54 protein-coding genes, 2 tRNA genes and 3 pseudogenes (2 of these 59 only partly in view) are annotated in these 55,693 nt (G+C 52.4%); 22 read left to right on the top strand and 37 right to left on the bottom strand.

All coding sequences use genetic code 11. From position 1 onward, the window contains the following. The 4 genes and pseudogenes from brnQ to Q9J79_RS03880 form a co-directional block, all read right to left on the bottom strand. Positions 1–1,019, bottom strand: partial view of a branched-chain amino acid transport system II carrier protein gene (brnQ, locus tag Q9J79_RS03865; RefSeq protein ID WP_301911908.1) — the 5' portion only. Its footprint begins 307 nt before the window's first position; only the first 1,019 of its 1,326 coding nucleotides appear in the window; the start codon lies at positions 1,017–1,019; the stop codon falls past the left edge of the window. Positions 1,020–1,036: 17 nt separating this feature from the next. Then, positions 1,037–1,882 carry a segregation and condensation protein A gene (locus tag Q9J79_RS03870; protein ID WP_301911907.1) on the bottom strand — a complete coding sequence of 282 codons (846 nt, stop codon included), beginning with the start codon at positions 1,880–1,882 and terminating at the stop codon, positions 1,037–1,039. Positions 1,883–2,052: 170 nt separating this feature from the next. Next, positions 2,053–2,582: pseudogene (locus Q9J79_RS03875) on the bottom strand (hypothetical protein). Between the two features lie 137 nt (positions 2,583–2,719). Next, positions 2,720–3,496: a tRNA threonylcarbamoyladenosine dehydratase gene (locus Q9J79_RS03880; protein ID WP_301911905.1), complete on the bottom strand. Its 777-nt coding sequence runs from the start codon at positions 3,494–3,496 to the stop codon at positions 2,720–2,722. A 216-nt stretch (positions 3,497–3,712) separates the two neighbouring features. Here Q9J79_RS03880 and Q9J79_RS03885 point away from each other — a divergent pair, with 216 nt between their 5' ends. The 3 genes from Q9J79_RS03885 (at position 3,713) to Q9J79_RS03895 (ending at position 6,406) form a co-directional block, all read left to right on the top strand. Beyond that, positions 3,713–4,177, top strand: coding sequence for a universal stress protein (locus tag Q9J79_RS03885; RefSeq protein WP_025457029.1), 465 nt, complete (start codon positions 3,713–3,715; stop codon positions 4,175–4,177). Between the two features lie 81 nt (positions 4,178–4,258). Continuing rightward, positions 4,259–4,987: a ribonuclease PH gene (gene rph, locus Q9J79_RS03890; RefSeq protein ID WP_301911903.1), complete on the top strand. Its 729-nt coding sequence runs from the start codon at positions 4,259–4,261 to the stop codon at positions 4,985–4,987. Between the two features lie 201 nt (positions 4,988–5,188). Then, a complete protein-coding gene (locus Q9J79_RS03895) occupies positions 5,189–6,406 on the top strand; it encodes an aspartate kinase (RefSeq protein WP_301911901.1) in 1,218 nt (405 codons plus the stop codon). A gap of 280 nt (positions 6,407–6,686) precedes the next feature. Here the strand turns inward: Q9J79_RS03895 and Q9J79_RS03900 are convergent, their stop codons facing one another. The 3 genes from Q9J79_RS03900 to Q9J79_RS03910 form a co-directional block, all read right to left on the bottom strand. Next, positions 6,687–7,247 carry an rRNA large subunit pseudouridine synthase E gene (locus tag Q9J79_RS03900; RefSeq protein ID WP_301911899.1) on the bottom strand — a complete coding sequence of 187 codons (561 nt, stop codon included), beginning with the start codon at positions 7,245–7,247 and terminating at the stop codon, positions 6,687–6,689. Positions 7,248–7,362: 115 nt separating this feature from the next. After that, the gene (locus tag Q9J79_RS03905) at positions 7,363–7,557 is read right to left on the bottom strand and encodes a YbdD/YjiX family protein (protein ID WP_002212918.1); all 195 of its coding nucleotides are present in this window, start codon (positions 7,555–7,557) and stop codon (positions 7,363–7,365) included. Continuing rightward, the gene (locus tag Q9J79_RS03910) at positions 7,547–9,628 is read right to left on the bottom strand and encodes a carbon starvation CstA family protein (RefSeq protein ID WP_301911897.1); all 2,082 of its coding nucleotides are present in this window, start codon (positions 9,626–9,628) and stop codon (positions 7,547–7,549) included. Before Q9J79_RS03910 ends, Q9J79_RS03905 begins: the two co-directional genes overlap by 11 nt. Before the next feature lie 510 nt (positions 9,629–10,138). Between Q9J79_RS03910 and Q9J79_RS03915 the strand changes: the two genes are divergently transcribed. Beyond that, the gene (locus Q9J79_RS03915; protein ID WP_301911896.1) at positions 10,139–10,519 is read left to right on the top strand and encodes an MliC family protein; all 381 of its coding nucleotides are present in this window, start codon (positions 10,139–10,141) and stop codon (positions 10,517–10,519) included. Between the two features lie 60 nt (positions 10,520–10,579). Here Q9J79_RS03915 and Q9J79_RS10430 read toward each other — a convergent pair. From Q9J79_RS10430 to Q9J79_RS03925, 3 genes and pseudogenes are all read right to left on the bottom strand, one after another. Continuing rightward, positions 10,580–10,768 (bottom strand): annotated as a pseudogene (locus Q9J79_RS10430) (hemagglutinin repeat-containing protein); the annotation flags it as partial. Positions 10,769–10,802: 34 nt separating this feature from the next. Continuing rightward, positions 10,803–11,435 (bottom strand): hypothetical protein, encoded by a 633-nt coding sequence (locus Q9J79_RS03920; protein WP_301911895.1) that lies wholly within the window; start codon positions 11,433–11,435, stop codon positions 10,803–10,805. A gap of 157 nt (positions 11,436–11,592) precedes the next feature. Then, positions 11,593–12,084, bottom strand: coding sequence for a contact-dependent growth inhibition system immunity protein (locus Q9J79_RS03925; protein WP_301911894.1), 492 nt, complete (start codon positions 12,082–12,084; stop codon positions 11,593–11,595). A 332-nt stretch (positions 12,085–12,416) separates the two neighbouring features. On the opposite strand from Q9J79_RS03925, the gene Q9J79_RS03930 reads away from it, so the two are divergent. The 5 genes from Q9J79_RS03930 (at position 12,417) to Q9J79_RS03950 (ending at position 18,282) form a co-directional block, all read left to right on the top strand. Beyond that, positions 12,417–13,850: an NAD-dependent succinate-semialdehyde dehydrogenase gene (locus Q9J79_RS03930; protein ID WP_301911893.1), complete on the top strand. Its 1,434-nt coding sequence runs from the start codon at positions 12,417–12,419 to the stop codon at positions 13,848–13,850. 107 nt (positions 13,851–13,957) lie between these two features. After that, positions 13,958–14,743 carry a fimb protein gene (locus Q9J79_RS03935; RefSeq protein ID WP_301911892.1) on the top strand — a complete coding sequence of 262 codons (786 nt, stop codon included), beginning with the start codon at positions 13,958–13,960 and terminating at the stop codon, positions 14,741–14,743. A 106-nt stretch (positions 14,744–14,849) separates the two neighbouring features. Next, complete coding sequence (locus Q9J79_RS03940) at positions 14,850–16,406, top strand: TerC family protein (RefSeq protein WP_301911890.1); 1,557 nt, start codon at positions 14,850–14,852, stop codon at positions 16,404–16,406. 13 nt (positions 16,407–16,419) lie between these two features. Next, positions 16,420–17,166 carry a 5'/3'-nucleotidase SurE gene (gene surE / locus Q9J79_RS03945; RefSeq protein WP_301911889.1) on the top strand — a complete coding sequence of 249 codons (747 nt, stop codon included), beginning with the start codon at positions 16,420–16,422 and terminating at the stop codon, positions 17,164–17,166. A gap of 102 nt (positions 17,167–17,268) precedes the next feature. Next, on the top strand, positions 17,269–18,282 hold the full coding sequence (locus tag Q9J79_RS03950; RefSeq protein ID WP_301911888.1) for a peptidoglycan DD-metalloendopeptidase family protein: 1,014 nt from the start codon (positions 17,269–17,271) through the stop codon (positions 18,280–18,282). A gap of 119 nt (positions 18,283–18,401) precedes the next feature. On the opposite strand, the gene Q9J79_RS03955 is transcribed toward Q9J79_RS03950, so the two are convergent. The 4 genes from Q9J79_RS03955 to Q9J79_RS03970 form a co-directional block, all read right to left on the bottom strand. Next, positions 18,402–18,884, bottom strand: a complete 483-nt coding sequence (locus Q9J79_RS03955; RefSeq protein WP_003688183.1) for an acyl-CoA thioesterase — start codon at positions 18,882–18,884, stop codon at positions 18,402–18,404. 152 nt (positions 18,885–19,036) lie between these two features. After that, positions 19,037–19,198, bottom strand: coding sequence for a hypothetical protein (locus tag Q9J79_RS03960; RefSeq protein ID WP_301911887.1), 162 nt, complete (start codon positions 19,196–19,198; stop codon positions 19,037–19,039). Positions 19,199–19,271: 73 nt separating this feature from the next. Further along, the gene (gene recX / locus Q9J79_RS03965) at positions 19,272–19,733 is read right to left on the bottom strand and encodes a recombination regulator RecX (protein ID WP_301912000.1); all 462 of its coding nucleotides are present in this window, start codon (positions 19,731–19,733) and stop codon (positions 19,272–19,274) included. Positions 19,734–19,805: 72 nt separating this feature from the next. After that, positions 19,806–20,516, bottom strand: coding sequence for a phosphoglycolate phosphatase (locus tag Q9J79_RS03970; protein WP_301911886.1), 711 nt, complete (start codon positions 20,514–20,516; stop codon positions 19,806–19,808). Between the two features lie 406 nt (positions 20,517–20,922). On the opposite strand from Q9J79_RS03970, the gene Q9J79_RS03975 reads away from it, so the two are divergent. Continuing rightward, entirely contained in the window at positions 20,923–22,188 is a 1,266-nt protein-coding gene (locus tag Q9J79_RS03975; protein WP_301911885.1) for a Glu/Leu/Phe/Val family dehydrogenase, read from the top strand. A 57-nt stretch (positions 22,189–22,245) separates the two neighbouring features. On the opposite strand, the gene Q9J79_RS03980 is transcribed toward Q9J79_RS03975, so the two are convergent. Next, positions 22,246–23,052 carry a DUF4198 domain-containing protein gene (locus tag Q9J79_RS03980; RefSeq protein ID WP_301911884.1) on the bottom strand — a complete coding sequence of 269 codons (807 nt, stop codon included), beginning with the start codon at positions 23,050–23,052 and terminating at the stop codon, positions 22,246–22,248. A gap of 344 nt (positions 23,053–23,396) precedes the next feature. Here Q9J79_RS03980 and Q9J79_RS03985 point away from each other — a divergent pair, with 344 nt between their 5' ends. Beyond that, the gene (locus tag Q9J79_RS03985) at positions 23,397–23,606 is read left to right on the top strand and encodes a tautomerase family protein (protein ID WP_002223595.1); all 210 of its coding nucleotides are present in this window, start codon (positions 23,397–23,399) and stop codon (positions 23,604–23,606) included. 86 nt (positions 23,607–23,692) lie between these two features. Beyond that, a complete protein-coding gene (locus Q9J79_RS03990) occupies positions 23,693–24,907 on the top strand; it encodes a pyridoxal phosphate-dependent aminotransferase (RefSeq protein WP_301911883.1) in 1,215 nt (404 codons plus the stop codon). A gap of 72 nt (positions 24,908–24,979) precedes the next feature. Here Q9J79_RS03990 and clpB read toward each other — a convergent pair whose 3' ends face one another. After that, positions 24,980–27,559 (bottom strand): ATP-dependent chaperone ClpB, encoded by a 2,580-nt coding sequence (gene clpB / locus Q9J79_RS03995; protein WP_301911882.1) that lies wholly within the window; start codon positions 27,557–27,559, stop codon positions 24,980–24,982. A 259-nt stretch (positions 27,560–27,818) separates the two neighbouring features. Between clpB and trpS the strand changes: the two genes are divergently transcribed. Continuing rightward, a complete protein-coding gene (trpS, locus tag Q9J79_RS04000) occupies positions 27,819–28,829 on the top strand; it encodes a tryptophan--tRNA ligase (protein WP_301911881.1) in 1,011 nt (336 codons plus the stop codon). A 67-nt stretch (positions 28,830–28,896) separates the two neighbouring features. Beyond that, a complete protein-coding gene (locus Q9J79_RS04005) occupies positions 28,897–29,442 on the top strand; it encodes a hypothetical protein (protein WP_301911880.1) in 546 nt (181 codons plus the stop codon). A gap of 457 nt (positions 29,443–29,899) precedes the next feature. Here the strand turns inward: Q9J79_RS04005 and ppx are convergent, their stop codons facing one another. The 3 genes from ppx to Q9J79_RS04020 all read right to left on the bottom strand — a co-directional run bounded on the left by ppx (position 29,900) and on the right by Q9J79_RS04020 (position 34,686). Further along, positions 29,900–31,408: an exopolyphosphatase gene (ppx, locus tag Q9J79_RS04010; RefSeq protein WP_301911879.1), complete on the bottom strand. Its 1,509-nt coding sequence runs from the start codon at positions 31,406–31,408 to the stop codon at positions 29,900–29,902. Between the two features lie 645 nt (positions 31,409–32,053). Then, positions 32,054–33,721: a surface lipoprotein assembly modifier gene (locus tag Q9J79_RS04015; protein ID WP_304717621.1), complete on the bottom strand. Its 1,668-nt coding sequence runs from the start codon at positions 33,719–33,721 to the stop codon at positions 32,054–32,056. A 113-nt stretch (positions 33,722–33,834) separates the two neighbouring features. Further along, positions 33,835–34,686, bottom strand: a complete 852-nt coding sequence (locus Q9J79_RS04020; RefSeq protein ID WP_304717622.1) for a factor H binding protein domain-containing protein — start codon at positions 34,684–34,686, stop codon at positions 33,835–33,837. 163 nt (positions 34,687–34,849) lie between these two features. On the opposite strand from Q9J79_RS04020, the gene Q9J79_RS04025 reads away from it, so the two are divergent. The 5 genes from Q9J79_RS04025 to Q9J79_RS04045 all read left to right on the top strand — a co-directional run bounded on the left by Q9J79_RS04025 (position 34,850) and on the right by Q9J79_RS04045 (position 39,524). Then, positions 34,850–35,218 carry a transcriptional regulator gene (locus Q9J79_RS04025; protein ID WP_301911876.1) on the top strand — a complete coding sequence of 123 codons (369 nt, stop codon included), beginning with the start codon at positions 34,850–34,852 and terminating at the stop codon, positions 35,216–35,218. 206 nt (positions 35,219–35,424) lie between these two features. Further along, positions 35,425–36,045, top strand: a complete 621-nt coding sequence (locus Q9J79_RS04030; RefSeq protein ID WP_025457001.1) for a lytic transglycosylase domain-containing protein — start codon at positions 35,425–35,427, stop codon at positions 36,043–36,045. Positions 36,046–36,153: 108 nt separating this feature from the next. Next, positions 36,154–37,536 (top strand): MFS transporter, encoded by a 1,383-nt coding sequence (locus Q9J79_RS04035; protein WP_301672747.1) that lies wholly within the window; start codon positions 36,154–36,156, stop codon positions 37,534–37,536. Positions 37,537–37,539: 3 nt separating this feature from the next. Next, complete coding sequence (locus tag Q9J79_RS04040) at positions 37,540–38,076, top strand: single-stranded DNA-binding protein (RefSeq protein ID WP_301672740.1); 537 nt, start codon at positions 37,540–37,542, stop codon at positions 38,074–38,076. Positions 38,077–38,600: 524 nt separating this feature from the next. Continuing rightward, the gene (locus Q9J79_RS04045; protein ID WP_301911875.1) at positions 38,601–39,524 is read left to right on the top strand and encodes a DMT family transporter; all 924 of its coding nucleotides are present in this window, start codon (positions 38,601–38,603) and stop codon (positions 39,522–39,524) included. A 65-nt stretch (positions 39,525–39,589) separates the two neighbouring features. Here Q9J79_RS04045 and fumC read toward each other — a convergent pair whose 3' ends face one another. Then, positions 39,590–40,978: a class II fumarate hydratase gene (fumC, locus tag Q9J79_RS04050; RefSeq protein WP_301911874.1), complete on the bottom strand. Its 1,389-nt coding sequence runs from the start codon at positions 40,976–40,978 to the stop codon at positions 39,590–39,592. Between the two features lie 140 nt (positions 40,979–41,118). Continuing rightward, the gene (gene tkt / locus Q9J79_RS04055; RefSeq protein ID WP_301911873.1) at positions 41,119–43,098 is read right to left on the bottom strand and encodes a transketolase; all 1,980 of its coding nucleotides are present in this window, start codon (positions 43,096–43,098) and stop codon (positions 41,119–41,121) included. A gap of 555 nt (positions 43,099–43,653) precedes the next feature. On the opposite strand from tkt, the gene ccoG reads away from it, so the two are divergent. Further along, positions 43,654–45,150, top strand: a complete 1,497-nt coding sequence (ccoG, locus tag Q9J79_RS04060) for a cytochrome c oxidase accessory protein CcoG (RefSeq protein ID WP_301911872.1) — start codon at positions 43,654–43,656, stop codon at positions 45,148–45,150. 2 nt (positions 45,151–45,152) lie between these two features. After that, complete coding sequence (locus Q9J79_RS04065) at positions 45,153–45,701, top strand: FixH family protein (RefSeq protein WP_301911871.1); 549 nt, start codon at positions 45,153–45,155, stop codon at positions 45,699–45,701. 343 nt (positions 45,702–46,044) lie between these two features. Here Q9J79_RS04065 and Q9J79_RS04070 read toward each other — a convergent pair whose 3' ends face one another. From Q9J79_RS04070 to Q9J79_RS04080, 3 genes are all read right to left on the bottom strand, one after another. Beyond that, entirely contained in the window at positions 46,045–47,220 is a 1,176-nt protein-coding gene (locus Q9J79_RS04070; protein ID WP_301911870.1) for an NAD(P)H-dependent flavin oxidoreductase, read from the bottom strand. A gap of 331 nt (positions 47,221–47,551) precedes the next feature. Beyond that, positions 47,552–47,626, bottom strand: a tRNA-Glu gene (locus Q9J79_RS04075). 17 nt (positions 47,627–47,643) lie between these two features. Continuing rightward, positions 47,644–47,720: transfer RNA gene (locus Q9J79_RS04080), tRNA-Arg, on the bottom strand. A gap of 117 nt (positions 47,721–47,837) precedes the next feature. On the opposite strand from Q9J79_RS04080, the gene Q9J79_RS04085 reads away from it, so the two are divergent. Further along, a complete protein-coding gene (locus Q9J79_RS04085) occupies positions 47,838–49,223 on the top strand; it encodes a 3'-5' exonuclease (protein ID WP_301911869.1) in 1,386 nt (461 codons plus the stop codon). A gap of 625 nt (positions 49,224–49,848) precedes the next feature. Here Q9J79_RS04085 and Q9J79_RS04090 read toward each other — a convergent pair. From Q9J79_RS04090 to gpM, 13 genes and pseudogenes are all read right to left on the bottom strand, one after another. Beyond that, positions 49,849–50,493 (bottom strand): phage virion morphogenesis family protein, encoded by a 645-nt coding sequence (locus Q9J79_RS04090; RefSeq protein WP_301911868.1) that lies wholly within the window; start codon positions 50,491–50,493, stop codon positions 49,849–49,851. A gap of 43 nt (positions 50,494–50,536) precedes the next feature. Next, positions 50,537–50,950, bottom strand: a complete 414-nt coding sequence (locus Q9J79_RS04095; protein ID WP_002261532.1) for a phage tail protein — start codon at positions 50,948–50,950, stop codon at positions 50,537–50,539. Between the two features lies 1 nt (position 50,951). Beyond that, on the bottom strand, positions 50,952–51,758 hold the full coding sequence (locus tag Q9J79_RS04100; protein ID WP_301911867.1) for a hypothetical protein: 807 nt from the start codon (positions 51,756–51,758) through the stop codon (positions 50,952–50,954). A 2-nt stretch (positions 51,759–51,760) separates the two neighbouring features. After that, positions 51,761–51,979 carry a TraR/DksA C4-type zinc finger protein gene (locus Q9J79_RS04105; protein WP_301911866.1) on the bottom strand — a complete coding sequence of 73 codons (219 nt, stop codon included), beginning with the start codon at positions 51,977–51,979 and terminating at the stop codon, positions 51,761–51,763. After that, positions 51,976–52,813, bottom strand: a pseudogene (locus tag Q9J79_RS10380) (DNA cytosine methyltransferase). Before Q9J79_RS10380 ends, Q9J79_RS04105 begins: the two are co-directional and overlap by 4 nt. Continuing rightward, positions 52,814–53,320, bottom strand: a complete 507-nt coding sequence (locus Q9J79_RS04120) for a TIGR02594 family protein (protein ID WP_301911864.1) — start codon at positions 53,318–53,320, stop codon at positions 52,814–52,816. Between the two features lie 25 nt (positions 53,321–53,345). Continuing rightward, the gene (locus Q9J79_RS04125; RefSeq protein ID WP_228369098.1) at positions 53,346–53,522 is read right to left on the bottom strand and encodes a hypothetical protein; all 177 of its coding nucleotides are present in this window, start codon (positions 53,520–53,522) and stop codon (positions 53,346–53,348) included. Next, on the bottom strand, positions 53,509–53,850 hold the full coding sequence (locus Q9J79_RS04130; RefSeq protein ID WP_301911863.1) for a hypothetical protein: 342 nt from the start codon (positions 53,848–53,850) through the stop codon (positions 53,509–53,511). The genes Q9J79_RS04125 and Q9J79_RS04130 overlap by 14 nt, the downstream gene beginning before the upstream one ends. Beyond that, on the bottom strand, positions 53,831–54,157 hold the full coding sequence (locus Q9J79_RS04135; RefSeq protein WP_304717625.1) for a phage holin family protein: 327 nt from the start codon (positions 54,155–54,157) through the stop codon (positions 53,831–53,833). Before Q9J79_RS04135 ends, Q9J79_RS04130 begins: the two co-directional genes overlap by 20 nt. Beyond that, entirely contained in the window at positions 54,154–54,540 is a 387-nt protein-coding gene (locus tag Q9J79_RS04140) for a putative holin (protein WP_304717626.1), read from the bottom strand. Before Q9J79_RS04140 ends, Q9J79_RS04135 begins: the two co-directional genes overlap by 4 nt. Continuing rightward, on the bottom strand, positions 54,531–54,743 hold the full coding sequence (locus Q9J79_RS04145) for a tail protein X (protein ID WP_021439802.1): 213 nt from the start codon (positions 54,741–54,743) through the stop codon (positions 54,531–54,533). The genes Q9J79_RS04140 and Q9J79_RS04145 overlap by 10 nt, the downstream gene beginning before the upstream one ends. Next, positions 54,740–55,222 carry a head completion/stabilization protein gene (locus Q9J79_RS04150; protein ID WP_301911860.1) on the bottom strand — a complete coding sequence of 161 codons (483 nt, stop codon included), beginning with the start codon at positions 55,220–55,222 and terminating at the stop codon, positions 54,740–54,742. Before Q9J79_RS04150 ends, Q9J79_RS04145 begins: the two co-directional genes overlap by 4 nt. A 137-nt stretch (positions 55,223–55,359) precedes the next feature. Beyond that, positions 55,360–55,693, bottom strand: the 3' portion of a protein-coding gene (gene gpM / locus Q9J79_RS04155) for a phage terminase small subunit (RefSeq protein ID WP_301911859.1). Its footprint extends 326 nt past the window's final position; 334 of the gene's 660 nt are visible here — the last part of the coding sequence; its start codon lies beyond the right edge, outside the window; the stop codon is at positions 55,360–55,362.

The raw sequence follows: 55,693 nt of genomic DNA on the forward strand, positions 1-55,693 counted from the left end.
GCTGACAGACCCTTGTTTGCCAAGACAATGGAAACCAGCGTATTGATGATGACGAAGGTTTTGTAGGAAATGCCCGGACAGAGGCGGTTGAAATATTCGGCGCATGAGGTAATCAGGCCGACAGCGGTGGTCAGGCAGGCAAGCAGTACGATAATGCCCAGCAGCAGGTTGCCGCCCAGTCCGAAATAGTATTGTGCCGATTTCGACAATACCAGCGCACCGTTTTCCTGCAAACCGATTCCCGCCACACTGGTTGCCCCCATATAGCCTATCAGCAGGTAAACCGCAGCAAGGCAGCCTGCAGCCATCAGGCCTGATATGGCGGTGGTTTTCAGCAGGTCCGAACGGTTGTCGACCCCCATGGCACGGACGGCGTCGATAACGATAATGGCAAAGACGAGTGAGGCGAGGGCGTCCATCGTGCCGTAGCCTTCCAAAATGCCTTTAATCATCGGGCGGAGGGCAAAATCGCCTTGTGCAGCGAGCGGTGCGCCGATGGGGTTGAGTGCGGCATAACCGACCAATACGGCGATGGTCAGCAGGAGTGCGGGCGTCAGGATTTTTCCGATGCGGCCAACCAATTTGCCCGGAGACATCGAAAGCCAGTAGGCCAGGCCGAAAAAAAGCAGGCTGAATACTGCCTGAGCCATATTCGGGGGAAGGTTGCCGATCAGCGGTAAAACGCCGATTTCAAAGGAAACTGTCGCCGTCCGGGGCAGGGCGAACAGCGGGCCGATGGCAAGGTAGAGGGAGGCGGCAAACGCTATGCCGTACCAGGGGGCGACACGCGAGGCGAGTGCTTCGACATCACGGGAACCCGAGTAGCCGATGGCGATTACGCCCAATAGCGGCAGGCCTGCGCCGGTCAATAAGAAGCCGGGCATGGAAATCAGCCAGTTTTCGCCTGCCTGTTGACCGAGATAGGCGGGATAAATCAGGTTGCCCGCACCAAAAAACAGGGCAAACAGCATCAGTCCGACCGCCCATAATGAGGCTTGGTTTTGTTTGCTTGTCATCATGTTCCTTTTTAAATAGGTCAATCCGGTGTTTCTGTCCCGGTCATGCCGTCTGAAGGCGTTTCTTGATGATTGAGGCTGATTCGAATTTCTCCGAAACCGACTTCCTGCACGATTCTGACCAATCCTTCTTTGGCAAGCTCCAACAGTGCGATGAAGTTGACGACCACGTAAGCCGCACCCTGTTCGGGATTGAACAGGTCGTGAAACCTGCATATTCCGTGTCTGTTCAAACGGCGCAGGATTGCCGTCATTTGCGCTCGCACGGAGATGGTTTCTTTGATCACTTCGTGGCTGCGCGTATGTTTTGCCCGAGAAAGAATGCCCAACCATGCCTGCGTCAAATCGGCGATGTAAACCTCGGGCAGCTTGGCTTCGACGGCAATTTCCAGAGGCAGGTAAGCCCATGCGAAATCCCGTCCGGCTCGGGGCAGCGCGTCCAAACCCTGTGCCGCCAGCTTCATCTGTTCATAAGCCAACAGGCGGCGCACCAACTCGGCACGCGGGTCGGCTTCTTCGTCTTCTACGGCTTCGGTACGCGGCAGCAGCAGGCGCGATTTGATTTCAATCAGCATGGCCGCCATAAGCAGGTATTCCGCCGCCAAATCAAACTGATAGGCTTCCATTTGGGCAATGTAGTGCAGATACTGCTCGGTAATCTTCACCATCGGAATATCCAGTACGTCGATATTCTGTTTGCGGATCAGATACAGCAGTAGATCCAAAGGGCCTTGGAAGCTGCCCAATACGACTTTCAGCGCGTCGGGCGGAATAAACAAATCCTGGGGCAAATCGGTAACGGGTTGACCGAATACCCATGCGACAGTGTGCTCGGATGGTGCAGATGGGGCAGGGATGGGCGGCATGGCGTGAATCGGTAAGTGGATTTTAATATAAGTTTACAAAAGAAAACAATCTGCCGGCATTCACGCATAATGTGGTCGGGCAGATGTTCAGACGGCATTATAACGGCTTTTAAATGCAAATGTTTTGAAAAGGAGCAGGTTGTGAATACGGTCTTGCTAAAACCTCTTAATTAATATAAATGTCTGAATTTTAAGTTTCTTGAGACAATATAATCAGTACTGGCTCTATCTATATAACCAGTAGCTTCTTTTACTTCAATATTATCTACATTACCGTATATTACAGGTAGCGACCCATAAATGATAAATTTATTCCCCAAAATTTTTTTACTAATTGATATATCATCTTCCATAAGTAATTCAGCGTAATTTTTAGCTCTTACTTGAAATCTAAACAATATTTTTCCTGCGTAAATTCTCGCATATGTGGGAGAGTTTATACCATAATCTTTGTATAGATGAACGATAGAAATACATTGTTCATCTATGCAATAATAAGCTACTTTTTGTTGGTCAAGATAACGGCAATATATGTAATACATACTGCAAAGTATCACCACTAATAATGTAAAACTTGTTCTTAGGATACATATTTTGCGATAACGTATCTTATGGTATATACCATATACTACAAAAAATATCGGAATAAGCATTAGTAATAAAAATGAAAAAAAATAACTAAATTATTAACGAATTCCATTAAATAGCTCTCCGATACTTGGTATATTATTAGGAATCATATATTTTATGTTATTTTTTATCCGTATCCTTTTTTGTCCTAAATCATAACCATAGTTTGTTCAAATGCCGTCTGAATCCTGTTTCAGACGGCATTGCTTATTTTTTGCCCGCGATGTGTTCCACCGCCGCCTGTGCGCAATACAGTCCGAACGAAGCGGTAACGAGCATGCTTGCACCGTAGCCCGCGCACGACAAGCCCTGCGGTGCGGCATCGGCAGAACACGTCACGCCCGATTGCGGCGGCGTGATGTTTTCAGTTGAGAACACGCACGGCACGCGCATTTTGGCTTTCGTATCGCGGCTGAAGCCGTAGCGTTTCCGCAAGGTGTAGCGCAGGTTGGCAAGCAGGGGGTCGTGGGTGGTGCGGCTTAAGTCGGCGGTTTGAATCAGGGCGGGATTTTTCTGTCCGCCTGCGCCGCCGCTGATGATAAAAGGCTGACGGTTTTTCACAAAATAAGCAGCCATTGCCGCTTTGACGCGGACTTGGTCGATGGCGTCAATGACGAAATCAAAGCCCTTGCCAAACAGGGTTTCGATATTGTCTTCACTGACAAAATCTTCAATTTCAAACACTTGGCATTCTGGGTTGATTTGGGCGACTCGTTCGCGCAAGGCGGTAACTTTCGCCTTGCCGAAGTTGTCGGTCAGGGCGTGCAGCTGGCGGTTGACATTCGATTCGGCAACGTTGTCCAAATCAATCAAAGTCAAACGTCCGATGCCCGTCCGCGCCAAAGCCTCGACCGCCCACGAGCCGACACCGCCCACGCCGACTACGCAGACGTGTGCCTGTGAAAAGTGCGCCAAGGCAGAGTCTCCGTAGAGTCTGGCGATGCCGCCGAAGCGTCGCGAAGAGGTCAAAGCGTTGTCGGACATGGTCGAATCCTGCAAGATTGCGTCAAATCAAAAAGTGAACGAAAGCCGGCAAAAAATGCCTGACTGCACGGAAGCGGCATATTATACTGGAAAGCAGTCAGGCTGTTCGGCTGTTGTATAAAGCCCGACGGCGGGTCTATAATGAAACGGCGCAAACTGTCCCTGCGCCCATCCGACAAGACGGCACCGCGAGGCGGTGCAAAAGGAGAATACGATATGTACAAACATCTGGTCGTTGCCGTTGACGGCAGTGAAACTTCCATCAATGCCCTGAAACATGCCGCCGAACTTGCAGGAGTCAACAGCGCGCGCCTGACTTTGGTGCACGTTGCCAACCCTGCCGAATATATGGCACTTGCCCCTGAATTTTTGCAACACGAGAGTTACGAGGCAGCCGCCATTGCACAAGGCAACGAGGTTTTGGATGCCGCCGAGCGCACCGCCCGGGAACTGGGTGTGGAAAATACCGTCAAACACCTGCTGGTTGCCAATAAGGGCGCGCGCGAAATGGCGCAGGATTTGGTCGATTATGCCGATGAAAACGGTGCCGACCTGCTGGTGTTGGGTACGCACGGACGTACCGGGCTGATGCACCTTTTAATGGGCAGTTTCGCCGAAACGGTAATGCGCCAAAGCCACCTGCCGCTTTTGATTATCCGCAGCAAAGCCGAAGAGGCGTAGAAATTTTCAGTTTGAAGGCCTTAAATGTGATTTTTCATATTTAAGGCTTTTTAATTTATCTGTTTTTAACGGGAGGGCAGTATGCCTGATTACATCCGCATCTCGCGCGCCGCGGACAGCCTGCGCGATATCAAAATCACCCCTCATTTCCTGCCGCATACGGACGGTTCGTGTCTTATTGAATGCGGTAATACCAAAGTGATTTGTACCGCTTCCATAGATGAAAACGTCCCACCGTTTTTGCGCGGTAAAAACCAAGGCTGGGTAACGGCGGAATACGGGATGCTGCCTGCATCCACCGCTTCCCGGATGCGCCGCGAAGCTTCGGCGGGCAAACAGTCCGGGCGCACGCAGGAAATCCAACGTTTGATCGGGCGTTCGCTGCGCGCGGTCGTGGATATGGAAAAACTCGGCGAACGACAAATTTTGATTGATTGCGATGTGATTCAGGCGGACGGAGGCACGCGCACGGCTTCGATTACCGGTGCGTTCGTCGCGTTGCAAATCGCCGTCGGAAAATTGCTTTCAGACGGCATATTGACCGAAAATCCCATCCGCGAAGCCGTTGCCGCCGTATCCGCAGGCGTAGTGAACGGCGTGCCGCTTTTGGATTTGGATTATCCCGAAGACTCCGGCTGCGACAGTGATGTGAACATCGTCATGACCGCTTCGGGCAAAATCATCGAAATACAGGGGACGGCGGAAGGCGCGCCGTTCAGTTTGGACGAGTTGGGCAAACTGGTTGCACTGGCGCAAAAAGGCATAGGCGAACTGCTGCGTTATCAGCAAAATGCGTTGTCCACTGCCTGATTGTCGTCCGGATGCCGTCTGAAAACCGTTCAGACGGCATTTTGTCAAAAATCTGAAAGAACAGGTTTTTTGCTGACCGCTGTCAAACGGCAGGCGGGAAAGCGCAGTCCGTTCTTGAACTTCATGTAAAAAATAGTAATAATAGCCGCTTTTCCAGCAAACTATGCTGCCCGACCAATCCCACACAAGAAAGCACGAAACATGGCGTTAATCGTACACAAATACGGCGGCACATCGGTAGGCTCGCCCGAACGCATCAAAAACGTAGCCAAACGTGTCGCCAAAGTCCGCGCCGAAGGACACGACATCGTCGTCGTCGTATCCGCCATGAGCGGCGAAACCAACCGCCTGGTTGCGCTGGCGCACGAAATGCAGGAGCACCCCGATCCGCGAGAATTGGACGTGGTTTTGTCTACCGGCGAACAGGTTACCATCGGCCTTTTGGCGATGGCATTGAAAGACATCGGCGTGGATGCCAAGAGCTACACCGGCTGGCAGGTCGCCCTCAAAACCGATACTGCCCACACCAAAGCCCGCATCGAAAGCATCGATGACGAAAAAATGCGCGTCGACCTCGCCGAAGGCAAAGTCGTCATCGTCGCCGGCTTCCAAGGCATCAGCAGCGAAGGCGATATTTCCACGCTCGGACGCGGCGGTTCCGACACTTCCGCCGTTGCGCTCGCCGCAGCCCTCAAAGCGGACGAATGCCAAATCTATACCGATGTAGACGGCGTTTACACCACCGACCCCCGCGTCGTACCCGAAGCGCACCGCATGGATACGGTTACATTTGAAGAAATGATTGAACTGGCTAGCCTCGGTTCGAAAGTTTTGCAAATCCGTTCAGTAGAATTCGCCGGAAAATACAAAGTGCGCCTGCGCGTACTGAGCAGCCTGCAAGACGGCGGCAACGGCACCTTAATTACCTTTGAAGAGGACGACAACATGGAAAGAGCTGCCGTAACCGGTATCGCATTCGACAAAAACCAAGCCCGCATCAACGTGCGCGGTGTGCCCGATAAGCCCGGCGTCGCTTATCAGATTTTGGGCGCGGTCGCCGATGCCAACATTGAAGTCGATATGATTATCCAAAATGTCGGCAGCGAAGGCACAACCGATTTTTCTTTCACCGTACCGCGCGGCGATTACAAACAGACTTTGGAAATCCTGTCGGAACGTCAAGACAGTATCGGCGCAGCTTCTATCGACGGCGACGACACCGTGTGCAAAGTCTCCGCAGTCGGTTTGGGTATGCGTTCGCACGTCGGCGTAGCCGCCAAAATCTTCCGTACCCTTGCAGAAGAAGGCATCAACATCCAAATGATTTCAACTTCTGAAATCAAAGTTTCCGTATTGATTGATGAAAAATATATGGAACTGGCAACCAGGGTATTGCATAAAGCCTTTGATTTGGGCTGATTGCCTGAGTCGGTGTCTAATTAGCAACGGCACAGCCTTTATCGGGCTGTGCCGTTTTGTCTGCCGTCTGAACGTTCAGACGGCATATTTTTAATCCTCCCGACGGAGAAAACCATTTCTGCTTTTAAAATTTGCAGCTCATCGTGATTAAAGATGTTTCAATCGGTAAAAAACTTGAGGCCGTCTTAGATAATTAGAATAAGCCCTTGCGTTACTAATTGTTTTAAGCGTTAAGCGGTAAGCGGCAGGGGCAAAAGGATAATGGCAGGGCAGTGCGGCTTTATGGTCTGAACGGGGCGTATGCCCATTCCCCGGGTTTTAAATCCAAATCAAACAGTTTCAGTCTGCCGCTTGCCACTCTGACCAGACGCAGGCAGGGATAGCCCGCCTTGGCGGTCATTCGTCTGACTTGGCGGTTTTTACCCTCGGAAATGGTGATTTTTATCCAAAAATCGGGAACGGTTTTGCGGACGCGTATCGGCGGGATGCGCTCCCATAACGAATCTGCTTCTCCGTGTTTCAAGATGCGGACGCTTGCCGGACGGGTAACGAAATCGCCTAAGTCTATCCCTTTTCTTAAACTTTCCAACCGGGTTTCGTCGGGTACGCCCTCCAGTTGCGCCCAGTAGGTTTTGGGGTGTTTGAATTTGGGGTCGGTAATTTGTGCCTGAAGTCTGCCGTCGTCGGTCAGCAGAAGCAGCCCCTCGCTGTCGGTGTCGAGCCTGCCGGCGGGGTAGAAGCCGGGCAGGCCGATAAAGTCTTTGAGGCTTTTGTGTTTTTCGTGCGGCGAAAATTGGCAGATTACGCCGTAGGGTTTGTTGAAGGCGATGAGGTTTTTCATGGTTGGTCTATAGGGGTTTGATGCCGGATATTGTAGCCGTTTGCCTTTTTGTGTGGAACTTCAAGATAAAATGCCGTCTGAAATCGGTTTCAGACGGCATTTGTTTCAAGCAGGCTTAACAGCAGCGTCCGCCGTTTGCGCCGCAGCGGCGTTTGCGACAATAGTCTTGAAATTGCAGCTTGGTCATCACGGGGGCGTTGGGATTATGTTTGCGTTGCTGTGCAACGTAGTTTTCATAATCGGGCACGCCTGCCATCAAGTTTGCCGTCAGCTTGATGGTTTTCCACCAAGACGCGAGCTTATGCTTCACTTTGTACCTCCGGCTGTTTGCCGTCGCGGTACACCGCCGGGATTTCTTTGGCGGTCGGCCAGCCGACTTTGCGTGCTTTGAGGGCGGTACGCAAACCGTACGCGGCGACAATCACGACAACCGACAAGAAGAGGATGGTCAGACCGGCATTGATTTTGTCGTTGAAGATGATTTGCGCCATTTCGCCGATGTCTTTAGCGGGCGCAAGGACTTCGTTTTTAGCCAATGCGTCGCTGTATTTGCCGGCGTGGGCAAGGAAGCTGACGCGCGGGTCGCTGTGGAACAGTTTTTGCAGGCCGGCGTAGCAGGTTACGAACAGTACGCCGACGGCGGGAACGAGTGCTACCCAGACATAACGGTCGCGTTTCATCTTAATCAGTACAACGGCGCACATAATCAAGGCCACGCCTGCCAGCATTTGGTTGGCGATGCCGAACAAAGGCCAGAGCGAGTTAATGCCGCCCAGCGGGTCGGTTACGCCGGTGTAGAGGAAGTAGCCCCACAATGCCACGGCGAAGAAGGTCGCAATCAGGTTGGCGGGGATGGAGTCGGTGTTGCCGAAAGGTTTGTAGAAGATACTGCCTAAGTCTTGAATCATAAAACGTGCGACGCGCGTACCGGCATCGACGGCGGTCAGGATGAACAAGGCTTCAAACAACAGGGCGAAGTGATACCAGAACGCCATCATCGCCTCGCCAGGAATCAGACGGCTCATAATGTGCGCCATACCGACTGCGAGGGTAGGTGCACCGCCTGCACGGGAAAGGATGGTGTTTTCGCCGACTTCTTTAGCGGTGTGCAACAGGGTTGCTGCATCGACAGGGAATTGCAGCTTGGCGGTAATCACTTCGGCGGCGGTATTGGCATCCGTACCGATCAGCGCGGCAGGGCTGTTCATTGCAAAGTACACGCCGGGATCAAGCGATGCGGCGGCGGCAAGCGCCATAATCGCCACGAAACTTTCCATCAACATACCGCCGTAACCGATCATACGGACGTGGGTTTCGTTTTCCAGCATTTTCGGCGTGGTGCCGGAGGAAATCAGCGCGTGGAAGCCCGAAACCGCACCGCAGGCGATGGTAATGAACAAGAACGGGAACAATGCGCCTGAGAATACCGGGCCGGAACCGTCGATAAAGTGGGTAACCGCAGGCATTTGCAAAGCGGGATTGACGATGACGATGCCCAAAGCCAAAGCCGCAATCGTACCGATTTTCAGGAAGGTGGAGAGATAGTCGCGCGGAGTGAGCAGTAACCATACGGGCAATACGGAGGCGACAAAGCCGTAAATCATAATCGCCCAAGTGAGCTGGATGCCGTCAAGGTCGAACCAATGCCCGATGGAACTTTTCGCCACATCTTCGCCGTAAATTACCGCCAGCATCAGCAAAATAAAGCCGACGATGGAAATCTCGCCGATTTTGCCCGGACGGATATAACGCGTGTAAATACCCATAAACAGCGCAATCGGCATAGTTGCTGCAATGGTGAACGTACCCCAAGGGCTGTGAACAAGTGCTTTTACGACAATCAACGCCAACACCGCCATAATGATGACCATAATCATCAAAATACCGATGGAGGCAATCACGCCGGGGACAGTGCCGAGTTCCTGTTTCACAATATCGCCCAAAGACTTACCGTCGCGGCGCATAGAGACGAACAAGACCATCATATCCTGTACCGCACCGGCAAATACCACGCCGAAGATAATCCACAAAGTACCGGGCAGGTAACCCATTTGCGCTGCTAAAACCGGACCGACCAAAGGGCCCGCGCCCGCAATCGCGGCAAAGTGGTGTCCGAACAGTACGCCTTTGTGCGTCGGAACGTAGTCCAAGCCGTCATTGTGGCGTTCTGCCGGAGTCAGGCGGTTAGGATCGAGCCGCATCACGCGGTTGGCGATGTAGAGGCTGTAAAAACGGTAGGCGATGCAGTAAACGGATATGGCGGCGGTAACCATCCATACCGCGCTGACCTGTTCGCCTCGGCTGAGAGCCAGAGTGGTAAAGGATGCTAAGCCGACCAGTACCACTATGCCCCAAATGAGGAAGGTTTTGAGTGATTTCATCGAATAAATCCTTATCTCACACTGTCGGAATATGCCTGAACGGCGGGAAACGGCCGAACCGCCTGCCGGCACGGGCACAAACCGGAGTCTGAATGATTGACGAAGTATGAAACAGTGCGCTTGTCGGGATTTGTGCCTTATGCCCGCATCAAACAGTGCAGGAATGTACGCGCACAAAACGTTAAACGCCGAACAGGATTTTAACGCAAATTAGCACACTGATAGCGGTTTTTACTTGGAATTTGGAAAAAATTTACATTCCTTCGGGCGGGCAGGGAGGTTCAGACGGCATCGTCAGGCAAAAGGCGGCGCCGGAAGAAGGGTAAAGAAGGGGCGCGCAATCCGGATTATCAATTCATCGTGTTTCCTTTTCGGTTGAACCTCCGCCCTTTAGGGCGGTAGAATCAGACTTTATTTGGGAGGGGCGCAACCCCTTCCGAATCAGGACGGCACATAGGGCGGTGCTTTACTGTGTGTTGAAACATATTTTCTTTTTATTGGGGAGCTTTTATGAATATCAGGTTTTTCGCGCTGACCGTACCGGTTTTGTCCCTGGCGGCCTGTGCCGTGCCGGAGGCATATGATGACGGCGGACGCGGGCATATGCCGTCCGTTCAAAACCAAGCCGGCCCGGACGATTTTCGGACGTTTTCCTGTGAGAACGGTTTGTCTGTGCGCGTCCGCCATTTGGACGGCGGCAAAATCGCGTTGCGGCTGGACGGCAGGCGTGCCGTCCTCTCTTCCGACGTTGCCGCATCCGGCGAACGCTATACCGCCGAACACGGTTTGTTCGGAAACGGAACCGAGTGGCACCAGAAAGGCGGCGAAGCCTTTTTCGGCTTTACCGATGCCTACGGCAATTCGGTCGAAACTTCCTGCCGCGCCCGTTAAACGGGGCAGCCTGTTTGAACCGCCGTCCGGATTTTTCGGGCGGTTTTTTATGCCGGATTTGTTTTGCAGTTCGGCCTCCGGCAGGGTTTTGGCTGCCTGATACCGTCCGTAACTTCGGGTATTGCCGAGTTTGTCGGCAACGGCCGCTGTGGCTTGGGTGGCGTTTTTACCAAACTCCTGCATTACTTCCCTTTGTAGGTCGATCTCTTTGGCAACCGCGTCTTTGTCGAAGCTGTTTTTCAGACGGCCTTTTGAATTCATACAAGCTATGGCTTGCTTATATTTATAATTGTATAAATTTCCAATAATCTCGTCCTTCAATTTTCCAGTAACAGAATTCGTCCGGTATTAAATACCCAAAATCCATCGCTTTTGAAAACCAGCCATCATAGACATAATCTTCATGACATCTGTCCCAATCCATATGTAAGTACACTTCAGTGTCAAAATTGACATAGAATAAAGGCAGCCTCGAGGAAATCTGATTGATTTTTAAGAAATCACTTTGCTGGCCGGAGTCTGAGATAGGATCATTGTACGACAGCTTGTTCTCAACAACGGAATATAACCTTACTGTTTCATCAGAAGTAAATCCCTGAAACATCAGTTCCTTCAATTCATCCTTTTTTAATTCAATGACTGAATCTGATTGAAGATAGTTTTCGAAATTGTCCTTAGTTAACTGCCAGATGCCGTTTCGGTAATAACAACTATTTATTTCATCCTGATATTGTTCTAACGTAATATTACCGTTTTTAAAATCCAAATCTAAGTCTAATTTCATGTTTAATATGAAATTTTCCTTATAATCAATCAAATAATATATCTTTTTCTTATGGACAAAAATAGATATGTATTGAATATACTGAAAGATGTTATCCAATAATTCAGATTTAAATTTCTCAATCTTTTCCATATTTGCCAAATTCCTTAATAACTTTATCTTCAGCAAGCCGTAGCCCGCATTAAACCTGTGCAGGTAAGGTGTGTGCGGTACGCACGCGGGCTTTGAGTGTGATAAAAAAGATCGTCTGAAACAAGTTTCCGGCTTTCAGACGGCCTTTTATCAAATATTATCGGCAGCGGCTCAATGCTAACCTTAAACCTGTTCCGATTTCTTCAGGGCTGTTATCCAATGATAAAATTACATCGTCTGCATCAATGGCATCCCACGCTTCCAGCTTGACATGGCGGCTCGGGCTGATTTTCAGGCAGCCGTTGTGCAGCCGAATATCCACGTTCATCATGTTTTTAAATAGGGCGCGTTTGGTTTTATAGCCCAAGTTCCCGCATAGCTTGGCAACCCAATCCTCATAGCGTGGTTTCAAACTTTCCTGTTTTAAAAAATCAATACGTTCAGCTTCGTTGTCTAACGTCCTGCTGTTTGCTAACGCTTGCAAGACCGTCGTGCCTAAAGTTTCATTGTCGGTATCCAATGGCAGGATATGGGGGGGATATAGGTGGTCTATTGCCGTTAACCCCAAACCTGAATATGTTTGAACAATCAGAGCTTCTTCATTCGCATAAAAAACTGCCCAATAATTTTGATCCTGTTTAAAAATCATTATTCGATCTCCGTAATTTTGACTGTAATGTTTTGACTTTTGCCATACTCTACCACACGTTGCAACTGTAATCTTTGCTCCTTATATATTGTACCCCATCAAAGGGCTGCATTACTTTTCTTTCTAAAGATTACCATTGTATAAAAAGTATTTTTCTTAAACGACAGGGATTGCGCCCGCGCCATATTCAGACACCGCCCGGATGTTGCGCTGCCCGATCGGATGCTTCAGACGGCATCGGAAGGGTTTGCGGTTTTGGAATATGAAGATGATAATGTCCGCGAGATTGACGGCATTTGAAAGCGGTTATTCCGCATACCGGAGGACACGAAATGAACGAATATTCCCAATTAATCAAGCATCCCGATATTTCCCTTTCCCCGATTTCAGACGGCATCAAAGTCGATAATCCGGCAACGGGCGAGACTTTGGCGTTTGTCCGCAAGACGGATTCGGACAAGCTGAAAAACCTGATTCAAAAGGCAGCTGCAGCGCAAAAATTATGGGCGGCAAAAACTGCGTTGGAACGCGCCGATGTGTTGTGGCGTTGGTATTTTCTGATAAAGGAAAACAAAGAAGCACTGGCGCGCCTGATGACGATGGAGCAGGGCAAAAGCCTGACCGAGGCGCGCGGCGAAATTGATTATGCGGCTTCGTTTGTGCGCTGGTTTGCCGAAGAGACGCGGCGGATTGACGGCGATGTGCTGACGAGCGTGAAAGCGTCGCAAAAACTGGTCGTGTTGAAACAGCCCGTCGGCGTTACTGCTGCAATTACGCCGTGGAACTTCCCGTCTGCGATGATTGCGCGCAAGGCCGCGCCTGCTTTGGCGGTGGGCTGCGCGATGATAGTCAAACCTGCATCGCTCACGCCTTTAAGCGCGTATGCATTGGCTGTACTAGCTTACGAAGCGGGCGTACCGCAGGATTTGTTGCCTGTTGTCAGTGGTAGTGCTTCGGAAATCAGTCATGAATTTGCCACGAACCCGACCGTGCGCAAAATCAGCTTCACCGGTTCGACCGAAGTCGGCGCGAAAATTTTTGCCGACAGCGCGGCGGACATTAAAAAACTCAGTTTGGAACTGGGCGGCAACGCGCCGTTTATCGTGTTTGACGATGCCGATTTGGACAAAGCCGTCGAAGGCGCACTCGCCAGCAAGTTCCGCAACAGCGGTCAGACCTGCGTCTGTACCAACCGCGTGTACGCTCAATCCGGCATTTACGACGAATTTTGCCGCAAATTAAGTGAAAAAGTGGCGACGCTCAAATTGGGCAACGGCTTGGAGGATGGCGTAAACCAAGGGCCGCTGATTGGGGAAAAAGCGGTAGAAAAAGTCGAGCAGCACATCGCCGACGCGCTTGCTAAAGGTGCAAGCTGCCTGACCGGCGGCAAACGCAGCGCGTTGGGCGGAACGTTTTTTGAGCCGACTGTTTTAAGCAACGTTACGGCGCAAATGGCGGTAGCTCGCGAGGAAACCTTCGGGCCGTTGTGTCCGGTGTTCCGTTTTGAAACCGAAGCCGAAGTCATCGCGGCCGCCAACGATACGGAATACGGTTTGGCTGCTTATCTTTATACGGCTGATACCTCCCGCCAATGGCGCGTCGGCGAAGCCTTGGAATACGGCATGGTCGGCATCAATACGGGCTTAATCAGTAATGAAGTGGCACCGTTTGGCGGCGTGAAACGCAGCAGTTTGGGGCGCGAAGGTGGCAAATACGGTGCGGACGAATATCTGGAATTGAAGTATTTGTGTATTGATGTCGGGTAAGATATGCCGTCTGAACAGCAGGGTTTCAGACGGTGCAGCATTTTAAGCAGTCTCTATCTGTTGTACAATGCGCCCTGTTTTACGGTTATTTTTGATTTGAATAAGATATGATGGAAAACGGAAAAACAGTCCCGAGATGGCGGTTTGCGTTGAAAAATGCGGGCTGGCACCTCTTAATCAGCCTGTCGGTCGCAGGACTGGCGGCATTGCTGGTTTTTAAGGTTTGGTATCCTTATCCTTATGCCGAGCTGACGGGCGGTCTGTCGCTTTATAAGCTGGTGGTGGCTGTCGATATTGTATGCGGCCCGCTGCTGACGCTGATATTGTCCAGTCCGAAAAAGACAAGCAGGGCGCGGATTGTGGATTTTTCCCTGACCGGCGCGATTCAGCTTGCCGCATTGGCATACGGTCTGCACAGCGTTTCTTTGGCGCGCCCCGTGATAGAGGCGTTTGAAAAAGACAGGATTAATATTGTAACCGCCGCCGAAGTGGCGGTTGAAGATTTGCACAAAGCGCCGGAAGGACTGCAAAGCCTGTCGTGGTTCGGCATCCGCCGCGTCGGGCTGAAAGAGCCGGATACGGCGGACGAACAAAACAAAACCTTGGATTTGTCTATGCAGGGCATAGAGCCGAGTATGCGCCCGGACCGGTGGCTGCCGTATTCCCGTCAAGAGGCGGAGAAAATCCGTAAGGCGATGAAGCCGCTGAAAAAATTGGCAGACGCGAGAAAAATCGCCGTTGCCGATATTTTGAAGCAGGCAGATATTTCCGAAGATAAAGACTGGTATTTCCTGCCCTTTACCGGCAGCAGGCAGAAAGATTGGATCGTGGTGCTGGACGCGCAGGGAAATGCACGGGGCTACGCGCCGATAGACGGCTTTATCGCCGACTGAGCCCGATGCCGTCTGAAACCGGCGTTCAGACGGCATCCCTAAATATGCCGGACATTGCAAACACAACGGCGGCCTTGCCGCCGTACCGTCGAGGAACACGAAAATCATGGATTTCAGTTGGTTGGCAGAGCCGCATACCTGGATAGGTTTTGCCACGCTTTTGGTGTTGGAAGTCGTATTGGGGATAGACAATCTTGTCTTTGTGGCGATTTTGGCAAACAAGGTCCAGCCCGCACGGCGCGACCGCGCACGGATTACCGGGCTGGGGCTGGCAGTCGTCATCCGCATCATTATGCTTGCTTTTATGGCGCACATCATCACGCTGACCGAACCGCTGTTCCAAATCGGCGGCCTCGCCGTTTCCGGCAAGGACATGATTATGCTCGCGGGCGGTATTTTCCTGCTTTACAAAGCCACTACCGAACTGCACGAACGCCTCGAAGGGCACAACCGGTTTACCGTTTCCGACAACCAAAAAAAACACGCGCCGTTTTGGGGCGTGGTCGCGCAAATCCTGATACTGGATGCCGTGTTTTCCATCGATTCGGTCATCACCGCCGTAGCGATGGTCGATCACATCGTCGTGGCGATGGGCGCGGTCGTCGTCGCGATGGCGGTGATGATTTCCGCCAGCAAACTCTTGACCGAATTTGTGGACAGGCATCCTACCGTCGTGATGCTCTGCCTTGGTTTTTTGTTGATGATCGGTTTCAGCCTGATTGCCGAAGCCTTCCATTTCCACATTCCCAAAGGCTATCTCTACGCCGCCATCGGCTTCTCGATTTTAATCGAGCTGTTTAACCAGATTTCGCAGCGCAACAGCCGCAAAAACGACTATATCGGCAGCTCGTGGCGCAAGCGCACCGCCGAAAACGTCTTGGGCATGATGGGCATACGCGAAAGCGTGCTTGCCGACGCGGGCGGCGAATCCGGGGACGACGCTCATTTTGAAGAAAACGAAAAATCGATGATACGCAGCGTGCTGACGCTTGCCGAACGCCCGATTATGGGGGTGATGATCCCACGCCGCGACATCGAACGGCTGGACATTTCCCAAAGCCGCGAAGAACAGTATGCCCAACTGCAAAACACGCCTTACAGCCGCCTGCTCGTTGTCGGAAAGGCGGGCGTGGACGAACCTTTGGGCTACATCAACAAAAAAGACCTGCTGTCCCAACTGCTGGAAACAGGCGGTCTCGACATTCAGACGGCATTGCGCCAGCCGCTCGTCCTACCCGACGGCACGACCGCCTTGGGCGCGCTCGAACTCTTCCGCCAAAGCAGCGCGGATTACGCCCTCGTTGTGGACGAGTTCGGCGCGGTGTTGGGTATGGTGACGATGAAAGACCTGTTGGAAGCCATTGCCGGCGACTTTCCCGAAGAATTCGAGCGCGAAGAAGAACCCGCCGTTCAGGGGAATCCCGATGAAAGCCTGACGGTGGAAGGCGCGTTGGAATATGTGGAGCTGGCATCACAACTCAATCTGCCGCAGCAGGAGGAAGATACCGATTTCCATACGGTTGCCGGGCTGATTATGGAAGAATTGCAAACCATTCCCGATGTCGGCAATTTTGCCGATTTTCACGGCTGGCGGTTTGAAGTGGTCGAAAAAGAAGGGCAGCGTATCGAGCGGGTCAGGATTACTAGGCTGCCCGAAGAATAAGGCGGGATACGGAATGAACGTTTTGATTTCCAACGACGACGGCTACCTCTCCGAAGGCATTGCCGTTTTGGCGCGGGTTGCGTCGGAATTTGCCAACGTCAGGGTGGTTGCACCCGAGCGGGACAGGAGCGGAGTCAGCAATTCGCTGACGCTCGACCGTCCTTTACAGCTGAAACAGGCGCAAAACGGCTTCTACTATGTCAACGGCACGCCGACCGACTGCATCCATGTCGGTCAGTTTGCCCTGTCCGATTTTAAGCCCGATGTCGTGTTTTCAGGCATCAACAGAGGGGCGAATATGGGGGACGATACGCTTTATTCGGGGACGGTTGCGGCGGCGACCGAAGCCTATCTGATGGGTATGCCTGCTGTGGCGTTTTCTTTGAACGACAGTTCCGGACGCTATTGGCAGACCGCAGAGCGGGCGGTATGGAAGGTGTTGGCGCATTTTTTTAAAAAACCGCCGTCCGCGCCCGTTTTGTGGAATGTCAACATCCCTGCTGTCGCGCCGGATGAAATTAGGGGAGTCAAGATTACCCGTCTGGGCAGACGGCATCACGAGCAGAACATCGTCCCGTCCCGCAATCCGCGCGGCGAACAGATTTATTGGATAGGGCCGGTCGGTGAAGTTTCCGATCGGGAAGAGGGGACGGATTTCGGTGAATGCGGCGCAGGTTTCATTACCGTAACGCCGCTGCAAATCGATCTGACCGCCTATCCGGACATGGCGGAAACGGCGGCCTTTTGGCATACGGACTGACCGTTTTATCAAATACCGTCGGGCTTTGCGCTTGAGAAGAACGCGCATTTTTATTATGATATGCCGCATTCAGGCTATATATCGGAACATGAAGGTTATCTTATGTTGAAACAAACGACACTTTTGGCAGCTTGTGCCGCCGTTGCCGCTCTGTTGGGCGGTTGCGCCACCCAACAGCCTGCTCCTGTCATTGCAGGCAATTCAGGTATGCAGACCGTACCGTCTGCATCGGTTTACAATCCTTATGGCGCAACGCCGTACAATGCCGCTCCTGCCGCCAACGATGCGCCGTATGTGCCGCCCGTGCAAACTGCGCCGGTTTATACGCCTCCTGCTTATGTTCCGCCGTCTGCACCTGCCGTTTCGGGTACATATGTTCCTTCTTATGCGCCTGTCGACATCAACGCGGCGACGCATACTATTGTGCGCGGCGACACGGTGTACAACATCTCCAAACGCTACCATATCTCTCAAGACGATTTCCGTGCGTGGAACGGCATGACCGACAATACGTTGAGCATCGGTCAGATTGTTAAAGTCAAACCGGCAGGATATGCCGCACCGAAAACCGCAGCCGTAGAAAGCAGGTCTGCTGTACCGGTTTCCGTACAAACCCCTGTGAAACCCGCCGCGCAACCGCCCGTGCAGTCCGCGCCGCAACCTGCCGCGCCCGCTGCGGAAAATAAAGCAGTTCCCGCCCCCGCGCCCGTCCCGCAATCTCCTGCCGCTTCGCCTTCCGGCACGCGTTCGGTCGGCGGCATTGTTTGGCAGCGTCCGACCCAAGGTAAAGTGGTTGCCGATTTCGGCAGCAACAACAAGGGTGTCGATATTGCCGGTAATGCCGGACAACCCGTTTTGGCGGCGGCTGACGGCAAAGTGGTTTATGCCGGTTCAGGTTTGAGGGGATACGGAAACTTGGTCATCATCCAGCACAATTCCTCTTTCCTGACCGCGTACGGGCACAACCAAAAATTGCTGGTCGGCGAAGGTCAGCAGGTCAAACGTGGTCAGCAGGTTGCTTTGATGGGCAATACCGATGCTTCCAGAACGCAGCTTCATTTCGAGGTGCGTCAAAACGGCAAACCGGTTAACCCGAACAGCTATATCGCGTTCTGACTTTCCGTTTGCAATCAGGTTAAAAATGCCGTCTGAAAGCTTTTCAGACGGCATTTTATTTAAGGATAGTTTGGGTTGACGGCGATAACCGGCATATATGCCTGTTTCGGATGCCGCCGTCAGCAGCCGCAGGACACGTCTCCGGAGGCTTGGAGGCTGATTTCTCTGCGTTTTTTCGCTTTTTCGTAGCGGCAGCGTTGGCGGTCGGTCAGGATTTCCAGTGGCGGTACGGGAACGGGTTTGCCGTCTTTGACCGCAACCATCGTGAAGTAGCAGCTGTTGGTATGGCGGATTTCGCCGGTGCGGATGTTTTGTGCTTCGACACGGATGCCGATTTCCATCGAGGTGCGTCCCGTGTAGTTGACAGCGGCGTAAAAGGTAACCAAATCGCCGATGTGGATGGGTTCTTTAAACAGGACTTTGTCAACCGACAGGGTAACGCAATAATTGCCGCTGTAACGGCTGGCGCAGGAATAGGCGACTTGGTCGAGCAGGAGCAGGAGTTCGCCGCCGTGTACGTTGCCGCTGAAATTGGCGGTGTCCGGCATCATCAGTTCGGACATAATGAGTTCGTGCGAAGGCAGTTGGCGTTGTTGTGTCATAGTGTACCTGTTTTAAGAAAGGGTGTTTTGAAATGGGTGCGCGAAAATTTTAGGGAATGGGGAAGTGGAATTCAAGCTAAAAAAAGCTATGATGGGATAGTCTGCCGAAATGAACCGCCGATGCCGTCTGAAGGTTTCAGACGGCATTTTGTTCAAGAAAGCCAAAAACGGAAGACCAGGAAAAACACGAGTGCCAATACGCCCGCCCAGACGACGAGCATCAATCCGGCAACCGCCTGTCCCATACGGTAAACCGGGTTTTTGCGTTCGTCTTCAAGGAGCGGGTTGTGAGTTTTTTCGGGTTGTTCGGACATTTTGTTCTCAATCGGAAAAGTTGGAAATGGGCGTAAGGTTACGTTGCCGTGCAAAAAGATTCAAGAAGGAAGGTCAGCAGCCGTCTTCCCAATTTTCGTCCCAAGCGTGTTTCAATGCCGTCTGAACGGTATCGGCATCGAATCCGCGATAAGCGAGGAAACGCGCCTGTTTTTGTTTTTCTTTAAGGTCGGCGGCGGGCTGTTTGAATTTTTTACGCAACACGGCTATGGCGGTCTGTTTTTCGCTTGTACCGTCCGGAAGCAGCTTGTGGCTTGTCTCTTCGTCTATGCCCTGTTGCGCCAAAGCCTGTTTCAGCCTCAATGAACCGTGTTTGCGGCTTTTGCTGCGGATATAGGTTTCGGCATAGCGCAAATCCGACTGCCAGTTGCGTTCGGCAAATTCGTTTAACACGTTTTCCAACTCCTCTTCGCTTTCGGCGTGCGGTGCAAGTTTGCGTTTCAGACCGATGCGGCTGACTTCTTGGCGCGAGAGGATGTCCATCGCGCGGGCGCGTAGGGATTTTTGCGGTTTCATGGCGGCGGTTTCGGCACGGAAAGATTCAGACAGCATGGGGAACGGATTCCGATGCCGTCTGAACAGATTGTTTTATTCTTCGTCTTTGTTTTTCTGCGGTCGCAGGTTTTCGTAAATTTCGGGCAGTGAGCCGATCAGCCAATCGGGTTTGGTGGCTTTGTCTTGCGAGAGCAGCGTCATATCGCCGTAACCGAAGGTAACGCCGACACTCAGGCAGCCGGCGGCTTTGGCGGCGATGATGTCGTTGCGCGAGTCGCCGACCATAAGCATATTGGCGGCATCGATACCCAAAACTTCGGCGGCGTGCCGCAGCGGCAGCGGGCTGGGTTTTTTCTCGGGCAGGCTGTCGCCGCCGAGGATGAGGCTGAAGTAATCGGCAAGTCCGAGCTGTTTCAACAGTTCGACGGCAAGGATTTCGTTTTTGTTGGTAACGACGGCGAGCGGGATGCCCAAAGATTTGAGCAATGCCAGCCCGGCTTCGGTTTCGGGATAGGGGCGGGTGAAGACGCTCAAATGGTCGCGGTAGTATTTCATATAGGATACGAAACCTTTTTCCCACAGTTCGGAATCGGCTTCGCGGTCGCGGTCGTTGGTGAGGACGCGGTGAACCAGTTTGCCGATGCCGTCGCCCACATAGCTTTCGACCACTTTGGCGGGCAGCGGTTTCATACCGAGTTGTTCCAACATCGCTTCTGCGGCAGCGGCAAGGTCGGGGACGGAATCGCACAGTGTGCCGTCCAAATCGAAGGCAACGGCTTGGACGTGTTCGATGGCTGCATTCATAATCCGGTTTCCTGTCGGGTTGAAAGGGTTTATTTTAACATCGTTTGCACAGGGCTTCTAATGTATGGATTGTTAACAATCGCAACAGGTTTTGCAGGCGGTGTTTTCGGATTTCGGGGAGGAATCGGGCAAGGGTTTGAAATCCCGGCGATGTTCCAATTAAATTTTTAAAAAATAAGAGGATGACTATATCTTTATTTAATTGGACATTTATTTTTCGGACGCGGAGGCTGCTTTTTCAGGCGGAGTCCGGGCTGATTCCGTGCGGCTTGAAAAATAAAATCATATATAGATTAATCAAATCGGGCTGATTCCGACTACACGCTATTACATTTTGTCGGGAAATTGGTTATAGTAATGAGCGAAATGCCTGCCCCTGAAAATCTTTTTGTGAAAAGGAAGCAAAATGTCTGATGCCGTTGCAAAAGAAACCCTCAATCCGTTTGAAATCGCGCGCAAACAGGTCAAAACCGCCTGCGACCGGCTGAAAACCGATCCGGCCGTTTATGAAATCCTGAAGAGTCCGACCCGCGTGTTGGAAGTCAATTTTCCCGTCAAACTCGACGACGGCACGGTCAAAACCTTCACGGGCTACCGTTCGCAACACAACAACGCCGTCGGCCCCTACAAAGGCGGCGTGCGCTTCCATCCCAATGTGAATCTGGACGAAGTCAAAGCCCTGTCTATCTGGATGACCATCAAATGCTGCGTTGCGGGCATTCCTTACGGTGGCGGCAAAGGCGGCATTACTTTGGATCCGCGTAACTATTCCGAAGCGGAATTGGAACGCATCGCCCGCGCTTATTCCGAAGCTATTTCTCCGCTGATTGGTGAGAAAATCGATATTCCTGCTCCTGATGTGAACACCAACGGCAAAATTATGTCGTGGATGGTTGATGCCTATGAAAATGTGGTGAAACATTCTGCACCGGGCGTGTTTACCGGCAAACCGGTTGAGTTTGGCGGCTCCTTGGCGCGTACCGAAGCCACCGGTTACGGCGTAAACTTCGCTGCTGTCCAAGCTTTGGAAAAACTGGGTAAAGACGTGAAGGGTGCCACTTACGCTATTCAAGGTTTCGGTAACGTGGGCTACCACACCGGTTACTATGCACACAAAGCCGGTGCGAAAATCGTTGCCGTTTCTACTGTTGACGTTGCCATCTACAACGAAAACGGCTTGGATATGGAAGCAATCATCAAAGAATTCCAAACCAAAGGTTTCATCACCAATGAAGCCGGCTACGGTAAAGAAATCAGCAATGCCGAACTTTTGGCTCTGGAAGTGGACGTACTTGCCCCTTGCGCACTGGAAAACCAACTGACTTCTGAAAATGCCGGTAAAGTCCGCGCGACAATCGTGGTCGAAGGTGCAAACGGCCCGACTACGCCCGAAGCCGACGTTATCCTGCGTCAAAACGGCGTATTGGTCGTGCCCGATATTCTGGCGAACTGCGGCGGTGTGGTCGTTTCCTATTTCGAGTGGGTGCAAAACCTGCAAGGCTATTATTGGGAGTTTGACGAAGTTCAGGAAAAAGAAACCGTCGTCCTGCGCCGCGCGTTCCGCGATATTTGGAACTTGGCGCAAGAGTATGATGTCGATTTGCGAACCGCATCTTATATGATGAGTATCCGCCGTGTTGAAAAAGCGATGAAGCTGCGCGGCTGGTATTGATGTTTGAACAAGAGATGCCGTCTGAAGCCTTCAGACGGCATTTTTGTGCGGGCGGGATTAATGGTGAGAATGGCCGATTTGGAAGGTTAAAGTCGAGTAGTTCGCCTGTTTTTGGCACACGCTTTGATCGGGGAAGTCGGCTTTGTGTTCGACACTGGCTTTCCAAAAGCCTTGGCGCAAGGGGATGATGTCCACTTCGCCTTTGTCGTCGGTGGTGTCGGAGAAAGCCTGTGCTTCGGTTTTGTGCGTTTTGCTGCGGTCGCTGGTGTCGAAGCCGTCAAAGGTGGCGGTAACGGTGGCATTGGGCAGCGGTTCGCCACGGAACAGAACGCGGACTTTGAAGCGTTCGCCTACGTGAATGTTGGCGGGATTGTCCAGCGGGACGATTTCCAAGTTTTGTCCGACCAGTTTGGTGATGATGGCGGTGTCCGCGCTTTCGTGTCCGACGTTGACGATGTTTTTGCCGAACATACGGGTTTGTTCGCAATAGCTTGCGTCAGGCATTTCTTTGATGCCCGCCTGTTTCCAGCCTGCTTTGTTTTTTGACCAGAAAGTAGGCTGATATTCGGCGATGACGAGGTAACTGCCGTCCTTAACGGGACGGCTGCTTCGGTACTGGTAGTTGTATGTGCCGCGTTGAATCATGTTTTCCTTGCCTTTTTCGGTAACCAGCTGCATCGGTTTGCTGAAGATGTGCAGGCGGTCTTTGGCGATGGGTTCGAGTTCGGGAAATTCGCCGTAGCCCAAGTCGGCTTTAAGGTATTCGCCGCCGTGCGTGTGGGCGGTTTCGACCCAGACGCGGTGGGCGTGGGCGGATGCGGCAAATAGGGCGGAAACGGCGAGCAGTGTCAATGTTTTCTTCATGGTGCAGCCTTTGTCTCGTGTGGGTTAAAGATTTTGTTATGTTATAACAAAATAGGTATCGTGTGAAGACGGATTTGCCGTCTGAAAACTGTCTTTTTGTATAGTGGATTAACAAAAACCAGTACGGCGTTGCCTCGCCTTAGCTCAAAGAGAACGATTCTCTAAGGTGCTGAAGCACCAAGTGAATCGGTTCCGTACTATTTGTACTGTCTGCGGCTTCGTCGCCTTGTCCTGATTTTTGTTAATCCACTATATCGATTTGAATTTTTCAGAAAATGAAGCGGACGTTTGGGCGGAGGCAACTTGTTTGATAAGATAGCAATATTTCAAAACGGAGAAATATCATGCCTTATGTCAATATTAAAGTAACCGGCGGCAGCGAAGCACCGACTGCCGCGCAAAAAGCGGAACTGATCGGCGGCGTAACCGAATTGCTGGCACGCGTGCTGGGTAAAAATCCCGAAACAACGGTTGTCGTGATTGACGAAGTGGATACCGATAACTGGGGCATAGGCGGCAAAAGCGTCAGCGAACGGCGCAAAGAGGGCAGGTGAAAAACCTAAACCCCGCCCTGATGCTTTAAATTCCGCGTGAAAAAGAGTACATTTCCACCCATTGCCCAAAATTTACGGAACACATTATGGATAAGTTTCCCAAGTCTGCAAAGCTCGACCACGTCTGTTACGACATACGCGGGCCGGTTCACAAAAAAGCCCTTCAGCTTGAAGAGGAGGGCAACAAAATCCTCAAGCTCAATATCGGCAACCCTGCGCCGTTCGGCTTCGAAGCGCCTGATGAAATCTTGGTCGATGTCATCCGCAACCTGCCGACTTCTCAAGGCTATTGCGATTCGAAGGGATTATATTCAGCACGCAAAGCCATCGTTCACTACTATCAAACCAAAGGTTTGCGCGATATTACGGTAAACGATGTCTATATCGGCAACGGCGTGTCCGAGCTGATTACGATGTCTATGCAGGCATTGCTCAACGACGGCGACGAAATCCTGATTCCCGCGCCCGACTACCCCTTGTGGACGGCGGCGGCAACGCTTGCGGGCGGTACGGTACGCCATTATCTGTGCGACGAAGAAAACGGCTGGTTTCCCAACCTTGCCGATATGGAAGCCAAAATTACGCCCAAAACCAAAGCCCTCGTCGTCATCAACCCCAATAACCCGACAGGCGCGGTGTACAGCAGGGAAATCCTGCTGGAAATCGCCGAACTGGCGCGCAAACACGGTCTGATTATTTTCGCCGACGAAATTTACGACAAAATCCTTTATGACGGCGCGGTTCACCACCATATTGCCGCGCTTGCCCCCGACCTTTTGACGGTAACGTTCAACGGTTTGTCCAAAGCCTACCGCGTTGCCGGATTCCGCCAAGGCTGGATGGTGCTCAACGGGCCGAAACATCATGCAAAAGGTTACATCGAGGGTTTGGATATGCTCTCGTCCATGCGCCTGTGTGCCAATACGCCGATGCAGCACGCGATTCAGACGGCATTGGGCGGCTATCAGAGCATTAACGAATTCATTTTGCCCGGCGGACGGCTTTTGGAACAGCGCAATAGGGCGTGGGAATTGGTCAACCAAATCCCCGGCGTGTCCTGCGTCAAACCGATGGGCGCGATGTATATGTTCCCGAAAATCGATACCGAAATGTACCGTATCCACGATGACATGAAATTCGTTTACGATTTGCTGGTGCGCGAAAAAGTCCTGCTGGTGCAGGGAACGGGGTTTAATTGGATCAAGCCCGACCATTTCCGCATTGTTACGCTGCCTTACGTCCATCAGATTGAAGAGGCGGCGGGCAGGCTGGCAAGATTCCTGCAAACCTACCATCAGTAGGATTCTGATAAAAAAATGCCGTCTGAAACGGAGATTCCCGTTTCAGACGGCATTTTCAACAGCAGGAACGAATCAGGCAAATTTCAGTCTGTCGCCGTCGGCTTCCACCCTGATTTCGCTTTCGGGCGCATAGTTTCCGGCAAGCAGGGCTTTGGCCAGCGGGTTTTCGATTTCCGACTGGATGGCGCGTTTGAGCGGACGTGCGCCGTAAATCGGGTCGAAACCGGCTTTGGCGATGATGTCCAAAGCGGCATCGGAAACAGTCAGGCGCAGGTTTTGTTTTTCCAAACGTTTTTCCAAACCTTTGAGCTGGATTTTCGCAATGCTGCGGATGTTTGCCTGATCCAGTCCGTGGAACACGACCACTTCGTCGATGCGGTTGATCATTTCAGGACGGAAATGTTCTTTCACATCCTCCATCACAACTTCTTTCACCGCTTCGTAGTCCTGAATGCCCATTTGTTGGATGTGCTGGCTGCCGATGTTGGAAGTCATCACAATCACGGTATTTTTAAAATCTACCGTCCTGCCTTGCCCGTCGGTCAAACGGCCATCATCCAATACTTGCAGCAGGATGTTGAACACGTCGGGATGGGCTTTTTCCACTTCGTCCAGCAGAATCACGCTGTACGGTTTGCGGCGGACTTGTTCGGTCAGGTAACCGCCCTCTTCGTAGCCGACATAGCCCGGAGGCGCACCGATGAGGCGGGCAACGGCGTGTTTTTCCATATATTCGGACATATCGATGCGGATGAGGTGGTCTTCGCTGTCAAACAGGAAGCCTGCCAAAGCTTTGCACAATTCGGTCTTACCCACGCCGGTCGGACCCAAGAACAGGAAGCTGCCGTAAGGTTTGTTCGGGTCGGCAAGGCCGGAGCGGCTGCGGCGGATGGCATCGGACACGGCACGCACGGCTTCGTCTTGACCGACCACGCGGCGGTGCAATACTTCTTCCATTTTCAGTAGTTTGTCGCGTTCGCCTTCCATCATTTTGGATACGGGAATGCCGGTCATACGGGAAACCACCTCTGCGATTTCCTCAGCACCGACATTATTACGCAAGAGTCTGTTTGCCGGTTTTATGCTGTCCGTATCTTCCCGTTCGGCGGCTGCACGCTGTTTTTCCAAATGTTCCAAATCTTCATACATCAATTTTGAAGCCAGTGCTAAATCGCCTTGCCGTTTTGCCTGTTCGATTTTAATTTTGACTTCGTCAATTTGTTTCTTAATATTGGCGACACCGTCTGAAATCGCTTTTTCGGCTTTCCTGATTTCTTCCAAATCGGCGTATTCTTTTTCCAGACCGTCGATTTCTTCGTCTATCAGCTCCAAACGTTTTTTGCTGGCATCGTCTTTTTCTTTTTCAACGTGTGCCTTTTCCATCCGTAATTGAATCAAACGGCGGTCGATTTTGTCCATCGCTTCCGGCTTGGTTTCTTTTTCCATCTTGACACGGCTGGCAGCTTCGTCAATCAAATCAATCGCTTTATCGGGCAGGAAGCGGTCGGTGATGTAGCGGTCGCTCAATTCAGCGGCGGCAACGATGGCGGGGTCGGTGATGTCGATGCCGTGGTGGATTTCATAACGCTCCTGCAAACCGCGCAGGATGGCGATGGTGTCTTCCACGCTGGGTTCGCCGACCAATACTTTTTGGAAGCGGCGTTCGAGTGCAGCGTCTTTTTCGATGTATTGGCGGTATTCGTCCAAGGTGGTCGCGCCGATGCAGTGTAATTCGCCGCGTGCTAAAGCCGGTTTCAACATATTGCCCGCGTCCATTGCGCCGTCGGTTTTGCCCGCGCCGACCAAAGTATGGATTTCGTCAATGAAAATCAGGGTGTTGCCGTCGTCTTTCGCCAAATCGTTCAACACACCTTTCAAGCGTTCTTCAAATTCGCCGCGGTATTTCGCGCCGGCAATCAATGCCGCCAAGTCCAAAACCAGCAGGCGTTTGTTGCGCAGGGATTCGGGCACTTCGCCGTTGACGATGCGTTGCGCCAAGCCTTCAACGATGGCGGTTTTACCCACACCCGGTTCACCAATCAACACTGGGTTGTTTTTGGTTCGGCGTTGCAGCACCTGAATTGCGCGGCGGATTTCGTCGTCGCGGCCGATAACAGGGTCGAGTTTGCCGTCGCGGGCGCGCTGGGTCAGATCGAGCGTATATTTTTTCAGAGCATCGCGTTGGTCTTCGGCATTCGCATCGTTCACGTTTTGTCCTCCTCGTACCGCGTCAATCGCGGCATTAATGTTTTGTTCGGTCGCGCCGGCTTCTTTCAGGATTTTGCCGGTCGCATCGTTCTGCTGCACTAAGGCAAGCAGGAAAAGTTCGCTGGCGATATAGGCATCGCCGCGTTTGGTTGCGGCTTTGTCCATCAGGTTCAACACCGCCTGCAATTCACGGCTGGGCATAATGTCGCCGCCCTGGCCGGACACTTTCGGCAGGCTGTTTAAATGCTGCTGCAAACGCTGCTTCACCTGAGGCACGTTCACGCCCGCATGAGCCAAGAGCGCGGCGGCTCCGCTGTTTTGGTCGTCAAGCAGGGCTTTCAGTACAAAGCCCGCTTCCAGATAGCTGCTGTCCGCAGCCAACGCCAAACTCTGAGCTTCTGCAAGGGCTTGTTGGAATTTGGCGGTTAATTTGTCGTATCGCATTTTCGTTTCCTTTTCAAAATGTCCGCTGTCGAAGCCTATATGTGCATAATTGTGGATAACTCAAGCGTCAGATTTTAACTTTTCAGGTTTAATTACGTATCTTATTGAATATGATTGAAATAAATTTTTTAATTCGTGTGTATAACTTAATCCTTCCAATAGGGGAGCGTCCGATGCTGTCTGAACAAATATTGTGAATCGGGTATAATCGGCACATCTTTTTCCCTTTCAGACGGCATTGATGCCGTAAGGACATTTTATGAGCAAAAAACGAGTTCTGACCGGCGTAACCACCACCGGCATCCCGCATCTGGGCAACTACGTCGGCGCTATCCGCCCCGCTGTCCGCGCGGCGCAAAACCCCGATACCGAATCCTTCCTCTTCCTCGCCGATTACCACGGCATCATCAAATGCCACGAGCCGGAGATGATTCACCAATCCACCCAAGCCGTTGCCGCCACTTGGCTTGCCTGCGGACTCGACCCCGAGCGCACCACCTTCTACCGCCAAAGCGATATTCCCGAAGTGATGGAATTGAACTGGATTCTGACCTGCATTACTGCCAAAGGTTTGATGAACCGCGCCCACGCCTACAAAGCCGCCGTGCAGGCAAATGCAGAAAACAATCAGGAAGATCCTGATTTCGGTGTGGAAATGGGTTTGTTCAGTTATCCGATTCTGATGACTGCCGATATCCTCATGTTCAACGCCAACGAAGTTCCCGTCGGCCGCGACCAAATCCAACACGTCGAAATGGCGCGCGACATTGCCGGACGCTTCAACCACCGCTTCCAAGAACTCTTCACCCTGCCCGAAGTGAAAATCGATGAAAACGTCGAACTCTTGGTTGGTTTGGACGGACGCAAAATGTCCAAATCCTACGGCAACACCATTCCGCTTTGGGAAAACGACAAGAAAACCCAAAAATCGGTCAACAAAATCATCACCAACATGAAAGAGCCCGGCGAGCCGAAACGGCCTGATGAAAGCCCCTTGTTTGAAATCTACAAGGCCTTCTCCATACCGTCTGAAACCGCAGCGTTCACACAAATGCTGGCCGAAGGCCTGGCTTGGGGCGAGGCAAAAAAACTTTTGGCTGCCAAAATCAACGCCGAGCTGGCAGAACCGCGCGAACGCTACAACGAGCTGACCGCCAATCCTTCGCAAATCGAAGACATCCTACAGGCAGGCGCGGCCAAAGCGCGCAAAGAAGCGCGCGAACTTTTGAATAAGGTACGTGATGCGGTCGGTATCCGTCCTTTGAAATAAACCTATGCCGTCTGAACATCCATTGTCCGTGTTTCAGACGGCATTTTGAAACCATCAGGAGTGTGGAATGCTTAAAACATCTTTTGTCGTGTTAAGCAGCTGCCTGCTGCTTGCAGCCTGCGGTAAATCTGAAAATACGGCGGAACAGCCGCAAAATGCAGTGCAGGGTGCGCCGAAACCGGTTTTCAAAGTCAAATATATCGACAATACGGCGATTGCCGGTTTGGCTCTGGGGCAAAGCAGCGAAGGCAAAACCAACGACGGCAAAAAACAAATCAGTTATCCGATTAAAGGCTTGCCGGAACAAAACGTCGTCCGGCTGACCGGAAAGCATCCCAACGACTTGGAAGCCGTCAGCGGCAAATGTATGGAAACCGACGGCAAAGGCGCACCTTCGGGCTGGGCGGCAAACGGCGTGTGCCATACCTTGTTTGCCAAACTGGTGGGCAATATCGCCGAAGACGGCGGCAAACTGACGGATTACCTGGTCTCGCATGCCGCCCTGCAACCCTATCAGGCAGTCAAAAGCGGATATGCCGCCGTACAGAACGGACGCTATGTGCTGGAAATCGACAGTGAGGGGATGTTTTATTTCCGCCGCCGCCATTATTGAGGTATTCAAAAATCCCATAATGCATTTGAGTTTTCCAAGCCCTTTCAGGAAGGTGGCTGCGGCAAGTTTTCTGTCCTGATGGAGACGGTCGGGGAATTGTTTGCAGAAATAGGGGATTTAGGTGCTCCATATGTATTGTGATTCTGATGTAAGAATGAGTGAATCGGTACCGCTCATCTTTACAAAAAAGCGGCAGCCATCCGGTTGCCGCTTTATCTATGCTTTAAGTCCGGCTCCGCCTTGACGGGATGGTTTGCACCATGCACGCGGGTTATGAAAAGACTTGCTCGGTCTTATTCGGGTCGGCTGAATTTGCCGCGCATATAAGCAGGTTTTTGCTTGGAGTGGCAAATCGACCCGTCTGCCGTCGCAGATACAAGGCAGTCGGTTTTTTTGGGTGTTGTGGATAGGGAAATGCCGTCTGAACATCATTCAGACGGCATTTGTTCCGCAAGGTTCAGACGGCCTCGACTTTGAACGGCATATTGATTTTTTGCCATTGGACGCTTTCATATTCCAATGCGTCGGCAATCAGGGGGTGGCGTTCCAGCCACTCCCTGTCAATACGCAGGATGAAGCCGTGGCTTTCCGTATCCGTGCGCAACTGCATATTTTTCGGGAAATCCAGATCTTGGCGCGAACGGCAGAACAGTGCGGCAAGGCGCAGGGACAAAACGGCATACCACAACATTTCGTTGGTGCCGATAATGCCGCCCATTTTTTTCATATCGCCGCGATGACCGATGACCAGTTGGGCAAGTATGGTCTGTTCTTTACGTGAGAAACCCGGCATATCGGCGTTTTCGAGGATGTAGGCGGAATGCTTGTGATAGCCGGTGTGGGCGATGTCCAAACCGATTTCGTGCAGCGCGGCGGCGCGTCCGAGATACTGTTGCCACAAGGCAAGTTCTTGAACCGTAACATTTTTGGCGTGGCAGAGGCTGTCCATAAAGGTTTGCGCGGTCTTAGCGGTGCGTTTCGCCTGATTGAGGCTGACGTGGTAGCGGTGTTGGAACTCGGCAACCGTTTGTCCGCGCATATCTTCGTTTAAACCGCGCCCGATCAAATCGTAAAACACGCCGTCGCGCAGGGCGGCTTCGGTTACGGTCATCCTGTCGAGTTTCATTTCCTCAAACGCCGCCATCATCACGGCAAGTCCGCCGGCAAAAACTTCGATGCGTTCCGGTTTCAGGTTTTCAAATTTGGCTTTTTTGACCGAACCGGCTTCGATGATGCGTTCGGCGAGGGCGCGCATTCCTTTGTAGGTAATGTCCGCCTCTTGGGGCATTTCGGCGGCAAGCACGTCGCGGATGGATTTTGCCGAACCCGAAGTTCCGATGGCGAAATCCCAACCTTCGCGCCTCATATTTTTGCTGATGCGCTGGATTTCGTTGCGGGCGGCGGAAATGGCGGCTTGGAAGTCTTTGGCGGTAATTTTGTTTTGGAAGAAGCGCAGGCTGTAGGTTACGCAGCCCAAGGGCAGGCTTTCGGTAATGTCGGGATTCAGCGTCGAACCGATGACAAATTCTGTCGAACCGCCGCCGATGTCGATAACCAGCATTTTGCCGCCGCCGGGGGGGAGGGTGTGGATCACGCCGGTATAAATCAGTCGCGCCTCTTCGCGCCCGGCGATGATTTCGATGGGGAAACCCAATGCCGCTTCGGCCTTGGGAAGGAAATCTGCGATGTTTTTGGCGACGCGGAAGGTGTTGGTTGCCACGGCGCGCACCTGTTCGGGGCGGAAGCCGCGCAGGCGTTCGCCGAATTTTGCCAGACAGTCCAAAGCCTGTTCTTGGGAGGCGGCACTCAGGTTTTTCTGTTCGTCCAGTCCGGCGGCGAAGCGCACCATCTGTTTGAAGGAATCGATAACTTTTAATTGTCCGTTGTTGTTTTCGCAAATCTGGAGGCGGAAACTGTTAGAACCCAAATCGACGGAGGCAAGGACGTTTGCGGGATTGGTGGTCATGGCGGATACCGGTGGGGGAAAAACGCAATGTTACCCTGACGGCGCAGGCGTTGACAATATATGAGCGATTCAATTGAAAATGCACTTAAGCTTCTCAATGAACTTGAGAAATTAAAGAGAGGCTCAATATGGAAAATAACAAAGTCAGATCTGATGATAATTCAGTTTCTATTGAATTTATACAAGATTTTATAACTGCAAGTAAAGAATAATATTGGAAATATTGTATGAACAAAAAATTAAACTATATTTTTATGTTGGACTGTTTAGGGTTGGTGATATTGTTTACTTGTATAATAGCTACTTTTGAAAGAGATTATGGATTTAAAATTTTTACTAATTCTAAGAGGCCTGAATTTTATTATTGGATTGGAATGTTTTATTATGGAATTATTTCTTGCTGGTTTGATTATCAATTAATTTCAACAAAGGCGAATTCGTATAAAAGAAAAGTTAAACAATATAAAATATTTTCAGTAATATTTTCAGTTTTGATATTTATTTCTACTATAGTAAAACTTTAAATTTTGGAGCAAAAATTAATGATGCGGCTGTTTTTGATTACGCTCACAGATGTTGCCGACGGTATGTTTCCGACAGCAAAAAAATGCCGTCTGAAAAACGTTCAGACGGCATTTTTTGCGCTTATTTGAAATCCTTTTCCACGCTCATGAAAATCTGCATGTTTTTGCGTGTGTAAAAACTTTTCATATTGCTGTCGATTTTCAGATAGCGGAAATTGAGTTGCGGCGTAAATCCCTTCCAAGAGATTTTGTCGTGCCACAACGACAGGTTTGCCTGATATTCGTGGTCTTTGCGCGGGAAGCGGTACACAATGGTCCCGGGTGCATCAAAAGTCCTGCGGGTATAGCGCAGGTTTGCCCGCAGACCCAAGCCGCCGTCGAACGTTTTGACCGCGCCGACACGCAAACCCTTGCGGATGGAAGCCTGCTCCGCCTCTTTCGTCATGTCGTGCGACCAGTCCGCCCCGCCGTAAAGCAGCCAGTCTTTCGGCGCGGAATACATCAGCGTCGCGCCCGCCAGCGGCATATGGCTGTCGTATCGGGCGGCGGTGCGGTCTTCCTGATAACGCTTCCACATATTGCCCGCGTTCAGCGTCAGCCGCCAGTGTTCGCCCAAGCGTTGGGAGAAATCGGCATTGAAGCCGCCGACGAAATTGTATCGGCTGCCGCCTAAGAGGTTTTGCTCGACAAACGGCACGATGCCGAACGAGCGCGTTACTGAACGGTTTTTATAGCCGAACGACAGGCGCAGGCTCTGTTCGCTGAAATCTTTGTTATCCCAATAGTGCACGCCGCCGCCGCTGATGTCGCCGTAGAGGAAATGATGCCCGCCCGCATTGATTTCGCGCGACACGCCCAAGCCGTAGCGCAAACCGTGTGCCTTTTGCGGTAGGCTGTCGGCGGTTTTCGTCCAGCTTCTGCCAGCAAATTCAATCGTTTTTTCGGACGAAGCGTTGTTTACATTGTCCGTTTGCTCGTATTGCAGCGACACATTGGGCTTCCAGCCTTGAGCCTTGTCTATGGCGGCAAGATAGCGGTCGGCAAGCTGCCGCATCGGCGGCTGCAAATCGGGTTTCGCCCGCTCCAATTCCGCCTTCGCCTCGCGGTACTGTTTGTTTTCAAACAGCATTACGCCCAAATCGAAACGCGGATACGCCAAATCGGGCTGTTGCGCCAAAATGCCGCGATACAAAGCCACCGCCTCGTTATGGCGCAACTGGCTGCGGCGCAAACCGCCCAGCGCGTAATCGTGCAGAACCGGATTGAAATCCGGCAGGGCGCGATAGCTTTCCAGCAGCGTTTGCAGCGTGTCCCAATCGCGGGCGACGACGGCGCGGTTGATCTGTTCTTCCAAACCCGCAAGAGAGGCATTGCCGTCTGAAACGGCTTCGGCGGCTTCCCCGACTGCAAGGGTTTCAGACGGCACGGACGCACCCGTACCGAAAGCCGCCTCGTTGGAAAACTTCTTATGTGTCGCCACAGGCTTGATTTCGGTCTCTTCTGCCTTGCCGACAGACGCAACAACAGGCGCGGCAGCCCGCTTCGGCGCGGCACGCTGCAACAGGCGGAAGGCATTGTCGATCTGTTCGTCAAAAGATGGGGCATAGGAAGCAAGCGGCAGAACCGGAATTTCCGTTTCGTCAGCCCTTTCAAGCCTTTCGGCAGGCACTATCCTATCGTCGAACTTGCCGTCCACGAACACCTGCTTCGACACGGGTATAGGTAAGACGGGCGTTTCGGAAACGGCCGCCGTCGGCACGGACAAAAGAAGCAAAGCAAATTTTTTCATAAGTCAAACAGTTTCAGGGCAAGGGACCGGACGGGCAAACCGCGCAGTCAAATGGTCGAAATGCCGTCTGAAAGACCGTTTCCGGTTTCAGACGGCATTTGTATCAGGCGGGATTAACGGGAGCCGGCAAAGCCGATGCTATTTGTACCCTCAGTAACCGCACCGACGATTTCTTCTGCGTTAGGACCGAAGAAGCCGAGTTTGTAATTAGAACCTTCGATGCCCTGTCCCTTAATTACTGTGTTATCGAATTCGTTGGTATGGCTGAATTCTTTGATAGGCGCTTCACTCAGAGTGATGCTGTTTTCGCCGATTCCGGTAATTTCGCCTTTGCCGTTTTTTTCCTTGAAATCAACTGTATAAGACAAAGCACCTTGTTTTTTGCCATCGGTTGCAATACCTGCGTAGCTAAATTTGCCCGCAGCTGGCAGGATTTTGGTAGTAGAACCTTTCACAACCAAATCAACGCTGTCATCATCGACATTCAAGTTTCTCTTGATACCGGACGGGTCTTTTTCGATTCTTTCCAGTTCGGAAAGACCGGCAATTAAAGAATAATTTTGACGGTAGATATGTGCCTGACCTTTTGAAATCAGCTCGTAATTGTCCCCGCCGGCTTTAACACGTGCCGTGGTTACAGTATCCACTTTTTGAACCTTGTTTTGTGCCGGTACGACATCAAACAAATTGATATTGCTGCCCTTGGAGGAGACGCTGCCAACCTGCAGGGTAACTGATGCCAACTCAACCTCTCCAGGTTTGAACCCCTTTTGGGTTGCCCAACTGTTGACATCTTTCCTTACATCCTCTTTTACGCTGTAAAAAGAAGTAACAACCGCGCCTTGTGTTGCCACGCCCGGACCGGAAACTAAAGAGTTGTTGCCGTTGTTGGCAGTACCGTTGCTGCTGCAAGCCGTCAAACCTAAGGCAATTATGCTAAATGTAAAAATTTTATTTAAAGCCATCGTAAAATCCCCAAAATTTCAGAAATTAAGTAAATAAGTTTATGGTTTTGCAAACCGCTTCCCATCGTACCCATATCCACTTTTTTCCTGACAATCAAATTGTTAATACTATCAATTATTCTGTTTAAAGAAGGCGACAGTCGGCTATTCATAATCCGCCATTATGCATACCGAACAAGACAAAACCGATTTCAGCGAACGCTTGAAAACAGCAATACGCCTCGCGGGTTTGGACGAGCTGTCCAATGCCAGCCTCGCCAACCGCTTCAACCTGCGCCATCCCAATCAGCCTGTCAGTACGCAGGCGTTCCACCATTGGCTGGTCGGCAGGTCGATTCCGACTCCGGATAAAATCGAGACACTGGCAAAATGGCTGGATACCAGCGCGGAATGGCTGCGCCACGGCAGGCTCTCCGGAACGGAAGGTGCGGCTTCGCCGCAAGAAGCCCTGCTGTTGAAATATTTCCGCCTGCTGCCGCCAAAAAAGCGTGAGGCGCTGATGGTGCTGCTGCACCATCCGGACGACGGATAGCCGGTGAAAACGGGAAATGCCCGGGCGGTATTGTCTGTTCCTGTTTGGACAAGCGTTCTTGGGGGCGGTAAAATCGAGATTTGCCCGAAAAGGGCAGGGCGATATGCCGCGCTTGGATTTTGTGCGCGGTTTTCGCGTTGGAAGCAATCATTGTCTGTTTGAATATTTAATGCCGTCCGAAACATTCGGACGCGCCCCCGTTCCCTATGAAAAAACCGACCGATACCCTACCCGTCAATCTGCAACGCCGCCGCCTGTTGTGTGCTGTCGGCGCGCTGTTGCTCAGCCCGCTGGCACAAGCCGGCGCGCAACGTGAAGAAACGCTTGCCGACGATGTGGCTTCCGTGATGAGGAGTTCTGTCGGCAGCATAAATCCTCCGAGGCTGGTGTTTGACAATCCGAAAGAGGGCGAACGTTGGCTGTCCGCGATGTCTGCGCGGTTGGCAAGGTTTGTCCCCGACGAGGAGGAGCGGCGCAGGCTGCTGGTCAATATCCAGTATGAAAGCAGCCGTGCCGGTTTGGATACGCAGATTGTGTTGGGGCTGATTGAGGTGGAAAGCGCGTTCCGCCAGTATGCAATCAGCGGCGTCGGCGCGCGCGGCCTGATGCAGGTTATGCCGTTTTGGAAAAACTACATCGGCAAACCGGCGCACAACCTGTTCGACATCCGCACCAACCTGCGTTACGGCTGCACCATCCTGCGCCATTACCGCAACCTTGAAAAGGGCGACATCGTCCGCGCGCTTGCCCGCTTCAACGGCAGCTTGGGCAGCAATAAATATCCGAACGCCGTTTTGGGCGCGTGGCGCAACCGCTGGCAGTGGTAGGCGCATTGTGCCGCAACCGAAATACGGCGAATCCTGTATAATCCGAAAATCTGTTCACTGGAAGTTCAGACGGCATTGCAACTGTTGATGCCGTCTGAAAAATTATTTATGGCAAGAGACAACCGTATCCAAATGTTTCCGCACGAATGGCGCGCCAGTACGACGCTTTCCGGCGTGTACGCGCTGCGTATGCTCGGTATGTTCCTCGTGTTGCCCGTATTGGCGGTGTATGCCGCCTCGCTGCCCGGCGCGGAAGGCAACAAAACGCTGGTCGGGCTGGCAATGGGCATTTACGGGCTGACGCAGGCATTGCTGCAACTGCCTTTGGGTATCGCTTCCGACAAGTTCGGGCGCAAGAAAACCATTTATGCGGGGCTGATTGTGTTTGCAGCGGGCAGCTTCCTTGCCGCCGCCGCCGATACGCTGCCCATGCTGGTCGCCGCACGCGCCATACAGGGTGCGGGAGCGGTCAGTGCGGCGGTTACCGCGCTGCTGGCGGATTTGACGCGCGACGGCGTACGTACCCGCGCAATGGCGATGATCGGTTTGAGTATCGGTCTGACGTTTTCGGTCAGCCTCGTCGTTGCCCCTGTGATTGCCGACGCGGTGGGCGTGCGCGGCTTGTTCCTGCTGACCGGTATTTTGACCGTCATCAGCATCGGCGTGGTGGCGTTTATGACTCCCGACCCGGAGGTTTCCAAGCTGCATGAGGACACGCAGGCGCAGCCTTCGCGCATAGGCGAAGTTTTGAAAAACCGCCGGCTGCTGACGCTCGATTTCGGTATTTTCGCCCTGCACGCCGCACAAATGGCATTGTTTACCGCGCTGCCTTTCGCGATGACCCAGCTCGGTTTGGAAAAAATCCAGCATTGGAAAGTCTATCTTCCTTCTACCGTTGCCGGTTTGGTGGTAATGGTTCCGCTGATTATCATCGGCGAGACGCGCAACAAGCTCAAGCAGGTTTTTGTTTTGGGTATCGTCTGTATTGCGGCGGCGCAGCTCGGTTTGCTGTCCGGTATGCGCTCGGTGGGTCTGATTACCGCTTATTTGGTTGTTTACTTTATTGGTTTCAATGTGTTGGAGGCCAGTTTGCCGTCTATGGTTTCCAAAATCGCGCCGTCTGACCTGAAGGGTACGGCGATGGGCGTGTACAACACGATGCAGTCGCTCGGACTGTTTGCCGGTGGCGCGGCAGGCGGCTTGCTGTTTCAAAAATACGGCTTTTCCGGCGTGTTTGCCTTTTGCAGCATATTGATGCTGCTGTGGCTGGTAATTGCCGTTTTATCGCCCGCGCCCAAGCCCGTCAAAAACCTCAGTTACCCTGTCGGCGGCGTGTGGCAGGGCAATCAGGACGGCTTGCAATGCGCCTTGTCGCAACTCGAAGGCGTGGAAGACATCGGTTTCAGTTTCGACGGGCAGACCGTCTATCTCAAAGTGTTGCAGAAGGGTTTCGATCAGGCTGCCGCTGAAAAAATCATCACAGGAGTTTAAAAAATGTCATTGAACAAAGTCATCCTTATCGGCCGCCTCGGACGCGATCCCGAAGTGCGCTATATGCCCAACGGCGAAGCCGTCTGCAATTTTTCAGTTGCTACCAGCGAAACTTGGAACGACCGCAACGGCCAGCGTGTAGAGCGTACTGAGTGGCATAACATCACCATGTACCGCAAACTGGCCGAAATTGCTGGGCAATACCTCAAAAAAGGTGGGCTGGTTTATTTGGAAGGCAGAATCCAAAGCCGCAAATACCAAGGCAAAGACGGCATCGAACGCACTGCTTACGATATTGTCGCCAACGAAATGAAAATGTTGGGCGGGCGCAATGAAAACAGCGGCGGCGCGCCTTACGAGGAAGGTTACGGTCAGAGTCAGGAGGGCTACCAACGTTCTGCGCCGCAAAGGCAGCAAGCTTCTCCTGCTGCCCCGTCTTATCCCCAAGAAACACACGAAGAAACACCTGCCGCGCCGCGCCGCCAACCCGTGCCGGCCGCCGCCCCGGTCGAGGACATTGACGACGACATCCCGTTCTGAATTTTACGGCAGCACATCCTCGCGGAGGGAAATCATAAAGGATGGAGAAACCTTAAACCTTACGGGGCAGGGTTTCTCTTTTTTGCATTTGTGTCGGCTTGTTGTCGCCCCTTGCGTTGGGCGGAACGTTGCGATTGCGCCGTTCTGGCGTTTTGAGGCAGTGATGCCTGCCGCACGCCCCCGCTGTTTTCAGACGGTATAGTGGATTAACAAAAATCAGGACAAGGCAACGAAGCCGCAGACAGTACAGATAGTACGGAACCGATTCACTTGGTGCTTCAGCACCTTAGAGAATCGTTCTCTTTGAGCTAAGGCGAGGCAACGCTGTACCGGTTTTTGTTAATCCACTATATTTTAAAATTCAGGCGGTGTTTCCAAATAGCGCGAAGCAATAGTCGGGCTTCAGCCGGTTTGTTTGAAATCAAAAGGTTGGAATCAAACGCCAAACGCTTGAACCATCATTGCCCGATGCGGCAAACCGGCATCGTCCGGCAATACGGTTGTTTAAAAATGGGGAAATCAGGATGGAAAACCAAAGGCCGCACCTAGGCTTCGCGTTGGCACTTTTGGCGGCGATGACGTGGGGGACGCTGCCGATTGCCGTGCGGCAGGTATTGAAGTTTGTCGATGCGCCGACGTTGGTGTGGGTGCGTTTTACCGTGGCGGCGGCGGTATTGTTTGTTTTGCTGGCATTGGGCGGGCGGCTGCCGAAGCGGCGGGATTTTTCTTGGCGGTCATTCAGGCTGCTGCTGCTCGGTGTGGCGGGCATTTCGGCAAACTTTGTGCTGATTGCCCAAGGGCTGCATTATATTTCGCCGACTACGACGCAGGTTTTGTGGCAGATTTCGCCGTTTACGATGATTGTTGTCGGCGTATTGCTGTTTAAAGACCGGATGACTGCCGCGCAGAAAATCGGTTTGGTTTTGCTGCTTGTCGGTTTGCTTATGTTTTTTAACGACAAATTCGGCGAATTGTCGGGTTTGGGCGCGTATGCGAAGGGCGTGTTGCTGTGCGCGGCAGGCAGTATGGCCTGGGTGTGTTATGCCGTGGCGCAAAAGCTGCTGTCGGCGCAATTCGGCCCTCAACAGATTCTGCTGTTGATTTATGCGGCAAGCGCCGCCGTGTTCCTGCCGTTTGCCGAACCGGCACACATCGGAAGTTTGGACGGTACGTTGGCGTGGGTTTGTTTTGTGTATTGCTGCTTGAATACGTTAATCGGTTACGGCTCGTTCGGCGAGGCGTTGAAACATTGGGAGGCTTCCAAAGTCAGCGTGGTAACAACCTTGCTCCCGGTGTTTACCGTAATATTTTCTTTGCTCGGGCATTATGTGATGCCTGATACTTTTGCCGCGCCGGATATGAACGGTTTGGGCTATGCCGGCGCACTGGTCGTGGTCGGGGGCGCGGTTACGGCGGCGGTGGGGGACAGGCTGTTCAAACGCCGCTAGTTTGCAGGCAACGGAAAATGCCGTCTGAACGAGGTTTCAGACGGCATTTTTATTGGAGGGAAGGATTAGCGCGGATGAACCATATCGGCAGGAACGACCAGTCCGTCAAATTCTTCGCCTGTCAGCAAGCCCAACTCAACGGCGGTTTCGCGCAACGATTTGTCGTTTTTGTAGGCGGTTTTGGCGACTTTGGCGGCGTTTTCGTAACCGATTTTGCGGTTCAGCGCGGTAACCAGCATCAGGGAATGGTGCAGGAAATAGTCGATTTTTTCCGGTACGGGTTCGATACCGGCGGCGCAGTGTTCGTTGAAGCTGTTGCACGCGTCGCCCAACAGGCGGACGGATTGCAGGAGGTTGTAGGCGATAACGGGCATATAGACGTTTAGCTCGAAATTGCCCGACGCGCCCGCCATACCGATGGTAACGTCGTTGCCGAACACTTGGCAGCACACCATCGTCATTGCTTCGCATTGGGTCGGATTGACTTTGCCCGGCATAATGGACGAACCCGGCTCGTTTTCAGGGATTTTGATTTCGCCCAAACCGCAACGCGGGCCGCTTGCCAGCCAGCGGATGTCGTTGGCGATTTTGTTCAGGCTTGCCGCCAGCGTTTTCAATGCGCCCGAAGCGGCAACGGCGGCATCGCGCCCGCCCAAGGCTTCAAATTTGTTCGGTGCGCTGACAAACGGCAGGCCGGACAATTCGGCGAGTTTGGCGGCGGCTTTTTCGGCGTATTCGGGATGGCTGTTCAAACCCGTGCCGACCGCCGTGCCGCCCAAAGCGAGTTCGTACAGACCTTTGAGCGCGTCGTTCAGACGGCCTAAGCCGTGATCAAGCTGGGAAACGTAGCCGGAAAATTCTTGTCCCAAAGTCAGCGGCGTCGCGTCTTGCAAGTGGGTGCGGCCGATTTTGACGATGGGGGCGAAGGCTTGGGCTTTTTTGTCCAAGGTGTCGCGCAGGGCTTTTACCGCCGGAATAAGGTGGCGGTTGATTTCAATCGCGGCGGCGACGTGGATGGCGGTCGGGAACGCGTCGTTGGTCGATTGCGCGTGGTTCACATGGTCGTTGGGATGGACGGGCCGGTACGCCGCCAAACCCGTACCGGCGATTTCGTTGGCGCGGTTCGCCAGCACTTCGTTCATGTTCATATTGGACTGCGTGCCGGAGCCGGTCTGCCAGACCACTAAGGGGAACTGTCCGTCGAGCTTGCCGTTCAACACGTCGTCCGCCGCCTGCGTAATCAAATCTGCCTGCTCGGGCTTAATCCTGCCGAGGGAAACATTGGTGGCGGCGGCGGCTTTTTTCACCAACGCCAAAGCATAAATCAGCGGCTGCGGCAGGGTTTCGCCGCCGATTTTGAAATTGTTGCGGCTGCGCTGTGTCTGCGCGCCCCAATAGGCTTCGGACGGGACTTCGACATTGCCCATCGTGTCGTGTTCGGTGCGGGTGTTCATACGTTTCTCCTTTTGAAGTGTGAATAAGAGTGATTCGCAAATATTATAATGGAGATTGGCGGAATGAGGAAGCATCAAGGCGGGAGGGTAAAAAAATGCCGTCTGAAAAGCGTTCAGACGGCATTTGTTTAGGTGTGGGGTTACAGCACTGATTTCACAGTATCAACCACATTGTCCACGGTAAAGCCGAATTCTTTGAAGAGTAAGTCGGCAGGGGCGGATTCGCCGAAGCGGTTGATGCCGACGACTGCGCCGTTCAGTCCGACGTATTTGTACCAGCCGTCGGCGTGTCCGGCTTCTACGGAGATGCGCGGCAGGCCTTCGGGCAGGACGGCGGCTTGATAGGCAGCGTCTTGGCGGTCGAATACGTTGGTGGACGGCATGGAAACGACGCGCACGGCGATGCCTTGTTCTGCCAATACTTTTTGCGCTTCCAAAGCCAGCTCGACTTCGGAACCGGTGGCAATGATGACGGCTTGCGCGTTGCCTAGGGCTTCGCTGATGACGTAGCCGCCGCGTTTGATGTCGTTTAATTGTTGCTCATCACGCGTTTGGAATTTCAGGTTTTGACGGCTGAAAATCAGGCAGGACGGATGATCGGCGGCTTTGACGGCTTCTGCCCAAGCCACCAAGGATTCGGCGGTGTCGCACGGCCGCCATACGTCCATATTCGGAATCAGGCGCAGGGTGGCGGTCTGCTCAATCGGTTGATGGGTCGGGCCGTCTTCGCCCAAACCGATGGAATCGTGGGTGAACACGAAGACGGGGTTGATTTTCATCAGTGCCGCCATACGCAGGGCGTTGCGTTCGTATTCGCTGAACATCAGGAAAGTTGCACCAAAGGGTTTGATGCCGCCGTGCAATGCCAAACCGTTCATAATCGCGCCCATACCGAACTCACGCACGCCGTAGTGGATGTAGTTGCCGCCTTTGTCGCGGGTAACGGAGACGCTGTTTGACCAGTCGGTCAGGTTAGACGGGGTCAGGTCGGCCGAACCGCCCACCAGTTCGGGCAGCTCTTTTGCCAAGATTTCGATGCTGTTTTGGCTGGCTTTACGAGTGGCGACGGTTTCGGCTTTGGCGCACACTTCTTTCAATGCGGCTTGAACGTATTCATCGAAATTGTCCGGCAGTTTTTTATCCATACGGCGCACGAATTCTGCGGCTTCGGCGGGATATTTGGCTTGATATTGCGCGAACAGTTCGTTCCATTCCGCTTCCAGTTTCGCACCTTTTTCTTTGGCATTCCACGCATCGTAAATTTCTTGCGGAATTTCAAACGCAGGATATGCCCAACCCAGATGTTTGCGCGTGGCTTCGATTTCGTCCGCGCCCAAAGGCGCGCCGTGGGTTTTGTGGCTGCCTTCTTTGTTGGCGCTGCCTTTGCCGATTAAGGTTTTGCAGCAGATGATGGACGGTTTGCCGGTTTCGGCGCGGGCGGCTTCGACAGCGGCTTGAATGGCGGCGGTGTCGTGGCCGTTTACATTGGGAACGACGTGCCAGCCGTAGCTTTCAAAGCGTTGCGGGATGTTTTCGGTAAACCAGCCGTCCACTTTACCATCAATGGAAATATTGTTGTCATCATATAAAACAATCAGTTTTCCCAAGCCCAAAGTGCCTGCGAGCGAACAGGCTTCGTGCGATACGCCTTCCATCAGGCAGCCGTCGCCCATGAAGACGTAGGTGTAGTGATCGACAATGTTCAAACCGTCTTTATTAAACTCGGCGGCAAGGATTTTTTCCGCCAACGCCATACCTACCGCGTTGGCAATGCCTTGCCCCAACGGGCCGGTCGTGGTTTCCACGCCGTCGGTGTAGCCGTATTCGGGATGGCCGGGGGTTTTGCTGTGCAGCTGGCGGAAGTTTTTCAGGTCTTCAATGCTCAGGTTGTAGCCGGTCAGGTGCAGCAGGCTGTACAACAGCATGGACGCGTGGCCGTTGGAGAGGATGAAGCGGTCGCGGTTGTAGAATTTGGGGTTGGCGGGATTGTGATGCAGGAATTTCGTCCACAATACTTCTGCCATTTCCGCCATGCCCATAGGCGCGCCGGGGTGGCCGGAATTGGCTTTTTGAACGGCATCTGCGGAGAGGAAACGGATTGCGTTTGCCAGTTGAGACATTTTGTATTTTCCTTGCTGGTGTTTTGGATAAGTGGATGGTCAGAAGGCGTTGATTATCGCCCGATTCGCATATGCTTTCAAGAAAAGGAGGAGCGGGCGGTACGGCTGTGCCGGAAGGATATATGCTCCGGGTATCGGGATATCGGTTTCAGCTTGGATGTGAAAGGTGTTTCTATACTTTTGAAAACAAAGTGTTACAAATTATTTATTAAATAAATAGTGTTTGTTTATGATGGGGTATCGACGTTTTTTGCAGTCATTTGCCTATTTATTTCTTACCCGTTGTTTTTTAATTATATTCAAATAAGGAAGTTTTCAGCACATATAGTTTTGTCCGTGAAGGGGAGGTGCATTTGGGGCGGTATTGTTCGGATATTTATCTTTTTGCGTATCAATAAGTGCATAAAGTTGTACAATAGCAAGAGTGTATTTTGAGAAAAATATATTTTCTGAAAATATCAAAACGTAAAGACATCAAAAAAAGCAAAATGCCGTCTGAAAAGAAAACAGTAGCCACGACGGACAAACCATTAATCAAAAATCAAGGAACGTAGCATGACCACGGAAAATCAAGCCGGTAATCCGGAACCCGAGCACAGCCCGTCCGAAAAAACAAAAGCCGCATCGAAAGTGAAAAAAACGTTTGATCCGCGTGCCAGCGTGATTCAAATCCATCCCGAAGGCGAACGCATCCATCCGAAAAAAGCGGAAGGGCGGTTTGCCAAACTGCGTATTGCCGCCGTATTGGCGACGCAGTTTGTGTTTTATGTGATTCCGTGGTTCAACTGGAGCGGCAGGCAGGCTGTCGTTTTCAATATCCCCGAACGGCATTTCTTCATTTTCGGATTGTCGTTGGGGATGGGCGATTTGATTTACCTTGCTCTGCTGCTGATGATTTGCGCCTTCGGGCTGTTTTGGTGGACGACGATTGCAGGGCGACTGTGGTGCGGCTATTCTTGCCCGCAAACGGTTTACACGGAAATCATGCTGTGGATCGACAACCTGGTCGAAGGCGATAGAAACAAACGGCTGAAACTGGAAAAATCGCCGTGGAATTTCACTAAAATCCGCATCAAAGCCACCAAATACCTGTTGATTTTCCTTGTCTGCGCGTGGACGGGCATCACGTTTGCAGGCTGGTTTGTCCCCATCCGCCAGTTCGTTCCCGATTTATTCACCGGAGTAGCAGGCGGCGGCGCGATGTTTGCCGCAGCGTTTTACGGCTTTATGACCTTCTTCTTCGCCCACATCATGCGCGAAAAAGTATGCCTGCATATGTGCCCGTACGCACGTTTCCAAAGCGCGATGTTCGACAAGGACACGCTGATTGTTTCTTATGACGCGGAACGCGGCGAACCGCGCGGAGCCCGCAAGAAAACGGTCAACAAGGAAGAGGCGGGTTTGGGCGACTGCATCAACTGTGCGATGTGCGTCCAAGTCTGCCCCGTCGGCATCGACATCCGCAACGGCCTGCAATACCAATGTATCGGCTGCGCCGCCTGTATCGACGCGTGTGATGAGATTATGGACAAAATGGGCTATCCGCGCGGATTAATCCGTTATACGACCGAAAGTGCGCTGGAACACGAATATTCTGAAAAAGACATTAAAAAACGGCTGCTCAGACCGCGCGTGGCAGGTTACGGCGCGGTGTTGGCAGTGGTTATCGCCGCCTTCCTAGTCGGTTTGTCCACGCGCAAAATGGTCGAAGTCGATATTTTGAAAGACCGTGGCGTAATGGTGCGCGAAAACGCCAAAGGCTGGCTGGAAAACGCATATAGCCTGCGTATCATCAACAACAGCGAAAAAGAACAGCTGATTACCGCAAGTGTCAAAGGATTTGACGAAATAGCCCTGACCGGGCTGCCTGAAGGCGGTATCAAGGTTGCCCCGCGCGAAACAGTAACCCTTCCTGTACAAGTGTCTACCATTCCGGAATACGCGGACAAAGGCAGTCATCCTATCGAGTTTATCTTCCAATACCGGGAAAGCGGTGCATCAGACGGCAAGCCGGTTGTTTTGGAAGAAGACGCAACCTTTATCGGAGAATAACCGTGTCTCAAAACACTCCAATCAAGCCTTGGTACAAACACGTCTGGCCGTGGGTCTTGATGGCGGGTCCGATTTTTGTCGTCATCGCCAGCGTCGCCATGTTTTTTGTCGCACAGCAGCACGCGACAGATTTGGTTACGGACGATTATTATAAGGACGGCAAGCATATCGACATCCAGCTTCATCGGGATGAAGAAGCCGTCAGACGGCATATCGGGGTACAGGTCCTCATTTCCCCCGATATGAATGCGGCAAAGGTGTTCGTCAGCGGCGAATTTGACGGCAAACAGCCTTTGAACCTGCTGCTGATGCACCCGACCCGCAAGGCAGATGATCAAACCGTCGCCCTCAAGCCCGTCGGCAGCGCGCAGAACGGCAGGGCGGAATATGAGGCGGTGTTCAAAACTCTTCCGCCAACCAACCACTGGTATGTGCGCGTGGAGGACGCGGCAGGCGTGTGGCGCGTCGAGAACAAATGGATTACCAGCCAGGGCAATGCGGTCGATCTGACCCCGATGGATAAACTTTTCAATAATGCCGGAAATAAATAAAAAAGCCGTGTTTTCATTGCATTGGTTTGTTATATGCAATGTCGGGCAGGCATTGTTTGATTATTCGGCGTGATGATCTGATTTGTCGGACGAAAATAAATGTATCTCATCCCGTTTATTTTTTAACACCCATTCCGAAACGCAGCCTGAAAAATGCCGTCTGAAGAGCTTCAGACGGCATTTATGTTGTATGCCTGACACAATGCAGAAGGCGTTTTGTTCACATAAAAACGTTTTTTATTTTTCTCCGTTTTTTCGACACTATTCCGGAACACAACCTGAAAAACGCCGTCCGAAAGCCCTTCAGACGGCATTTTGTTTGCAAATCAAATCCTACCTGATGTCAGCGTCCTACTGTTGCAACAGGTTCGCTTCCCGTTAGTAGATATTGTATCGTCTCGCGGACGGTGCGGATGGCATTACCGAAGGGAAGAGGGTCTTTACCTCTGAAGAACAGGCCTTTATCTACTTCTCCACGGAATGCGGCGGCAAGCTGGATGTCGATACAGAATTGCCCTGCTTTGGAAAGCCCGTCGCGCAGGCCGCAGCTGGTCAGGCAGTTTAATCCTTGGGTACAGCGGCGCGGGTCGGCTTTGGCGTTTGCCTGAAGTTTGCTTTCACGCTTGATGTAGCTGTCTAGGAATTTGGTGCGGACACCGCGCGCCGGCAAACCGGCAACAGACATAAATTCGACTACTTTTTCAGTTTCCGCACCGGCGAGCGTTTTTTTGAAGTTAAGGTGCGCATCTCCTTCTTCGGTAACGGCAAAAGCCGTACCGATTTGAACGGCGGAGGCTCCCCAGTTCTTTAGGGCGGTTTTGACTTTTTCAAAATTTGCCATGCCTCCCGCAAGAATAAGCGGGATTTTTTCGCTTTCTAGCCCTAAACTTTTGAAAACTTCAAACGTTTCCTCAATCACGCGTTTGAAGTCGAATTTAGCATCGTTTACGCCTTCAACGGTTGATGCACCCAAATGTCCAGCCGCGTGGGCAGGATGTTCGACTACAATCGCATCGGGCAATATGCCTTTTTTCATCCAACGTTTCAAAACGATATTGATGCCGCGCGATTCGGACAGAATCGGCAGCAGCGCGACGTCCTTATGATAGCCCTCGGTCATTTCCGGCAAATCCAAAGGCAGACCTGCGCCCATCACGACCGCGTCCGCCCCTGATTCGCAAGCCTGACGCACATACGCGGCGTGGTCTTTGACCGCCTTCATTACGTTGACCGCAATCAGTCCTTTTCCCTCTGAAGCACTTTTGGCTTTTTGGATTTCCCTGTCTAATGCGGTACAGTTTAAAGACGTATATTTCTCTTCACTCGGATTGATTTGGGATTCGGCGAGCAAGTCTTCGTGAAGGTGGCGTAAATCCACACTGGCAATCGTTCCGATACCGTTTTCACGTGCCACCGCGCTGGATAAACCCGATGCGGAAACACCGACCCCCATGCCGCCTTGCACGATGGGGATAAGGGATTTTCCACGAATAATCAAAGGGTCAAAAATATTCTGCATCAGTTTCTCCGAGTATACGAATCAGTCAGGCTCATGAAAAATGGTTCTAACTGTTTTAGAACCATTGCTCAAATTTGGTATTATACTCTAAATATTGCAGTGGTAAACAGAAAAGCAGAAGGAGCTTTGGAATATGCTGTTATATCTGTACCAATCGGACAAAATGTTGAACGGACACCGTATCCGGTTATGGGATATCGGTTTGCACGGCAAAGGTTTGAATATGATTCGATTACGTCTGAGATTTCGATGAAGGGGTAGATAAAGATATGGTAACGAGTTGCCGAGGTAATAAAAAATCCCCGAGGGATAATCTCGGGGATTTGGAATTTGGCACGCCCACGGGGAATCGAACCCCGGTTACCGCCGTGAAAGGGCGATGTCCTAACCGCTAGACGATGGGCGCATATTGTATTTTCTTACTGGCGCACCCGGAGCGATTCGAACGCCCGACCCTCTGGTTCGTAGCCAGATACTCTATCCAACTGAGCTACGGGTGCGCTGCAAGAAAGGTTTGAATTTTAGGGTAATCATCGGATTCTGTCAATTGTTTTGTTGGATGAAATGCCTTAAAAGTGTAAAATATCGGTTTGTTGTTTGAATTTAAAGAGAATAAAATGATTGTTGCTTCCCGCTGGCCCTTGCTGGAAAAGGTATTTTTACGGTTTGGAATGCCTGTTGCCGTGGTTGATTTGGAATCGACGGGCGGCAATCTGTATGAAGACAGGGTAACCGAAGTGGCTTTGGTCAAGTTTGAGCAGGGAAGGGTGGTGAGGCATGAGTGGCTGGTTAATCCTCAAAAACCTATTCCGCAGTTTGTGGCGGGGCTGACGGGGATTTCAGACGGCATGGTTGCCGACGCACCTGTTTTTGCAGAGATTGCCGGCGAGTTGTTTTCGGTATTGAAGGGTTGTGTGTTGATTGCACATAACAGCCGTTTCGACTATACGTTTTTAAAGCATGAGTTTCATCGTGCGGGTATCGGATTTTCATCGCCTGCTTTGTGTAGTGTGCAACTGTCCCGGTGTCTGTATCCGCAATTTTACAAGCACAGCCTGGACAGTATCATCGAAAGGTTGGGGATTGTTGTGGAAGACAGGCATCGTGCGATGGCGGATGTATCGGCATTGTGTGATTATTTGGAATACAGCCTGTCGGAACATGGGGTTAAGGCATGGATCAGGCAGTGTTTCCGTTTGATGAATCCGAAACCGCTGCCTGCCGCGCTGCCCGAACGGTTGAGGGAACAGTTGTACGGTTTGCCTGACGGTATGGGGGTGCTTGCCTGTTTCGACAGCGGAGGGAAAGTAAATTACATCGGTACGTTTGAACGGGCATATAGCGAGGTTGCGGCTTTGTTGGATTCTGGAAAAGCCCCGTTTGATTGGTGCAATACGGAGGAAGTCCGTTTTTTTCCTGCATTGGGCAGCCTGCATGCATATAAGATTAAAGCGGAATTGGTCGGACGTTATCATTCGGGTTGTTATGTATCTGCCAAAAATCTGCTTAAAACATTTACGACCGTCAGGTTTGAAAAAGGTTCAGACGGCATGTTGAATGCGAAAACAGCGGCTTTGAAAAACGGTGTGACGGATAATCCGCCTACCGGATTATTTGCCAATAAAAAGGCGGCGAGACGGGCTTTGTCGTCGTGGGCGGAAACATACGGATTGTGTCCTGCCGCAGCCGGTATCCTTCCGGACGGTTATGCAGAGGATGAGCCTTGTCCCGTATATGTTTCAGGCCGATGCGATAAGGCGTGCGGCCGTTCTGACGAACAGGTTTTGGCGTTTGCACACAAGTTGCCTATTTTGGATTGGGGAAAAATGCATGAGGTAGAAATTACCGAAACTGATCCTTTAACGGGGGAAAAAGTTGTTCTGCATGGAATGGGTGGCGCATTGGAAATGGATGACGGGCTTTGGTATTTCGATAAAGATTTACCGGATGCGTTTAAGGCGAAGTTTAAAACGGACAGGAAAAATATTAAGGAAATCGGTTAAATCGATATTGCTTGGTGAAAGCCGACAAGTATGTAAACAGCCGTTCGTATGGATTGCCTAATCGGTTTGGGTTGGAATGTGTTGCCGTTTGCAGGTAATGTGTCCGAAGATGCCGTCTGAATTTTTTCAGACGGCATTTTTGCCGACGCGGTTTTCGTGCCGTGTCGGTTTGTCCGTCCATCCGAAGGCATCGGACAAGCAGGGTGGTTTTTAGAAGCCGTTTTCCATCAAAACTAAAAGTAATTAATAATCCGTTGTTTATATTATATTTTTATAGAATAAAAAATTTTATACCCGCAAAAGTACCCAAGTTTGTTACTTTGTTTTCTTTGGATTTTTTTGCTTTCCTTTTTTGCTGCGGCGGGGGTAGAACCGCGCTCGCCCTCCAAGCCTTGGGGCCTCGTGGGGGTGGGTTTTTTTATGCGTCGGCGGTCGGGGGCTTGAGCCTTATGTTTTATAAGGGTTTCGGGGTTTTTGAATATACGGTTTTTTATGCGGTTTTATGCAAGTATCTGCATTTTTATGCTTGTTTGTGCGTGGGTTTCGAACAATAATTTTAATGCCGCCCGAGCCGATGTTCGGGCGGCATTTTTTTGCGGCTTTTCGCGGCGCGGTTTGCTTGGGGCTAATCGGTAAAACCGCCGTTTACCGCGTTTAAAATTTGTTCTTGGATGTATAGCAAATCGTCTTTTGACAGCCCCAAAAGCAGGCGGGACGGCAGGTTTTTCCGAGTATTGCCCTCGTCGTGGTCGATAGCGATATGCGCGACATTCCCGCCAAACCATCCGATGACTGCCTCGTTTGAGTCAGCTTTACTTTTCAGCCACTTAGCCCTGCCCAAATTTCTGAACATCTGCAACCGGGCGCGCGTCGTCGTTTTTCTGATAAGTAAATATTCCCGCTTGAATCCGTAAAGTTCCCGCTCTCCCTCGAAGCGCACCAATTCATTGCCGTTTTCCGTCCGGCTGTATGCCGGGCTACTCCAAGCACCGTCGTTGATCCTCCCAAAAAAGTGAAAATTTCGCCCGTTCAATCCCTCGCCTTCGCGAAGGCGGCGGAATTTGAAACGCTCGCCGCTCCGCCCATCCATCGGGCTTCCGTCCGGTTCGATGTTCAACTTGATACGGTTTCGGTGGCGGCGTATGAGTTCGGCGGCGATGGTTTTTAACAATTTCGCGCGCTTGCCGGGGGCGACGGATTGCGAAAGGTTCACAATATCGTTTGCAAGCCGTTCAAACGCCAGCGTGTTTTTGTTTTTGTTTTTTGCCATTATTCTCTTTCAAATAAAAAAATGCCGAACGAATCGGCATGATTTAAAAATCCTGTCTCGGCGGTTCGCTTTTCGTCTTGTAAACCACCTTGCCTTGGTCGTCCAATCCCGCGATAACCGTTTCCGACAATTTCAATTCAATCATAATATCCCACACATCCGCCTCGATCGGCTCGGCTTCAAACACGAACGCCCGTGCCGACGCGTCCGCGCCCGGACATAAAATATCCCGTTGATTTTCCTGAAGCCATTGGTTGACAACCAAAAACAACAGCGCAGGGTCGCGGTGGAACTCCCTGACAAAAACGTTTAGCGTGTATTTCGTTTCAAAACTCAAGGTGTTGCGTTTCGGGACAACCTGCCCGGCGAACACGGTCAGGCGCAAACGGTCGGGCGCATCGGCGAACTCGGGCAGCGAAGCCGCCAAAGCCGCGCGCAAACTTTCAGGCTTTTTCATGTTAACGGTTCAACCCTTCGATTAATTTTTGCTCGCGCTCGGAAAGCGGCCAAACAATAATATTTGCCGCTTTTGCTGCCTTTGCCGCTTTTGCTGCCTTTGCCGCCTTTGCCGCCTTTGCCGCTTTATCCGAAAGTAAAAGCCCCTTGCCGAATACGGTTTTACCGTGCGGCTTTTGCGCGTCCAGCGCGCTGACGGGCAGCGTGTCGGCGCGGCGGATTTCCAGCTCGCCGTATCGCTCCAAGTCTGCCGCTTTGATGAGGTTTTCCGGGTAGGCGTATCGCGGCAAGGCTTTTTTTTCAGACGGCATTGCCGCCTTGAGCTTGTCTTCCAGCGTTTCGGAAACGCGGATTTTCACGTCGCCCATCATATTGGTAAGAAACGCGGTCGGCACATTCGCGCCATTTTCGTAGGTGATGTCTTTACATCCGAACACGGCGGTCAGGTTTTCCATCCCCGCCTTTTGTCCCGACAGGCAGGTCATACGCGGGGCGAACAGGAAAAAGGGAATGCCGCGCGCCTGATAAAACGCCACGATTTGAGTGATTATCGAAAACGGCGGATTGTCGATGACGACCTTGCCCGCGTAATTTTCGGCTTGGTAGTTGCCGCCCGGATAAAACGGGCGGATGACTTCCAGCCCCTCGGCTATGCCGATTTCCTCCTTTACCCATTCCAGCACCGCCGCGTAAACAGCGGGCGGCGTGTAGCAGTCGTCGGTCGTCTTCTTGGGCTTGAACTTTTCCACAAAACCCTCGTAGTCTTCAAACGCTTCGACGGTCTTATTTACCGGTTTGAACTTGTCCATTTCTACCTCTTGAATTTCAGCCGCTGCTCTTCTTCGCGGCGGCATTCGATACACAGGCGGCAGCCGGGGACGGCAAGCCGTCGCGCCTCCGGGATGATGTCCCCACACTCTTCGCATTCTTGGGCAGACGGCGCATCGGCCGCCTGCTCCTTATGCCGCGCAATCCAATAATCGCGCATCCGTTCTTCCAGCGCGGCGGCTTGGTCGATGATGTCGGTCATTGCGCGCCCCCGAATGTCGGTATCAGCTTTTCGGCAATCCAGCGCGCGACCGGCGGGCAGACGGCGTTTCCGGCAGCCCTAGCCTCCGCATGGTTGGCCTCATCCATTCCGAGTCGAAGCCCATAATCTTCAGACGCTCTCTGCCGCTCAACCATCTTACCCCGTCCGTTTCTGACAAGGACGATATCCGAACAATTCCGGTCGACTGCGGCAGTGGAAACCCCTCTAAGCAGCGTATTGTGGGGTTTTTCCCCATCCGCATCATCCGATTGAGGAAGCTCTCCAACTGCCCCGGTGTCAGCCATAAACCCGATTGGGGGGAACTCTCCCAAACCTGCGACCAAGAAAACGCGGCGGCGCGCCGTGGGGACTCCGAAATATGCTGCATTAAGCACCCGCCAGAATCCCACATACCCGCATTGGGCAAGGGACTTGACGACTTCTTGAAAGTCTTTGCCATCGTTTGAATTGAGCAGACCTGTAACGTTTTCAAGCACAAGCCAGCGGGGTTTGAGGGTCGACGATGTGCATCGCGTCATAAAATAAACCTGTCCTTTCTCCGGCAAGCCCTTTGCGCTTGCCCGCTATGGATACGTCTTGGCACGGGAAACCACCGACAATCACGTCAACCGGCCACAAATCTGGCAGCGTGGTACGTACGTCGGCAAACTGCCGCGCGTGGGGGAAGCGGTCGGCCAGCACGGCGCGGTTAATCTCGTCGATTTCCACTTGCCATGCCGTCTGAAAGCCTGCCTGTTCAAATCCCAAATCAAAGCCGCCGATGCCCGTGAAGAGGCTGCCGACGGTCGGATTTTTCATTTCCGTTTTTCCCATTTACGCCTCGCTTTTGCTTGCCGCCGCCGTGAAAGTCGGCAGCACGTATCGGGACGGGTCGGGCAACAGCAGTTGACCGCCTTTTGACGGCCAGCGGTAGCTTGTCGCCCGTGATTTCGGGAACGCCGCGATGTTCACGCCGTTTGACTGATTGCCGCTATGTATGAGTAAGTCCCCTTTTTCGGTTTCGCCTACTACAAAACCGACATGACCGCCGCCTTTGCGCGTGAATGTAGCCACGCAGCCGTAGGCAGGCTGTTCCAGTGGTAAACCATAGGTTTCATACTCGCGGGCGCGAAACCAGTTTTTAGGAATATCGCGGCCGCCCGCCTTCAGGCAGTGGGCAACAAACACGCCGCACCACGGCGTTTCGTCGTCCTGCCACCGCGCGCCCAAGTCCTTCAGCCATGATTGGATGATTGGGTTGTGTTTCGCGCCGGGAATTTCTTTCAAGCCGATGTGTTTTCTGGCTTCGGCAATCCACGGCAATTCGTTCGATTGTGTCATTTTGTTCCTTTCCTGATTTTTGTTTTTAACGCGGCTTGAAGCATCCCGATTCCGCCAACGCCTTATGCTTGGCGCGGCAACGGTTGTACTGCCCCGCAGCCGCAACCGCCCAAGGAAGCACGTCCGCGCCCGATTCGCCCGACAGATGCGCCAGCCTTTCGCAAGGCGCGAGCAAATCCGCCGCTACTTCAATCTCCGTCAATGGCGGCGTTGAGTTCGCGCACGCCGCCAGCATCAAGGCAGCGGTTGACATAAACGGGACGATTAATGATTTTTTCCACAACTTCACGGCGCACCTTCTCCTTTTCCAAACGTACCGCCTCATCTTTTTGAAAACGCGCCGCCGCCGCATCCGACAGCCGTCGCATTTGCGCTTCCTTGGCGGCAATCACGACCGCCATTTCCGCCGCCTTGTCTGCCGCGCCCTTGTGATATTGCGCCGCGCGGTCATAAGCCCAACACACGGCGATTAAGGCGCAGGCTGCCAGCCAAATTGACGGCTTTATAAATCTAAGCCATTGAATTATCATTACTATTTTCTTTCTTTTCCGCTTCGTACCGATGCGCCGACGGATGCAGGCGGCTGATATTGCCGCCGCTCCACAAGATCGCGCCCGTGTGCAGGGCGAGTCCGAAAACCAGCAGCCACGCGGTCAGGTTGTGCAGGGCGAAGGCGGCGGAAAACGCCAAACTGCCCAGCCAAACCACGGTCAGATAGGCAATCAGCGCGGGAAGCGGCTTGTGCGTCTTCTGCCGCGTGTCGAACAGCAACACGCGCGTCGCGCCTGTGAGAGACAGAGAAATAACGGCGGCAGTTTGCAAAGCGTCGGCATTCATTGTTCCGCGTCCCCTTTCGTTTGCGCGCGCCGCCCCAGTATTTCCCGATTAGCTACCAGCCTCATCATCCGGCGGATGACGATAACCAGCAGCGCGGAAACCACGGCGGCGGCGGTAAAGCTGTTGATGTGCAGGTGGTTGCCCGGAATCGCCCAGTTGATAATCTCTTCCGCGTCCGAATAGCCGAAGATGCCGCCCACGAAGGACACGGCGAAGAGCCACGCCTTGTTCAGCGGCGCGGCGGCGGTTTCGGACAAAATAAACAGGCTCGCGCCGATGAGCGCGCCGAATGCGACGGACGCGTGGACGTGGTAGCTGCCGATGATGATGACGGCGGCGTTGACGGCGGTGGTGGTCTTGTCTTGCAGCACGGTTAGTCCCATAAATTGACGGTTTGATGTTCGCGCGTTTCTTCTTGCGGCAGGGGCGGCAGGCGGATTTCCACGCCGGCGGGCAATAGGGCGGGATGGGCGCAAAGCCCGGGATTGGCGGCCAGCAGCCGCTCCGCGTTGCCCGATGATGCGCCGTAATGCCGATACGCGATGCCGCTGACGGTGTCGCCGTCTTTGCTGACATAGGCGGTCATATCAGCTCCGAATCGCAACGGTGTCGCCCGACGATGGCGGCAACGGCAAAATGCGCCTCGCGGCGGTAGTCTTCCGCCTGTGCCTGCTTGATTTCGCTCCGCGCCTCGGCTTTTCCAGTCGGCTCGGTGTCGGCGTACTTTTCCAGCAGCAGGGCTTTGGCGTAGCAATAGACGGCGCGGCGGTAGTGGTGGACTTGCACGGATTCGCCGCCCACGATGTCGTCCGCGTCGGCGGTTTGCGCCAGTGTCGCGATGCCGTCGGCAACGGCTTGAAGGCGGTGCGCCTTGAGCTGTCCGTTGACGTGGGCGACGGCTTCCAGCGCGGCGTGATAGGTGCGGCTTTCGGAAATATTCGCATCCACGCGCATGACTTCCCGAAAGTCGGTCAAATCGATTTCGGGGAAAAACGGAATGCTGACAATGCGCGATTTGTCCGCGCCCTGCCGCCCTTGGTCGGGGTTGTCCGCAAAAAGCATCATCAAAAATATCCTCAAAACATTAAAGCCCGCCCGGCGGGCAGGCTTCGGAATAAGGGGCGCAGAGGCGTTGCGGGCGAAAGGCCGCCGCATTTTCGCGGGGACTTGCCGCAGGCTTGCGCCCGGCCCGAGGGGGAAGGTCAGCCCTGAAGTTGCTTCCTGATTGCGGAAAGGCGCGATTTCACGCCGATTTTTTCGGAATACTTCAAGGCGGATTCGTAAAAGGCGGCGGCGGCGGGCAGGTCGTCGTCCGCTTCGGCGGCTTCGCCCGATGCCTTGTAAAACTTGGCGCGGACGATGTCGGAAAGGTTCAGGGTGTGCATACCCGTTTCGGGGTCGGCATTGCCGATAAGGTCTAAAAGCGCGGTATGGTTGGCCGCACTCAAAACCGCGCCGTTGCCGAACTGCACCGCGATTTCTTCAATCAGCAAATCGGGCAGGTCGCGGCGGTAGTCGTCCCGGAAGGTCATTTCG

This window comes from Neisseria viridiae (genome assembly GCF_962747995.1).
GTDB lineage: Bacteria > Pseudomonadota > Gammaproteobacteria > Burkholderiales > Neisseriaceae > Neisseria > Neisseria viridiae.

Bases quoted from the DNA above. Each gene is read 5' to 3' on its own strand.
- Q9J79_RS03870 (WP_301911907.1), bottom strand. From the start codon at position 1,882: ATGCCGCCCATCCCTGCCCCATCTGCACCATCCGAGCACACTGTCGCA.
- Q9J79_RS03955 (WP_003688183.1), bottom strand. From the start codon at position 18,884: ATGACACAACAACGCCAACTGCCTTCGCACGAACTCATTATGTCCGAA.
- ccoG (WP_301911872.1), top strand. From the start codon at position 43,654: ATGACCACGGAAAATCAAGCCGGTAATCCGGAACCCGAGCACAGCCCG.
- Q9J79_RS04130 (WP_301911863.1), bottom strand. From the start codon at position 53,850: ATGATAATTCAATGGCTTAGATTTATAAAGCCGTCAATTTGGCTGGCA.
- Q9J79_RS03990 (WP_301911883.1), top strand. From the start codon at position 23,693: ATGGATAAGTTTCCCAAGTCTGCAAAGCTCGACCACGTCTGTTACGAC.
- Q9J79_RS03880 (WP_301911905.1), bottom strand. From the start codon at position 3,496: ATGTCCGACAACGCTTTGACCTCTTCGCGACGCTTCGGCGGCATCGCC.
- Q9J79_RS04025 (WP_301911876.1), top strand. From the start codon at position 34,850: ATGCATACCGAACAAGACAAAACCGATTTCAGCGAACGCTTGAAAACA.
- Q9J79_RS03960 (WP_301911887.1), bottom strand. From the start codon at position 19,198: ATGTCCGAACAACCCGAAAAAACTCACAACCCGCTCCTTGAAGACGAA.
- Q9J79_RS03940 (WP_301911890.1), top strand. From the start codon at position 14,850: ATGGATTTCAGTTGGTTGGCAGAGCCGCATACCTGGATAGGTTTTGCC.
- Q9J79_RS03900 (WP_301911899.1), bottom strand. From the start codon at position 7,247: ATGAAAAACCTCATCGCCTTCAACAAACCCTACGGCGTAATCTGCCAA.
- Q9J79_RS04120 (WP_301911864.1), bottom strand. From the start codon at position 53,320: ATGACACAATCGAACGAATTGCCGTGGATTGCCGAAGCCAGAAAACAC.
- Q9J79_RS04030 (WP_025457001.1), top strand. From the start codon at position 35,425: ATGAAAAAACCGACCGATACCCTACCCGTCAATCTGCAACGCCGCCGC.
- Q9J79_RS04035 (WP_301672747.1), top strand. From the start codon at position 36,154: ATGGCAAGAGACAACCGTATCCAAATGTTTCCGCACGAATGGCGCGCC.
- Q9J79_RS03885 (WP_025457029.1), top strand. From the start codon at position 3,713: ATGTACAAACATCTGGTCGTTGCCGTTGACGGCAGTGAAACTTCCATC.
- Q9J79_RS04135 (WP_304717625.1), bottom strand. From the start codon at position 54,157: ATGAATGCCGACGCTTTGCAAACTGCCGCCGTTATTTCTCTGTCTCTC.
- Q9J79_RS04085 (WP_301911869.1), top strand. From the start codon at position 47,838: ATGATTGTTGCTTCCCGCTGGCCCTTGCTGGAAAAGGTATTTTTACGG.
- Q9J79_RS04140 (WP_304717626.1), bottom strand. From the start codon at position 54,540: ATGGGACTAACCGTGCTGCAAGACAAGACCACCACCGCCGTCAACGCC.
- Q9J79_RS03925 (WP_301911894.1), bottom strand. From the start codon at position 12,084: ATGATTTTTAAACAGGATCAAAATTATTGGGCAGTTTTTTATGCGAAT.
- Q9J79_RS04070 (WP_301911870.1), bottom strand. From the start codon at position 47,220: ATGCAGAATATTTTTGACCCTTTGATTATTCGTGGAAAATCCCTTATC.
- Q9J79_RS03985 (WP_002223595.1), top strand. From the start codon at position 23,397: ATGCCTTATGTCAATATTAAAGTAACCGGCGGCAGCGAAGCACCGACT.
- Q9J79_RS04015 (WP_304717621.1), bottom strand. From the start codon at position 33,721: ATGAAAAAATTTGCTTTGCTTCTTTTGTCCGTGCCGACGGCGGCCGTT.
- Q9J79_RS04100 (WP_301911867.1), bottom strand. From the start codon at position 51,758: ATGGACAAGTTCAAACCGGTAAATAAGACCGTCGAAGCGTTTGAAGAC.
- Q9J79_RS03975 (WP_301911885.1), top strand. From the start codon at position 20,923: ATGTCTGATGCCGTTGCAAAAGAAACCCTCAATCCGTTTGAAATCGCG.
- Q9J79_RS03895 (WP_301911901.1), top strand. From the start codon at position 5,189: ATGGCGTTAATCGTACACAAATACGGCGGCACATCGGTAGGCTCGCCC.
- fumC (WP_301911874.1), bottom strand. From the start codon at position 40,978: ATGAACACCCGCACCGAACACGACACGATGGGCAATGTCGAAGTCCCG.
- Q9J79_RS03910 (WP_301911897.1), bottom strand. From the start codon at position 9,628: ATGAAATCACTCAAAACCTTCCTCATTTGGGGCATAGTGGTACTGGTC.
- Q9J79_RS03930 (WP_301911893.1), top strand. From the start codon at position 12,417: ATGAACGAATATTCCCAATTAATCAAGCATCCCGATATTTCCCTTTCC.
- rph (WP_301911903.1), top strand. From the start codon at position 4,259: ATGCCTGATTACATCCGCATCTCGCGCGCCGCGGACAGCCTGCGCGAT.
- Q9J79_RS04040 (WP_301672740.1), top strand. From the start codon at position 37,540: ATGTCATTGAACAAAGTCATCCTTATCGGCCGCCTCGGACGCGATCCC.
- recX (WP_301912000.1), bottom strand. From the start codon at position 19,733: ATGAAACCGCAAAAATCCCTACGCGCCCGCGCGATGGACATCCTCTCG.
- Q9J79_RS03970 (WP_301911886.1), bottom strand. From the start codon at position 20,516: ATGAATGCAGCCATCGAACACGTCCAAGCCGTTGCCTTCGATTTGGAC.
- surE (WP_301911889.1), top strand. From the start codon at position 16,420: ATGAACGTTTTGATTTCCAACGACGACGGCTACCTCTCCGAAGGCATT.
- trpS (WP_301911881.1), top strand. From the start codon at position 27,819: ATGAGCAAAAAACGAGTTCTGACCGGCGTAACCACCACCGGCATCCCG.
- Q9J79_RS04150 (WP_301911860.1), bottom strand. From the start codon at position 55,222: ATGATGCTTTTTGCGGACAACCCCGACCAAGGGCGGCAGGGCGCGGAC.
- Q9J79_RS03915 (WP_301911896.1), top strand. From the start codon at position 10,139: ATGAATATCAGGTTTTTCGCGCTGACCGTACCGGTTTTGTCCCTGGCG.
- Q9J79_RS04095 (WP_002261532.1), bottom strand. From the start codon at position 50,950: ATGAAAAAGCCTGAAAGTTTGCGCGCGGCTTTGGCGGCTTCGCTGCCC.
- ppx (WP_301911879.1), bottom strand. From the start codon at position 31,408: ATGACCACCAATCCCGCAAACGTCCTTGCCTCCGTCGATTTGGGTTCT.
- Q9J79_RS04005 (WP_301911880.1), top strand. From the start codon at position 28,897: ATGCTTAAAACATCTTTTGTCGTGTTAAGCAGCTGCCTGCTGCTTGCA.
- clpB (WP_301911882.1), bottom strand. From the start codon at position 27,559: ATGCGATACGACAAATTAACCGCCAAATTCCAACAAGCCCTTGCAGAA.
- Q9J79_RS04090 (WP_301911868.1), bottom strand. From the start codon at position 50,493: ATGGCAAAAAACAAAAACAAAAACACGCTGGCGTTTGAACGGCTTGCA.
- Q9J79_RS04145 (WP_021439802.1), bottom strand. From the start codon at position 54,743: ATGACCGCCTATGTCAGCAAAGACGGCGACACCGTCAGCGGCATCGCG.
- Q9J79_RS03920 (WP_301911895.1), bottom strand. From the start codon at position 11,435: ATGGAAAAGATTGAGAAATTTAAATCTGAATTATTGGATAACATCTTT.
- tkt (WP_301911873.1), bottom strand. From the start codon at position 43,098: ATGTCTCAACTGGCAAACGCAATCCGTTTCCTCTCCGCAGATGCCGTT.
- Q9J79_RS04045 (WP_301911875.1), top strand. From the start codon at position 38,601: ATGGAAAACCAAAGGCCGCACCTAGGCTTCGCGTTGGCACTTTTGGCG.
- Q9J79_RS03950 (WP_301911888.1), top strand. From the start codon at position 17,269: ATGTTGAAACAAACGACACTTTTGGCAGCTTGTGCCGCCGTTGCCGCT.
- Q9J79_RS04105 (WP_301911866.1), bottom strand. From the start codon at position 51,979: ATGACCGACATCATCGACCAAGCCGCCGCGCTGGAAGAACGGATGCGC.
- Q9J79_RS04020 (WP_304717622.1), bottom strand. From the start codon at position 34,686: ATGGCTTTAAATAAAATTTTTACATTTAGCATAATTGCCTTAGGTTTG.
- Q9J79_RS03980 (WP_301911884.1), bottom strand. From the start codon at position 23,052: ATGAAGAAAACATTGACACTGCTCGCCGTTTCCGCCCTATTTGCCGCA.
- Q9J79_RS03935 (WP_301911892.1), top strand. From the start codon at position 13,958: ATGATGGAAAACGGAAAAACAGTCCCGAGATGGCGGTTTGCGTTGAAA.